Annotated in this window: 56 protein-coding genes and 1 tRNA gene (1 of these 57 running past the window's edge); 23 read left to right on the top strand and 34 right to left on the bottom strand. The window is 44.9% G+C overall.

Annotation, left to right across the window (positions count from 1 at the left end; genetic code table 11):
• Positions 1-780, bottom strand: the 5' portion of a protein-coding gene (gene rsmI / locus R7M72_RS20270; protein WP_005372907.1) for a 16S rRNA (cytidine(1402)-2'-O)-methyltransferase. 84 nt of this gene lie to the left of the window's left edge; 780 of the gene's 864 nt are visible here — the first part of the coding sequence; its start codon is at positions 778-780; its stop codon lies beyond the left edge, outside the window.
• 68 nt (positions 781-848) lie between these two features.
• Between rsmI and R7M72_RS20265 the strand changes: the two genes are divergently transcribed.
• Genes R7M72_RS20265 through R7M72_RS20250 form a run of 4 tightly spaced genes read left to right on the top strand, consistent with a single transcriptional unit; the run spans position 849 to position 4,335 of the window.
• On the top strand, positions 849-2,660 hold the full coding sequence (locus tag R7M72_RS20265) for a penicillin-binding protein activator (protein WP_005372905.1): 1,812 nt from the start codon (positions 849-851) through the stop codon (positions 2,658-2,660).
• Positions 2,647-3,015: a YraN family protein gene (locus tag R7M72_RS20260; RefSeq protein WP_005372903.1), complete on the top strand. Its 369-nt coding sequence runs from the start codon at positions 2,647-2,649 to the stop codon at positions 3,013-3,015. Before R7M72_RS20265 ends, R7M72_RS20260 begins: the two co-directional genes overlap by 14 nt.
• Positions 3,016-3,018: 3 nt before the next feature.
• A complete protein-coding gene (locus R7M72_RS20255; protein WP_005372901.1) occupies positions 3,019-3,609 on the top strand; it encodes a phosphoheptose isomerase in 591 nt (196 codons plus the stop codon).
• A 21-nt stretch (positions 3,610-3,630) separates the two neighbouring features.
• The gene (locus R7M72_RS20250; protein ID WP_318056301.1) at positions 3,631-4,335 is read left to right on the top strand and encodes a BON domain-containing protein; all 705 of its coding nucleotides are present in this window, start codon (positions 3,631-3,633) and stop codon (positions 4,333-4,335) included.
• Positions 4,336-4,406: 71 nt separating this feature from the next.
• Here the strand turns inward: R7M72_RS20250 and sspB are convergent, their stop codons facing one another.
• The 8 genes from sspB to zapE form a co-directional block, all read right to left on the bottom strand.
• A complete protein-coding gene (sspB, locus tag R7M72_RS20245; protein ID WP_005387408.1) occupies positions 4,407-4,892 on the bottom strand; it encodes a ClpXP protease specificity-enhancing factor in 486 nt (161 codons plus the stop codon).
• 17 nt (positions 4,893-4,909) lie between these two features.
• On the bottom strand, positions 4,910-5,545 hold the full coding sequence (gene sspA, locus R7M72_RS20240; protein WP_005372897.1) for a stringent starvation protein SspA: 636 nt from the start codon (positions 5,543-5,545) through the stop codon (positions 4,910-4,912).
• Between the two features lie 96 nt (positions 5,546-5,641).
• On the bottom strand, positions 5,642-6,379 hold the full coding sequence (locus R7M72_RS20235) for a cytochrome c1 (RefSeq protein WP_017633608.1): 738 nt from the start codon (positions 6,377-6,379) through the stop codon (positions 5,642-5,644).
• Positions 6,376-7,641: a cytochrome b gene (locus R7M72_RS20230; RefSeq protein ID WP_005372880.1), complete on the bottom strand. Its 1,266-nt coding sequence runs from the start codon at positions 7,639-7,641 to the stop codon at positions 6,376-6,378. Before R7M72_RS20230 ends, R7M72_RS20235 begins: the two co-directional genes overlap by 4 nt.
• Positions 7,641-8,231 carry a ubiquinol-cytochrome c reductase iron-sulfur subunit gene (gene petA, locus R7M72_RS20225; protein ID WP_005372877.1) on the bottom strand — a complete coding sequence of 197 codons (591 nt, stop codon included), beginning with the start codon at positions 8,229-8,231 and terminating at the stop codon, positions 7,641-7,643. The genes R7M72_RS20230 and petA overlap by 1 nt, the downstream gene beginning before the upstream one ends.
• A 693-nt stretch (positions 8,232-8,924) precedes the next feature.
• Positions 8,925-9,317, bottom strand: a complete 393-nt coding sequence (gene rpsI / locus R7M72_RS20220; protein ID WP_005372876.1) for a 30S ribosomal protein S9 — start codon at positions 9,315-9,317, stop codon at positions 8,925-8,927.
• A 15-nt stretch (positions 9,318-9,332) separates the two neighbouring features.
• Complete coding sequence (gene rplM, locus R7M72_RS20215; protein WP_005372872.1) at positions 9,333-9,761, bottom strand: 50S ribosomal protein L13; 429 nt, start codon at positions 9,759-9,761, stop codon at positions 9,333-9,335.
• A 251-nt stretch (positions 9,762-10,012) separates the two neighbouring features.
• Positions 10,013-11,116, bottom strand: a complete 1,104-nt coding sequence (zapE, locus tag R7M72_RS20210; protein ID WP_005387411.1) for a cell division protein ZapE — start codon at positions 11,114-11,116, stop codon at positions 10,013-10,015.
• Between the two features lie 195 nt (positions 11,117-11,311).
• Here zapE and zapG point away from each other — a divergent pair, with 195 nt between their 5' ends.
• The 3 genes from zapG to degS all read left to right on the top strand — a co-directional run bounded on the left by zapG (position 11,312) and on the right by degS (position 14,578).
• On the top strand, positions 11,312-11,755 hold the full coding sequence (gene zapG, locus R7M72_RS20205; protein WP_005379861.1) for a Z-ring associated protein ZapG: 444 nt from the start codon (positions 11,312-11,314) through the stop codon (positions 11,753-11,755).
• A gap of 200 nt (positions 11,756-11,955) precedes the next feature.
• Positions 11,956-13,323, top strand: coding sequence for a Do family serine endopeptidase (locus R7M72_RS20200; protein ID WP_025768400.1), 1,368 nt, complete (start codon positions 11,956-11,958; stop codon positions 13,321-13,323).
• Positions 13,324-13,513: 190 nt separating this feature from the next.
• Positions 13,514-14,578 carry an outer membrane-stress sensor serine endopeptidase DegS gene (gene degS, locus R7M72_RS20195; protein ID WP_170893681.1) on the top strand — a complete coding sequence of 355 codons (1,065 nt, stop codon included), beginning with the start codon at positions 13,514-13,516 and terminating at the stop codon, positions 14,576-14,578.
• Between the two features lie 37 nt (positions 14,579-14,615).
• Here degS and parC read toward each other — a convergent pair whose 3' ends face one another.
• The 6 genes from parC to nudF form a co-directional block, all read right to left on the bottom strand.
• The gene (gene parC / locus R7M72_RS20190; protein ID WP_318056300.1) at positions 14,616-16,901 is read right to left on the bottom strand and encodes a DNA topoisomerase IV subunit A; all 2,286 of its coding nucleotides are present in this window, start codon (positions 16,899-16,901) and stop codon (positions 14,616-14,618) included.
• A 3-nt stretch (positions 16,902-16,904) separates the two neighbouring features.
• The gene (gene parE / locus R7M72_RS20185; protein ID WP_005379872.1) at positions 16,905-18,785 is read right to left on the bottom strand and encodes a DNA topoisomerase IV subunit B; all 1,881 of its coding nucleotides are present in this window, start codon (positions 18,783-18,785) and stop codon (positions 16,905-16,907) included.
• Between the two features lie 249 nt (positions 18,786-19,034).
• Positions 19,035-19,619, bottom strand: coding sequence for an esterase YqiA (gene yqiA / locus R7M72_RS20180; protein ID WP_005379875.1), 585 nt, complete (start codon positions 19,617-19,619; stop codon positions 19,035-19,037).
• A gap of 47 nt (positions 19,620-19,666) precedes the next feature.
• Complete coding sequence (cpdA, locus tag R7M72_RS20175) at positions 19,667-20,473, bottom strand: 3',5'-cyclic-AMP phosphodiesterase (RefSeq protein ID WP_005379877.1); 807 nt, start codon at positions 20,471-20,473, stop codon at positions 19,667-19,669.
• 61 nt (positions 20,474-20,534) lie between these two features.
• Positions 20,535-20,978 (bottom strand): DUF1249 family protein, encoded by a 444-nt coding sequence (locus tag R7M72_RS20170; RefSeq protein ID WP_005379879.1) that lies wholly within the window; start codon positions 20,976-20,978, stop codon positions 20,535-20,537.
• Positions 20,978-21,628 carry an ADP-ribose diphosphatase gene (nudF, locus tag R7M72_RS20165; RefSeq protein WP_005379881.1) on the bottom strand — a complete coding sequence of 217 codons (651 nt, stop codon included), beginning with the start codon at positions 21,626-21,628 and terminating at the stop codon, positions 20,978-20,980. The genes R7M72_RS20170 and nudF overlap by 1 nt, the downstream gene beginning before the upstream one ends.
• A 229-nt stretch (positions 21,629-21,857) precedes the next feature.
• Between nudF and tolC the strand changes: the two genes are divergently transcribed.
• On the top strand, positions 21,858-23,186 hold the full coding sequence (gene tolC, locus R7M72_RS20160; protein WP_005379884.1) for an outer membrane channel protein TolC: 1,329 nt from the start codon (positions 21,858-21,860) through the stop codon (positions 23,184-23,186).
• 179 nt (positions 23,187-23,365) lie between these two features.
• Here the strand turns inward: tolC and hldE are convergent, their stop codons facing one another.
• From hldE to R7M72_RS20145, 3 genes are all read right to left on the bottom strand, one after another.
• Positions 23,366-24,796, bottom strand: coding sequence for a bifunctional D-glycero-beta-D-manno-heptose-7-phosphate kinase/D-glycero-beta-D-manno-heptose 1-phosphate adenylyltransferase HldE (hldE, locus tag R7M72_RS20155; protein WP_017633601.1), 1,431 nt, complete (start codon positions 24,794-24,796; stop codon positions 23,366-23,368).
• 67 nt (positions 24,797-24,863) lie between these two features.
• Positions 24,864-27,707, bottom strand: a complete 2,844-nt coding sequence (glnE, locus tag R7M72_RS20150) for a bifunctional [glutamate--ammonia ligase]-adenylyl-L-tyrosine phosphorylase/[glutamate--ammonia-ligase] adenylyltransferase (RefSeq protein WP_213906126.1) — start codon at positions 27,705-27,707, stop codon at positions 24,864-24,866.
• A 113-nt stretch (positions 27,708-27,820) separates the two neighbouring features.
• On the bottom strand, positions 27,821-29,077 hold the full coding sequence (locus tag R7M72_RS20145) for a methyl-accepting chemotaxis protein (protein WP_318056299.1): 1,257 nt from the start codon (positions 29,075-29,077) through the stop codon (positions 27,821-27,823).
• Positions 29,078-29,182: 105 nt separating this feature from the next.
• On the opposite strand from R7M72_RS20145, the gene R7M72_RS20140 reads away from it, so the two are divergent.
• The gene (locus R7M72_RS20140) at positions 29,183-29,956 is read left to right on the top strand and encodes a potassium channel family protein (protein ID WP_005387432.1); all 774 of its coding nucleotides are present in this window, start codon (positions 29,183-29,185) and stop codon (positions 29,954-29,956) included.
• A gap of 41 nt (positions 29,957-29,997) precedes the next feature.
• Here R7M72_RS20140 and R7M72_RS20135 read toward each other — a convergent pair whose 3' ends face one another.
• Positions 29,998-31,530, bottom strand: a complete 1,533-nt coding sequence (locus tag R7M72_RS20135) for an inorganic triphosphatase (RefSeq protein WP_005379894.1) — start codon at positions 31,528-31,530, stop codon at positions 29,998-30,000.
• Positions 31,531-31,742: 212 nt separating this feature from the next.
• Here R7M72_RS20135 and R7M72_RS20130 point away from each other — a divergent pair, with 212 nt between their 5' ends.
• The 3 genes from R7M72_RS20130 to R7M72_RS20120 all read left to right on the top strand — a co-directional run bounded on the left by R7M72_RS20130 (position 31,743) and on the right by R7M72_RS20120 (position 34,604).
• Positions 31,743-32,423, top strand: coding sequence for a TIGR00153 family protein (locus R7M72_RS20130; RefSeq protein WP_005379896.1), 681 nt, complete (start codon positions 31,743-31,745; stop codon positions 32,421-32,423).
• Positions 32,424-32,554: 131 nt separating this feature from the next.
• Positions 32,555-33,814 (top strand): inorganic phosphate transporter, encoded by a 1,260-nt coding sequence (locus R7M72_RS20125; RefSeq protein ID WP_005379898.1) that lies wholly within the window; start codon positions 32,555-32,557, stop codon positions 33,812-33,814.
• Positions 33,815-33,992: 178 nt separating this feature from the next.
• A complete protein-coding gene (locus R7M72_RS20120; protein WP_005379900.1) occupies positions 33,993-34,604 on the top strand; it encodes a TIGR04211 family SH3 domain-containing protein in 612 nt (203 codons plus the stop codon).
• Positions 34,605-34,692: 88 nt separating this feature from the next.
• On the opposite strand, the gene ggt is transcribed toward R7M72_RS20120, so the two are convergent.
• The 3 genes from ggt to R7M72_RS20105 all read right to left on the bottom strand — a co-directional run bounded on the left by ggt (position 34,693) and on the right by R7M72_RS20105 (position 38,999).
• Positions 34,693-36,423, bottom strand: a complete 1,731-nt coding sequence (ggt, locus tag R7M72_RS20115; protein WP_182015954.1) for a gamma-glutamyltransferase — start codon at positions 36,421-36,423, stop codon at positions 34,693-34,695.
• 273 nt (positions 36,424-36,696) lie between these two features.
• Positions 36,697-37,383, bottom strand: coding sequence for a general secretion pathway protein GspB (locus R7M72_RS20110; protein ID WP_182015955.1), 687 nt, complete (start codon positions 37,381-37,383; stop codon positions 36,697-36,699).
• Positions 37,383-38,999 carry an ExeA family protein gene (locus tag R7M72_RS20105; protein ID WP_193837544.1) on the bottom strand — a complete coding sequence of 539 codons (1,617 nt, stop codon included), beginning with the start codon at positions 38,997-38,999 and terminating at the stop codon, positions 37,383-37,385. Before R7M72_RS20105 ends, R7M72_RS20110 begins: the two co-directional genes overlap by 1 nt.
• A 138-nt stretch (positions 39,000-39,137) precedes the next feature.
• Here R7M72_RS20105 and R7M72_RS20100 point away from each other — a divergent pair, with 138 nt between their 5' ends.
• Positions 39,138-40,358, top strand: a complete 1,221-nt coding sequence (locus R7M72_RS20100; RefSeq protein WP_213898502.1) for a multifunctional CCA addition/repair protein — start codon at positions 39,138-39,140, stop codon at positions 40,356-40,358.
• A gap of 52 nt (positions 40,359-40,410) precedes the next feature.
• On the opposite strand, the gene R7M72_RS20095 is transcribed toward R7M72_RS20100, so the two are convergent.
• Genes R7M72_RS20095 through folB form a run of 3 tightly spaced genes read right to left on the bottom strand, consistent with a single transcriptional unit; the run spans position 40,411 to position 42,067 of the window.
• Positions 40,411-41,214 (bottom strand): undecaprenyl-diphosphate phosphatase, encoded by an 804-nt coding sequence (locus R7M72_RS20095; RefSeq protein ID WP_053304328.1) that lies wholly within the window; start codon positions 41,212-41,214, stop codon positions 40,411-40,413.
• Positions 41,215-41,228: 14 nt separating this feature from the next.
• Positions 41,229-41,711, bottom strand: a complete 483-nt coding sequence (folK, locus tag R7M72_RS20090) for a 2-amino-4-hydroxy-6-hydroxymethyldihydropteridine diphosphokinase (RefSeq protein WP_005387457.1) — start codon at positions 41,709-41,711, stop codon at positions 41,229-41,231.
• Entirely contained in the window at positions 41,708-42,067 is a 360-nt protein-coding gene (gene folB / locus R7M72_RS20085) for a bifunctional dihydroneopterin aldolase/7,8-dihydroneopterin epimerase (protein WP_005387458.1), read from the bottom strand. The genes folK and folB overlap by 4 nt, the downstream gene beginning before the upstream one ends.
• Before the next feature lie 250 nt (positions 42,068-42,317).
• Between folB and plsY the strand changes: the two genes are divergently transcribed.
• The gene (plsY, locus tag R7M72_RS20080) at positions 42,318-42,929 is read left to right on the top strand and encodes a glycerol-3-phosphate 1-O-acyltransferase PlsY (RefSeq protein ID WP_005379857.1); all 612 of its coding nucleotides are present in this window, start codon (positions 42,318-42,320) and stop codon (positions 42,927-42,929) included.
• A gap of 34 nt (positions 42,930-42,963) precedes the next feature.
• On the opposite strand, the gene R7M72_RS20075 is transcribed toward plsY, so the two are convergent.
• Positions 42,964-43,779, bottom strand: a complete 816-nt coding sequence (locus R7M72_RS20075; RefSeq protein WP_053350197.1) for an alpha/beta fold hydrolase — start codon at positions 43,777-43,779, stop codon at positions 42,964-42,966.
• A gap of 176 nt (positions 43,780-43,955) precedes the next feature.
• Complete coding sequence (tsaD, locus tag R7M72_RS20070; RefSeq protein ID WP_005379854.1) at positions 43,956-44,972, bottom strand: tRNA (adenosine(37)-N6)-threonylcarbamoyltransferase complex transferase subunit TsaD; 1,017 nt, start codon at positions 44,970-44,972, stop codon at positions 43,956-43,958.
• 230 nt (positions 44,973-45,202) lie between these two features.
• Between tsaD and rpsU the strand changes: the two genes are divergently transcribed.
• The 5 genes from rpsU to R7M72_RS20045 all read left to right on the top strand — a co-directional run bounded on the left by rpsU (position 45,203) and on the right by R7M72_RS20045 (position 49,998).
• The gene (gene rpsU / locus R7M72_RS20065; protein WP_001145625.1) at positions 45,203-45,418 is read left to right on the top strand and encodes a 30S ribosomal protein S21; all 216 of its coding nucleotides are present in this window, start codon (positions 45,203-45,205) and stop codon (positions 45,416-45,418) included.
• 27 nt (positions 45,419-45,445) lie between these two features.
• Positions 45,446-45,889: a GatB/YqeY domain-containing protein gene (locus R7M72_RS20060; protein WP_005379720.1), complete on the top strand. Its 444-nt coding sequence runs from the start codon at positions 45,446-45,448 to the stop codon at positions 45,887-45,889.
• Positions 45,890-46,038: 149 nt separating this feature from the next.
• The gene (gene dnaG / locus R7M72_RS20055; protein WP_005379719.1) at positions 46,039-47,805 is read left to right on the top strand and encodes a DNA primase; all 1,767 of its coding nucleotides are present in this window, start codon (positions 46,039-46,041) and stop codon (positions 47,803-47,805) included.
• 99 nt (positions 47,806-47,904) lie between these two features.
• Positions 47,905-49,767, top strand: coding sequence for an RNA polymerase sigma factor RpoD (rpoD, locus tag R7M72_RS20050; protein ID WP_005395986.1), 1,863 nt, complete (start codon positions 47,905-47,907; stop codon positions 49,765-49,767).
• A 155-nt stretch (positions 49,768-49,922) separates the two neighbouring features.
• A tRNA-Ile gene (locus R7M72_RS20045) sits at positions 49,923-49,998 on the top strand.
• Positions 49,999-50,220: 222 nt separating this feature from the next.
• Here R7M72_RS20045 and R7M72_RS20040 read toward each other — a convergent pair.
• From R7M72_RS20040 to R7M72_RS20030, 3 genes are all read right to left on the bottom strand, one after another.
• On the bottom strand, positions 50,221-50,352 hold the full coding sequence (locus tag R7M72_RS20040; protein WP_017634400.1) for a hypothetical protein: 132 nt from the start codon (positions 50,350-50,352) through the stop codon (positions 50,221-50,223).
• A 67-nt stretch (positions 50,353-50,419) separates the two neighbouring features.
• Positions 50,420-51,295 (bottom strand): phage integrase N-terminal domain-containing protein, encoded by an 876-nt coding sequence (locus R7M72_RS20035; protein ID WP_017634401.1) that lies wholly within the window; start codon positions 51,293-51,295, stop codon positions 50,420-50,422.
• A gap of 483 nt (positions 51,296-51,778) precedes the next feature.
• Positions 51,779-52,066 carry a hypothetical protein gene (locus tag R7M72_RS20030; RefSeq protein ID WP_206225471.1) on the bottom strand — a complete coding sequence of 96 codons (288 nt, stop codon included), beginning with the start codon at positions 52,064-52,066 and terminating at the stop codon, positions 51,779-51,781.
• A gap of 361 nt (positions 52,067-52,427) precedes the next feature.
• Between R7M72_RS20030 and R7M72_RS20025 the strand changes: the two genes are divergently transcribed.
• From R7M72_RS20025 to R7M72_RS20015, 3 genes are all read left to right on the top strand, one after another.
• On the top strand, positions 52,428-52,931 hold the full coding sequence (locus tag R7M72_RS20025; protein ID WP_206225470.1) for an Hcp family type VI secretion system effector: 504 nt from the start codon (positions 52,428-52,430) through the stop codon (positions 52,929-52,931).
• A complete protein-coding gene (locus R7M72_RS20020; RefSeq protein WP_206225469.1) occupies positions 52,928-53,713 on the top strand; it encodes a DUF4225 domain-containing protein in 786 nt (261 codons plus the stop codon). The genes R7M72_RS20025 and R7M72_RS20020 overlap by 4 nt, the downstream gene beginning before the upstream one ends.
• A 384-nt stretch (positions 53,714-54,097) precedes the next feature.
• On the top strand, positions 54,098-54,346 hold the full coding sequence (locus tag R7M72_RS20015; RefSeq protein ID WP_206225468.1) for a hypothetical protein: 249 nt from the start codon (positions 54,098-54,100) through the stop codon (positions 54,344-54,346).
• A gap of 51 nt (positions 54,347-54,397) precedes the next feature.
• Here R7M72_RS20015 and R7M72_RS20010 read toward each other — a convergent pair whose 3' ends face one another.
• On the bottom strand, positions 54,398-54,619 hold the full coding sequence (locus tag R7M72_RS20010; RefSeq protein ID WP_206225467.1) for a hypothetical protein: 222 nt from the start codon (positions 54,617-54,619) through the stop codon (positions 54,398-54,400).
• Between the two features lie 72 nt (positions 54,620-54,691).
• Here R7M72_RS20010 and R7M72_RS20005 point away from each other — a divergent pair, with 72 nt between their 5' ends.
• Positions 54,692-55,012 carry a hypothetical protein gene (locus tag R7M72_RS20005; RefSeq protein ID WP_206225466.1) on the top strand — a complete coding sequence of 107 codons (321 nt, stop codon included), beginning with the start codon at positions 54,692-54,694 and terminating at the stop codon, positions 55,010-55,012.
• 139 nt (positions 55,013-55,151) lie between these two features.
• Here R7M72_RS20005 and R7M72_RS20000 read toward each other — a convergent pair whose 3' ends face one another.
• The 3 genes from R7M72_RS20000 to R7M72_RS19990 form a co-directional block, all read right to left on the bottom strand.
• The gene (locus R7M72_RS20000; RefSeq protein ID WP_021451649.1) at positions 55,152-55,328 is read right to left on the bottom strand and encodes a helix-turn-helix transcriptional regulator; all 177 of its coding nucleotides are present in this window, start codon (positions 55,326-55,328) and stop codon (positions 55,152-55,154) included.
• A gap of 212 nt (positions 55,329-55,540) precedes the next feature.
• Complete coding sequence (locus R7M72_RS19995) at positions 55,541-56,809, bottom strand: VapE domain-containing protein (RefSeq protein WP_206225465.1); 1,269 nt, start codon at positions 56,807-56,809, stop codon at positions 55,541-55,543.
• On the bottom strand, positions 56,793-56,993 hold the full coding sequence (locus R7M72_RS19990) for a helix-turn-helix transcriptional regulator (RefSeq protein ID WP_017634407.1): 201 nt from the start codon (positions 56,991-56,993) through the stop codon (positions 56,793-56,795). Before R7M72_RS19990 ends, R7M72_RS19995 begins: the two co-directional genes overlap by 17 nt.
• Positions 56,994-57,671: the final 678 nt, after the last annotated feature.

The following is a 57,671-nucleotide window of genomic DNA, read 5'->3' as shown; positions in this document are numbered from 1 at the left end:
CAAAGGCAGCTCTTTGGTCAAAATCCCTAACGTGCGTAAAGCATCTTCAGGTAGTGAGTCGTCTGTTGTTTCACGATGGCCATGTACCAACAATACCATTTCACCACGCTGTTGGTTATCGTCACTTTTCACCCATTCAATCAGCTCACCTAACGGCATGCCTTGAATGGTTTCAAAGGTTTTTGTTAGCTCTCTTGCCAACACAACTTCTCTATCTGGGCCAAGAACGTCTAACATGTCTTGTAGAGAGTCTAAAATACGGTGCGGTGACTCGTAAAAAATACACGTACGCTCTACCGAAGCAATCTCTAGGAATTTATCCTTACGACCTTTGCTTTTCGGTGGTAAAAAACCTTCGAAGCTAAAGCGATCCGATGGCAAGCCAGAGGCACTTAACGCCGTAATGACCGCACAAGCACCTGGAAGAGGCACAACTCTAACGCCCGCTTGACGACATTTTGTCACCAAATGGTATCCTGGGTCGCTGATAAGTGGCGTACCAGCGTCAGAAACTAATGCGATAGACTGACCGGAAAGCAGCTTTTCTACCAAAACTTGTGCTTTTTGCTGCTCATTGTGGTCGTGTAGAGCAAAAGTTTTGGTTTGAATATTGAAGTGAGACAGTAATTTGCCCGTATGTCGAGTATCCTCAGCGGCAATGATGTCCACAGTCGACAGAATTTCGATAGCACGTTGGGTGATATCCGCTAAATTTCCGATTGGAGTCGGTACGATATAGAGAGTTGGCCCCTCATTCGGCAACTTATTTTTATCTGTCATTTGTTTACCATCACTTCAACGATTAATATAGAGACAATTTTGTACAAAATTATAGAGAACTCACGGCAATGATTAACCATAAGAGACTCAGTGTACCACGCATACTTACTCCTGTTGCACTAGCAATTACGCTCGCCGCCTGTTCTTCAGGTCCAAGACAGCCTGATGGCGTTGATGTAACACTTGAGCCTACTCAGTCTGTTCAGAACTATATGATCCAAGCTGATAGCACGGAAGGCAGTTTACAAAATGACTGGTTGATCATGGCAACCAAAGCCGCGATTCAAGCAAACCAGTTTGATCAAGCAGAAATGTTGATCAAGCGCCTGGCTCGTCAACAGTTAACCGAAGTTCAGCAAGCAGAGTGGCAACTAGCGCGTGCGACCATACAGCAAAAACAGGGTAATTACTCTCAGTTGCTGCAATTGTTGAATTTTAAACCTTGGTGGAAGTTGCCAAATGAGCAATGGAAAGACTATTACTTGATGCGTGCCGACGCTTATCAAGGTCTTAACCAAGCGTTTGAGGCAAACCGCCAACTGGTTGCATTTGGCCAATATGCATCGTCCGCGGAGCAGAGAGAGATTTCTAGCCGTATTTGGATGAACTTTGGCAGCTACTCCGAGTACGAACTGACCTCATTAGAAACAGAGCCAAATGAAGATGTTTTGGATGGTTGGCTACAACTCGCTATTTATGCGAAAACGCTGTCGGGCAACTTATCCCAACTAAAAAATACCCTAGAACGCTGGTTAAACGAGAACCCATCGCACCCAGCCGCTATCTACACACCAGAAGAGATTCAAAACATTCTCTCTCTAGACATCGTTAAACCAAACAACACCGCTTTGTTACTGCCGCTTACTGGTAAATTCTCGCCACAAGCGCAATTAATTCGTGATGGTTTTGTGTTTGCGATGATGAATGATCGTAACCGTGATCCAAGCGCTACCCTCACGGTAATAGACACTAATGCGTATAACGCCGACCAAATTAAACAACGTTTGATCAATGAAAACATCGATTTTGTTGTTGGTCCTCTAGAAAAAGAGAACGTTGAGCTATTGCACACAACCATGGATGGCTCAGAAAATGGTCCTACGATTCCAGCCCTTGCGCTAAATATTCCCGAAGATGTGCAACCAGATAGCAATATTTGCTACTTGGCATTATCACCGGAACAAGAAGCCGCACAAGCAGCGAAACACTTGTTCAGCGAAGGCTATAACTTCCCTCTGATTCTGGCACCAAAGGGCAGCTTTGGTGAACGTGTAACTGAAGCGTTCAACAAAGAGTGGCGCAAGTACAGCTCTAATAAAGTCGCAGCAAGTTATTTTGGTGACAAGCGCCAACTTCAAAAAGACATCAATGAAGTATTTGGTCTGCAAGAAAGCAAACAACGTATTGCTCAGATGCAATCACTAATGCGTATCAAGCTTGAAACACAGCCACGTAGCCGTCGTGATGTCGATGCGGTTTATATTGTTGCTAGAAGCACGGAACTGACTTTGATTAAGCCGTTTATTGAGGTAGCGATTAATCCAGACGCCAAAGCGCCACAAATTTTCTCTAGCTCGCGTAGCAACAGTGGCGGCGCGACTTACGAAGATCTAACAGGCATCATCTACAGCGATATTCCATTGCTGATTGACCCAGACCCTAGCGTGACCGCTGAAATGAACGAGTTGTGGTCAGAGCAATCTAACATGGAAAAACGTTTGAAAGCACTGGGTATGGATGCGTATAAATTGATTGGGGAGCTGCCACAAATGAAGGTCGTTCCGGGCTACTCAGTTGGCGGCCAAACCGGTATTTTAAGTATCGACAATAATTGTGTTGTACAGCGTGAGCTAAGCTGGGCTGAGCGTGGGGCTCTTTAGCAAGCGCCAAATCGGAAATCAATATGAAGCTCTGGCGAAGCAGTATTTACAACGCCAGGGCTTAAACTTTATTGAACAAAATTTTCTGACTAAGGTCGGTGAGATTGATTTAATCTTCCAACAAGGTGAAACTATTGTGTTTGTTGAAGTCAAATACCGTAAGAACAATCACTTTGGCTCGGCAGCAGAAATGGTGACGCACGCTAAAATGCGCAAGCTAGTCAAAACCGCACAAGTTTGGCTTAGCCAACAAAAGCGCTTAAAACACAATATCGATTATCGATTTGATGTCATCGCCATTCATGATAATGGTCGAGATATCAACTGGATAGAAAACGCAATCTCTGAAGGATAAGCGATGCTAGACAGCATTAAAGACAGCTTTACAGAAAGTATTCAAATTCAAATCGCAGCAGCAGAGGCGCTGCCTGATGCCATTACTCATGCAGCTCAAGCGATGGTGTCGAGCCTGCTTAATGGCAATAAAATTTTATGTTGTGGTAATGGCGGCAGTGCTTCAAACGCTCAACAATTTGTTTCTTGTCTTTTAAACCGTTTTGAAACTGAGCGCCCTAGCCTACCAGCAATGGCCTTAACCGCCGATAATACCACCCTAACCGCAGTGGCCAACGATTACCACTACCAGGAAATCTTCTCAAAACAGGTACGAGCGTTTGGTCAACCAGGCGACATTTTGCTTGCCATGTCGACTAGCGGTAACAGTAAAAATATTATCAAAGCGATGGAAGCAGCCGTAACTCGAGACATGACGATTATCGCGCTAACAGGAAAAGATGGCGGAGAGATGGCAGGACTGCTCGGTGAGAACGACGTCGAAATTCGTATTCCATCACACCGCACTGCACGTATTCACGAAGTACATATGGTAACACTCCATTGCCTTTGTGATCTTATTGACCAGGTGCTTTTCCCTGCTCACGAAGAGTAACCAAGACTGAGAGTCAGAATTATGATACGTAGCCTTGTTATCTTATTAACAGCATTGAGTTTAAGTGGTTGCGCAGGTTTGTTTATCGCAGGTGCAGCAACCACAGCGAATATTGTCACGGACACACGCACGACAAAACAAATCTGGCAGGACAATAACATTGAATTCGAAGTTGCGGCGATCGGCAATAAAGCACCGTTTAAAGGTGAAGTACGTGTCGTTGCCAGTTCATATAATGGGACTGTAGTCCTTATGGGACAAGCTCCGACACAAGACCTTATCCTTGCTTTAGAGCGAAGGGCTCGAGAAGTTAGTGGTGTAAAAGTCATACACAATCAAATCAAACAAAAAGAGCCACTCACTGTTACCCAGATTAGCAATGACAGCTGGATCACAACCAAAGTAAAGTCAGCTTTGCTTACTGATTCTGAGCTTAATGGTGTTAAGGTTAAAGTGATCACCGAAGATGGCGACGTTTTTCTGTTTGGTTATGTCACGCCAGAGCAAGGCGATCGAGCGACAGAAATCGCGCGTAATATCTCAGGCGTAAAACAAGTCATTAAAGGGTTCCAATACGGCGAAATGGAGCCTGTTGAAGTAGACTTACCGAGTGACGGTGTACAAACAATAGAAAGTGAGGCAAGTACAGAAAGTGAGGCAAGTACAGAAAGTGAGGCAAGTACAGAAAGTGAAGAGAACGTCGAAGTCTTTACGATTAGTGAGTAATTTCCAAAGTCTGGCTTGAAATCATCTTCAACAAGTTAAAAAGAAAAAAGCAGCGTTACGCTGCTTTTTTATTATTTAATCACTCTTAAGCTTGGTTTGCCTTTTGGTCGAGGAGCATCGTCCTCTTCGGCATCTGAATCAGAAACTAACTCAGAAGGCTCATCGCTAACCGTTGTGAACGATGGGGATGATTCTTCCTCGGTCATCGCTTCTTCTTCGATGTGAGTGTACGCTTCTTCTGGTTCAAACATAGTACCAGCACCATTCTCACGTGCATAAATAGCTTGAACAGCATACACAGGCACGATCACTGAGTGCGGACGACCGCTAAAGCGAGCATGGAAGGTAATCGCATCATTACCTAACTCAAGATTACCCACTGCACGTGGCGCAATATTCAAAATAATTTGACCATCTTGAATAAATTCAACCGGGACACGCACCCCTGGCATTGTTGCATCCACAACCAAGTGAGGAGTCAAGTCATTGTCTACTAACCAGTCGTAAAATGCGCGAAGCATATACGGGCGGCGAGCAGTCATTTTTGCAATATCCATAACGTGTTTTAAATCGCTTAGCGAACTAGGCGCATTTCACGTTCAGCTTCAGTCAAAGAAGCAAGGAACGAATCACGTTCAAATACGCGGTTCATGTATACCTTGATTTCTTTTGAACCAGGGCCAACAAGATCGATACCAAGTTGAGGCAAACGCCACAATAGTGGAGCTAAGTAACAATCGATCAAGCTGAATTCTTCGCTCATGAAGTACTCATATTCAGCAAAAATTGGCGCTAACGTCAGAAGATCATTACGCAGCTTTGTGCGTGCTTTTTCTGATTCTTCCGCATTACCTTTCATCACTTTTTCAGCGAGTGAATACCAGTTGCGTTCGATACGGTACATCATCAAGCGGCTGTTGCCACGAGCAACAGGGTAAACCGGCATTAGAGGTGGATGAGGGAAACGCTCGTCCAAGTACTCCATGATGATTTTTGAATCGTAAAGAGCTAGCTCACGGTCAACAAGAGTTGGCACTGATTTATATGGGTTTAGCTCAACAAGCTCAGCAGGAAGGTTTGCTTCGTCAACAAGCTCAACTTCAACACTTACACCTTTTTCAGCTAGTACAATGCGAACCTGATGGCTATACAAATCTGATGCACTTGAGAAAAGAGTCATCACAGAACGTTTATTGGCAGCTACAGCCATGGAGCCCTCCAGTACACTTACAAATAAAAACAATGGAGGCTAAGCCTCCATTGTACATCAATTAAAATTGGGAATTAGCACGGTATTTTAGCACAATTAATGCACATCGCGCCAATACTCTTTCTTGAGCATCACGACAACGATGGTTAGAAGCACTAAGAAGCCCATTACCCACCAGCCTAGAGCGTGACGCTCAAGCTGCACTGGGTCACCTGAATAAACTAAGAAGTTAACGAGATCGCCAACCGCTTTGTCATATTCGCCTTCACTCAGCTCACCCGTGCCATCGGTTTCAGTACCAACAACAACTTGTACTTCTTCGCCATCTACGATTTTCGTATCGTAAATAGGCGTCGGGATGCCCTGTAGCTCTTCAAGCACATGCGGCATACCAACACTCGGGAAGACGATGTTGTTCACGCCGAATGGACGAGATGGATCAACATAGAAAGAGCGTAAGTAAGTGTATAACCAATCAGCACCACGAACTCGTGCAACCAACGTAAGATCTGGTGGTGGAGCACCAAACCAGTTTGCCGCTTGCTTCGGTGGCATAGCATTGACCATTAGATCACCGATTTTCGCTTCAGGATTGAAAATCAGGTTTTCTTTCATTAAGTCTGTTGGAATTTCCAAGTCTGTTGCTACACGCTCGTAACGCTGGTATTGCGTAGAGTGACAAGCAAAACAGTAGTTCATGAATAACTTCGCGCCGTTTTGTAGCGAAGCTTTATCCGTAAGGTCAACATTCGCTTTATCCAGCGGAACACTGGCCCCAGCTGCCATCGCTAGTGATGGCAACATAGCAAATAGAATTACAATCCACTTCTTCATTTGAATGTCACCCTCTCTGGTAATGGTTTGGTTGCTTCATTTTTGCTGTAGAAGAACAGCAACACAAAGAACATGAAGTAACACAAGCTAAAGATCTGAGATAGTAGTGTGTACGTTGGTGTCGCAGGTAACGCACCTAAAATACCCAGAGCGATAAAGGCGATGGTGAACTGTACAATATTCAATAGATGAAGTTTGCTACGGTAACGGTATGAACGAACTTTACAACGATCCAACCAAGGTAGAACAAACAGCACTGCAATTGACGCGCCCATTAGGATAACACCTAATAGTTTGTCTGGAACCGCACGTAAGATTGCGTAGAACGGCGTGAAGTACCATACCGGAGCAATATGCTCTGGTGTCTTCAGTGGGTTTGCAGCTTCAAAGTTAGGCGGCTCAAGGAAGTACCCACCCATTTCTGGGTTAAAGAACAGCACGTAACAGAAGAAGAACAAGAAACCAGCAACACCGACCAAGTCCTTAACCGTGCCGTACGGATGGAAAGGAATCGAATCAATGATGTCATATTTCTTCGTGTAGTAATCGTGGAACTTGAATTGCGTTTTGTAATCGTCGCCCATTGAGCCTTTTGGCAGCTTAGTTTCGATACCATCCGGGTTGTTTGAGCCTACTTCGTGCAGCGCCAATACGTGCAGAACAACAAGAAGAAGCAAAACGATAGGCAGTGCAATAACGTGTAGTGCAAAGAAACGGTTTAGCGTTGCACCAGAGATGATGTAGTCACCACGAATCCAAAGCGTTAGGTCATCACCGATAACAGGAATAGCACCAAACAGGGAAATGATTACCTGCGCACCCCAGTATGACATCTGACCCCATGGAAGTAGGTAACCCATGAACGCTTCAGCCATGAGAACTAAGAAGATCAACATACCGAAGATCCACAACAGTTCACGAGGTTTTTGGTATGAACCGTAGATCAAACCACGGAACATGTGAAGATACACAACAACGAAAAACGCTGACGCGCCAGTGGAATGCATGTAACGCAGAAGCCAACCGTACTCTACATCACGCATAATGTATTCGATGGACGCAAATGCACCGTCACCTGAAGGAACATAGTTCATCGTTAGCCAAATACCCGTTAGGATTTGGTTAACAAGAACCAGCATCGCCAGAGAACCGAAAAGGTACCAAAAGTTGAAGTTCTTAGGCATTGGGTATTCAGACAAATGCTTTTTATAAGCATTCATTGCAGGAATACGCTTTTCAACCCAATCTAACATTGCTTGCATTATGCATCTCCCTCATCAACACCCACAATGAGCTTGGTATCGCTCAAATACATGTGCTTAGGAACGACAAGGTTCAACGGAGCAGGTACTCCTTGGAACACTCGACCAGCCATGTCGAACTTAGAACCATGACAAGGACAGAAGAAGCCAGATCTTACGCCCTGCACCTGCTCTGAGAAAGAGTCAGGTAGATAGGTTGGTGAACAACCTAAGTGGGTACAGAAACCAACTGCGACGAAAAACTCTTCCTTAATCGAACGAAACTCATTCTGAGCGTACTCAGGCTGCTGCTCCATTTCAGATTGTGGATCGCGAAGCTTATCACCGATCGATTTTAAGTTATCCAGAACGCTTTGAGTGCGGCGAACAATCCATACAGGTTTTCCCTGCCACTCAACACGAACCAGCTGACCTGGTTCAATTTTACTTATATCCACTTCCACCGGTGCGCCCGCCGCTTTGGCTTTAGCACTCGGATTCCATGATTTGATAAAAGGCACGGCGACGGCGACTGCCCCTAACCCACCAACAACTGCCGTTGTAGCGGTTAGAAAACGCCTGCGACCGTTATTTAAAGGCGCGTTGCTCATCCAAACATTCTCCCATTTGCTCCCTTTGGATCGTTATTATTCCGCTTATAAGAGCATGGCTAACAAATAATGAATTTAGTTCTATTTATTGGAGGGAAATGATAAAGAAAACCCTACTTTTTGACAAGATAAAGCTACCTTTTTGTAACATTTGTGAGGCAAATCGCTCGCGTCGTCACAAAAGCGGCAGAATTATAAAAAATTGATGTGATTTGTAACAAGAAAGCACCACATAGAAGCCCCGCTGAAAGCGGATAAAACCTTTTATCTTGGTAGTTTTCAGTTAATTACACAGAGAAATATTTCGTATTACGCGTTCAGCTTGCTGTGTTTATATTTTCAATTTTGTAGCACGCAGAATGCTCAAAAAGGAGCGTAAGTCATTTTAAAACATGTTACAGGGAGAATAAGATACAAAGACATTCTTGCTGATGAATACATCTATGCTGCATCGCAAGAGAAAGCGTGGTGAGTCGCGATTAAATAAGGCACACATATAAAACGGCACTGACAACCTTTCGACGAAGAGGACGAATAAGAAGGCCTGCTCGGAGTGTGATGATAAGTGAAGGCTGTTCGTTGCTTGAAGACAAGTATGATGTCTTTAAATACAAAAAAGCCCGGCATAGAGCCGAGCTTTTGGTACACAGTTTCCAGAGTAACTCTGAAAGCATAATTCCCGATAAGAGGAAATTAACGCTTAGAGAACTGTGGACGACGACGTGCTTTACGTAGACCAACTTTCTTACGTTCAACGCAACGAGCGTCACGAGTAACGTAGCCAGCTGCGCGTAGAGCAGGACGTAGAGACTCATCGTATTCCATAAGCGCGCGAGTGATACCGTGACGGATAGCACCAGCTTGACCAGAAATACCGCCGCCTTTAACTGTTACGTAAAGGTCTAGCTTTTCAGTTAGTTCAACTAGCTCTAGAGGTTGTTGTACAACCATACGTGCTGTTGGACGACCGAAGTATTCGTCAAGGTTACGCTTGTTTACTACAATGTTACCGCTGCCTGGTTTAATGAAAACACGTGCAGCTGAGCTTTTGCGACGGCCAGTGCCGTAGTATTGATTCTCTGCCATTTTCGAAATCCCCAATTAGATGTCTAGTACTTGTGGTTGTTGAGCAACATGGTTGTGCTCAGCGCCCGCGTAAACTTTTAGCTTACGGTACATAGCACGGCCTAGAGGACCACGTGGAAGCATGCCTTTAACTGCAAGCTCAAGAGCCATCTCAGGTTTACGATCGATCAACTTTTCAAAAGTGATAGATTTTAGACCACCTGGGAATTCAGAGTGACGGTAGTACACTTTGTTCTTAGCTTTGTTACCAGTTACAGCAACTTTCTCAGCGTTGATAACGATGATGTAATCACCAGTGTCAACGTGAGGAGTGTATTCAGCTTTATGTTTGCCACGTAGGCGAGATGCAATTTCACTTGCTAGACGGCCAAGAGTTTTACCTTCAGCGTCTACAACGTACCAGTCGCGTTTTACAGTTTCTGGTTTAGCAACGAAAGTTTTCATGCTAACAATAACCCGTTAATTAAATTTTAAACTTTAAAGGAACACCCAATAGTGCTCCCACACTGTCTAAGAGCCCAGTCATCACCCCTTCGAGTCGTTGGTACTCTCGACCTTCAATTTCGAAATAACTTCGATAATCAGGTCTGCAGTAACGGTGGGTCGCAGGATTATAGAGAAGAGCGAAGAAAAAATCACCTTTTTTTGCGCCAAATCACTAATTTTTTCTTCACTTTTTTAAGAACCCATTGGATCTAGGCCAAATGTTCACGCGCGAGATACTCATGACTTTGCATCTCAGTAAGCCGAGACAAACAGCGCTTAAATTCGAACTCTAACTGCCCGTCAGTATATAAATCGGCCATTGGCACTTCAGCAGAAATAATCAACTTAACATTGCGCTCGTAAAACTCATCGACCAGCGCGATAAAGCGTCTCGCCGCATCATCTATTTTTCGGTTCATTTGTTGAACATCTGCCAGTAATACCGTGTGGTAAATACGAGACAATTCAATGTAGTCATTTTGACTGCGAGCAGTTTGACACAACTGAGCAAACGACGCATGCAGCACCCCGTCGCTTGCTTCAATCACCGCTAGTTGACGGTGGTTAACTTCGATTTGATGAGCAACAAACTGACGCTCTCCAGTCAGCTGCTGATAATATTTGTTAAGGTTTATGCTAGCCTGCTCATCAAGCGGGTAATGGTATATTTCAGCCTGTTCTAACGTTCTTAAGCGATAATCAACGCCACTATCGACATTCAACACTTCACAACGTGCCAAAATCATATCGATCGCGGGCAAAAAGCGCGCTCTTTGCAAACCGTTACGATATAAGTTCTGCGGCTCGATGTTTGAAGTCGCGACTAGGATCATCTGCCGCTTGAACATTTCTTGAAGTAACGTTGCAAGGATCATCGCATCAGTAATGTCGGAAACAAAAAATTCATCAAAGCAAACCACATCTGCTTCTTCTTTAAATTTATCCGCCACTTTTGATAGAGGATTTTCGACATCACCTAACAGCTTCAACTCATCATGTACTCGATACATAAATCGATGGAAGTGGACGCGCATTTTTCTTTGGGTCGGTAAAGCATCAAAAAATGCGTCCATAAGGTAGGTTTTACCGCGACCTACCCCACCCCAAAAGTAAAGGCCTTTTGGTGGTTCAGGCTTGTCGATTTTTTTCCCCATTAGCTTTTGCCATTTGGAAAGCTGAGGCACAGGCGCTGACTGAAATTCAACGATAGCATGGTAAAGCTTGTCTAATGCAACGACCGCTTGATACTGAGCTTCATCACGCTGAAACCCGTGTTCTGCTATGTCTTTTTGATATTGTTGTAGTGGTGTCATCGTATTAAGTCGTATAAAGGTATAGAGAAAAGGGTTACCTCGGGGTCAACTTTGAGAATAGAGAGAAGTAGTTATCAGTCCCCGAAGACATACTGCTATTTTTCTTTATCGGCTGTTCAAGCCATAGTAACATGGACGAGCACCGCGTGTAACTAAGTAGTAAAAGACTTGTTAAAACAACTATAAGGAGCAGTTATGCCTTGGATTTATGCCATTGTGGGTTTGCTGGTCGGTACAATCGTAGGCGTAGTCATTAGTAGACTAACCACCCCTGAATACAAGAAACAAAAGTCTGTGCAGAAAGAACTTGAAGCGGCCAAGTTTGAATTAGAGCAACAACGTCAAGAGCTCGTCGATCATTTTGCACAAACCGCAGAAATGTTGGACACCCTAGGTAAAGATTACACCAAGCTATACCAACATATGGCCAAGACCTCTTCTGAGCTTTTGCCAAACTTACCAGAACAAGACAACCCGTTTGATAAGAAAACGGCAATGTCATCTGAAACCATTGCAGAAGATCAACCAGAGTTTAACGAACAACCAAAAGACTACGCTAATGGCGCCACCGGTCTTTTGAAGGATCAAGAGAAAGAAATCATTAATGCTCCCGAAGCGGTAACCGCAAAAGCATCATAATTCTCTCTTACTTCTATCTAGGGCCGATACATTTGTATCGGCCCTTTTTTGAACTTTTTCACCTCACCTTCGCTCTAACTTGGATGTGCACTGCCTCCCCTTTTGATTGTCCGAACTAGACCCTATATTAGTTATTAACAAAGTGAACTAACCGTTCGGATATTTCTTTTTGGCAGACATGTTTCAAGAGGAGTTATTGGATGAAAAAACCACTGCTTGCGCTCACCGTTCTATCTCTGAGTTTGGGGTCGATTATTGCCCCAGTTCAAGCCACTGCCGCATTACCTTTGAATGTGGATGGCCAACAGTTACCTAGCTTGGCACCAATGCTTGAGAAGGTGACCCCAGCTGTTGTGAGTATTGCTGTAGAAGGTAAACAAGTACAAACCAGTCGCATTCCCGAGCAATTTCAATTTTTCTTTGGCCCAGACTTTCCTATGGAACAAAGGCGAGAGCGCCCGTTCAGAGGTTTAGGGTCTGGTGTCATTATTGATGCGAAGAAAGGCCATATTGTCACTAACTACCATGTGATCAAGGGCGCAGATGAGATTCGAGTTCGCCTCTTTGACGGGCGCGAGTATGACGCTACTCTCGTTGGCGGTGATGAAATGGCCGATGTTGCGTTACTTAAATTAGAGAAAGCGAAAAACTTAACGCAGATTAAAGTCGCGGATTCCGACAAACTGCGTGTCGGTGACTTTACGGTTGCGATTGGTAACCCATTTGGACTCGGTCAAACTGTGACTTCGGGTATTGTTTCAGCCCTTGGTCGTAGCGGCTTAAACGTTGAAAACTTCGAAAACTTCATCCAAACCGATGCCGCAATTAACAGCGGTAACTCTGGTGGTGCATTGGTCAACCTTAATGGTGAGCTGATCGGTATTAATACTGCAATTTTAGGCCCTAACGGCGGTAACGTAGGTATTGGTTTTGCGATTCCATCAAACATGATGAAAAACCTCACTGATCAAATTCTAGAGTTTGGTGAAGTCAAACGCGGCATGTTGGGTGTGCAAGGTGGCGAAGTAACCTCTGAGCTAGCTGATGCATTGGGTTACGAGTCAAGTAAAGGTGCCTTTATTGGTCAAGTCGTACCGGACAGCGCAGCCGATAAAGCAGGATTAAAAGCCGGTGACGTAATTGTATCGGTGAACGGCAAAGCGATTAATACTTTCTCAGAGCTCCGCGCAAAAGTGGCAACACTGGGCGCAGGTAAAGAAATCACATTAGGTGTGGTTCGAGATGGTAAGAATAAAACCTTTGATGTAACGCTTGGCGAATCTACGAATATGAAAGCTAAAGCGGAGACATTACATGAGGGACTCAAAGGGGCGGAATTAAGCAATACAACACCAAGTGATGTAATCCAAGGTGTTAAAGTATCGAGCGTTGCAGATAACTCTCCGGCTGCTCAATATCAATTACAACAAGGTGACATTATTATCGGTGTGAACCGTCAACGAGTGAAAAACCTTGCCGAGCTTCGTACAATCGTAGAGAAACACAAAGGTGTACTGGCTCTTAATATTCAACGTGGTGAGCGTACTATTTATCTTGTCATTCGTTAACCACTTTCAAAGTGATAGAAAATAAGGTTTTCGATGCATAGTACTGAGTGATAAGGCTCGATCACTTTTCCTTATCGCTCAATAACTAATGAAAAGGGCAGCGCGATGACGTGCTGCCCTTTTGTTATTTTTCAATGTAATGCTATTCTTCATCTTCGATGCCATTTTGGCGCTCACGCATGGAGAGGATATGCTCAGCTTTTTATTACGTTCTGTCTTTTTAGGCTTGGCTACTGCCGCAGTGGTATTACTGGCGGTTCCATCTTTGCGCAACAACGTAATTCCTGCCGCGCTTGATCCTCAACCTGTTAATATCGCATCAGTCGAATTGACGTTTAATCAAGCGGTCCGAAGAGCAGCGCCTGCAGTGGTAAACATCTACAGCCGTAAGTATGTTGAGAATGATCGCAGTAAACTCTCGACTCAAGGTCTGGGGTCAGGTGTCATTGTTAGTGAGAAAGGCTACATCATTACTAACTATCATGTGGTTGCTCAAGCTGATCAAATTGTTGTGGCATTACAAGACGGCAGAGCCGCAGCGGCTCAGCTCGTAGGGACAGACAAACGTACTGATATAGCCGTGCTGCGTGTCGAAGGTTCGAATTTGCCCGTAATCCCTCTGAACTCTAATTACAAACCACAAGTGGGCGACGTAGTACTAGCCATCGGTAACCCATACAACCTTGGACAAACCACAACGTTCGGCATTATTTCTGCCACAGGTCGTTCATCTATTAGCGACGGTCGTCAAGCATTCATTCAAACCGATGCCGCCATCAATGAAGGTAACTCTGGTGGAGCCCTAGTGAACACACAAGGCGAGCTCGTCGGCATTAACACCGCCTCTTTTCAGCAAGCGACAGACTTAGAAACTTACGGTATTTCTTTTGCGATCCCTGCGCCGCTAGCGAGTAAGATCATGCAGAAAATCATCGCTGATGGCCGCGTGATTCGTGGTTATATTGGAATCGACGGCCAAGACATTAATGCGGTCACTGCTCGCCTACTTGGAAATGAACACATAGGTGGTATTGTCGTACTTGGTATTGATCCAAATGGTCCAGCCAGTGCGGCAGGCTTCCAAAAGCAGGACATCATTATCAGCATTGATGGCAATAAAGTGCAAGGGCGTCAGAGCGTTATGGATATCGTCACCGATTTACGTCCTGGCACCACCGTGGACGTCGGTATCATTCGCAAAGGAAAAGAGGTGACCTTGAAAGTCACCATTGCCGAAGACAAGCAAGAAGCATAAAAAATCCCAGCCATTGGCTGGGATTTTTATTTGTGCGTTACTCGCTATCGCTCGGTGTTTCCGTCGTATCGGAATCATCTAGCTCAACATCAATGCGAGTGACTCGCTGCAAACCTCTCGGTAATAACCCACCTCGGCGACCACGTTCGCCACGGAAGTTATCAAGATCAGACGGTTTAAGACCCAACTTTCGCTTACCCGCGTACAGCGTTAACGATGCACCTTTTGGTAAAGACATTAAGTGAGATAGTACTTCTTCTCGCTCTTTTGCTTTAGCAGCAGGAATGTTGATGATCTTATTCCCTTTACCTTTCGCCAGTTGTGGCAAGTCTTTGATTGGGAACAGCAGCATGCGACCTTGGTTAGTGATTGCTAAGATTTCATCAGAGTCTAAATCTTCAATCTCTTTTGGCGTCATGATCTCAGAGTTGGCAGGTAAAGTGACGAGCGCTTTACCACTGCGGTTTTTAGACAGCAAGTCCGCGCCTTTACATACAAAGCCGTAACCTGCATCTGAGCCCACCAGCCACAGCTGCTCTTCTTCACTCATGATGACTTGGCGAATACTGCTACCAGCCGTAATATTCAAGCGACCGGTAATCGGCTCACCTTGACTACGAGCAGAAGGCAGTGAGTGCGATTCCAGAGAGTAACTTCGACCGTCACTACCTAGGAATACCGCAGGCTGATTACTCTTACCTCGAGCATGCGCTAAATACTTATCACCCGACTTATAGTTTAAGCCTTCGGCATCCACGTCATGGCCTTTCGCGTGACGAATCCAACCTTTCTCAGAAAGCACAACCGTGATTGGCTCACTTGGTACGAGGTCACGTTCAGTCAGCGCTTTTGCTTCTGCACGCTCAACCATTGGAGAGCGACGGTCATCACCGTATTTCTCTGCGTCTGCTTTGATTTCTTTTTTCAGTAGTGTGTTCAGACGACGCTCAGAACCGAGTAGCTGTTCTAGCTTCTCACGCTCTTTCTCTAGCTCGTCTTGCTCACCACGGATCTTCATCTCTTCTAGTTTTGCTAGATGACGAAGTTTGGTATCTAAAATTGCATCCGCTTGGATATCGGTAATACCAAAGCGTTCCATCAGCACCGCTTTTGGATCGTCTTCAGTACGGATGATCTCAATCACTTCATCTAGGTTGAGGTAAGCAACCAACAAACCTTCCAAGATGTGTAGACGAGCCATTACTTTGTCTAGGCGATGTTGTAGACGACGACGCACAGTCGTACGACGGAACTCGATCCACTCAGACAGAATTTGCACCAGACCTTTAACTTGAGGACGGTTATCCAAACCAATCATGTTCAAGTTAACGCGGTAACTGCGCTCAAGATCCGTTGATGCGAACAAGTGGTTCATCAACAAGTCACAATCGACGCGGTTTGACTTAGGCACCACAACGATACGCGTTGGGTTCTCGTGATCCGATTCGTCACGAAGATCGTCAACCATTGGCAGCTTCTTCGCACGCATCTGGTTAGCGATTTGCTCAAGCAGTTTGGCACCCGATACTTGGTGAGGCAAAGAAGTGATAACAATATCAGAACCTTCTTTATGCCAAACCGCGCGCATTTTGATGCTGCCACGACCGTTGCGGTAAATCTTCTCGATATCCGCTTGCGGCGAGATGATTTCTGCTTCTGTTGGGTAATCCGGACCTTTGACATACTGCATCACGTCCGGCAGTTCTGCTTTCGGGTTGTCGATCAAATGAATAGTCGCATCTGCGATTTCACGAACGTTGTGCGGTGGGATGTCTGTTGCCATACCAACGGCAATGCCGGTTACACCGTTAAGCAGGATGTGAGGCAGACGTGCTGGCAACATTTGTGGCTCTTTCATTGTGCCATCAAAGTTAGGTTGCCATTCAACCGTGCCCTGGCCAAGTTCGCCAAGCAATACTTCAGCAAACTTAGACAGTTTTGCTTCGGTATAACGCATTGCCGCAAATGATTTCGGATCATCTGGCGCACCCCAGTTACCTTGACCATCCACTAATGGATAGCGGTAAGAGAATGGCTGAGCCATCAATACCATCGCTTCGTAACACGCTGAATCACCGTGCGGATGGTATTTACCTAGCACGTCACCAACGGTACGTGCAGATTTTTTGTATTTTGCTGATGCAGAGAGACCAAGCTCTGACATCGCATAAATGATGCGTCGTTGAACCGGCTTTAAGCCATCACCAATGTATGGCAAGGCGCGGTCCATGATTACGTACATCGAGTAGTTCAGATAAGCGTCTTCAGTGAACTTGCGCATTGGCAATTGTTCGACGCCATCGTAGGTAATTTCTGTAGACATCCGTTACACCTCTGCCAAGTCGCCGTTGTTTTGTAGCCAAGAACGACGGTCATCTGCACGCTTTTTACCTAGCAGCATGTCCATCATTTCCATGGTCGCCGTAGAGTCGTCAATGGTTAACTGCACTAAGCGACGCGTGTTCGGATCCATGGTGGTTTCACGCAACTGAAGTGGGTTCATCTCACCCAGACCTTTGAATCGTTGCACGTTGATTTTGGCTTTCTTCTTCGACAAGCGCTCTAAAATGCCATCTTTTTCATCATCATCGAGGGCGTAGAACACTTCTTTCCCGCAGTCGATTCGATACAGAGGCGGCATCGCCACATAGATATGACCCGCTTCCACTAGTGCGCGGAAGTGACGAGTAAATAGAGCACAAAGCAGCGTTGCGATGTGAAGACCATCCGAGTCCGCATCGGCAAGGATACAGATCTTACCGTAACGAAGACTCTCGAGGTTGTCGCTATCTGGGTCAATACCCAAAGCAACAGAGATATCGTGTACTTCTTGAGACGCAAGAACTTGATCGGCAGAGACTTCCCACGTGTTCAAGATCTTACCACGCAGTGGCATCACGGCTTGGAATTCACGGTCACGTGCCTGTTTTGCCGAGCCACCCGCAGAGTCACCCTCCACAAAGAAGATTTCCGTGCGACTTAAGTCCTGTGCAGAACAGTCGGTCAACTTGCCTGGCAATGCCGGGCCGGATGCCACTTTCTTACGTACGACTTTTTTCGCCGCTCGCATACGACGGTGCGCGTTAGCGATACAGACTTCTGCCAATTGCTCTGCGAGCTGAGGCTTTTCGTTCAACCAAAGACTGAACGCATCTTTTACAACGCCAGAGACAAATGCCGCGGTTTGACGAGAAGAGAGACGTTCCTTGGTCTGGCCTGCAAATTGTGGATCTTGAATTTTAACCGACAGCACGTAAGAACAGCGGTCGAAAACGTCATCACCCGTTAGCTTCACACCACGAGGTAATAGATTACGGAACTCACAGAATTCGCGCATCGCTTCCAACAAGCCTTGGCGTAAACCATTAACGTGCGTACCACCTTGAGCGGTTGGGATCAGGTTAACGTAGCTTTCGGTGATCATCTCACCGCCTTCTGGCTGCCAAATTACCGCCCAGTTTGCCGCTTCAGTATCCGCCAAGAACTCACCAGTAAATGGTTCTTCAGGAATAACTGGATAGCCTTTTACACCTTCCGCAAGATAGTCTTTCAAACCATCTTCGTAGTACCACTTATAGTCTTTGTCATTAACTTTGTCGGTTAATGTGATTTCTAAGCCCGGACACAAAACCGCTTTTGCGCGCAGGTTGTTGACTAATCGCGTCACAGAGAAGTTAGCCGAATCGAAGTACTTCGCATCAGGCCAGAAATGTACGCTGGTACCGCGATTGCGACGACCACATGTGCCAGTTACGGTCAGATCAGACACTTTCTCGCCGTGTTCAAATGCAATTTCATACACTTGACCATCACGACGAACTGTTACTTCAACGCGTTTTGACAACGCGTTTACTACAGATATACCTACCCCGTGCAAACCACCAGAGAATTGGTAGTTTTTGTTAGAGAACTTACCACCCGCATGTAGCTTACATAGAATTAGCTCTACGCCTGATACTTTCTCTTCTGGGTGGATATCAACAGGCATGCCTCGACCATCATCGATCACTTCGAGTGATTGGTCAGCATGTAGGATGACTTGTACTTTTGAGGCATGTCCGGCTAGCGCTTCATCGACACTGTTGTCGATAACTTCTTGGCCCAAATGGTTTGGGCGCGCTGTATCCGTATACATCCCTGGTCGGCGACGTACTGGCTCTAAGCCATTCAGTACTTCAATGGCACCAGCATTATATTGTTCAGTCATAATACGGAATTATTCTCAAAGTTTACTTGTTGCCTGAGTATCACCAATGGGCGTACCCATACTCAGGAAACGAAAAAGCCACCCTGTTCACATCACTAAGAGTTTGTAAACATGATGCATAACAAAGTAGCCAGGGTCCTCGACCCTTAAGATCTTTTGGCAAAACATAGTCGGAAAGCATACCGCCCATGTCAAGAAACGGTTGGATATATCAATAAAAACTATGAGCCTTTTCCAATCGCTTTCGAATTACAGTTCTAGAAATTCGATAATCTGTGCAGGATAACGCTCAAAGCCTACAAAACTGTGATCACCGCCTTGTTCTACTGTTTGCTTAGCGTCTGCAAACTTATCTACCGCTTGTCGATAGTCTAAAACCTCATCTTCTGTTTGTTGCAATAACCAAAAAGAATGTGGCGACGCGATGCTTTGTACATCAAGAGCTTTTAACTCGTCAATATGACAAGCTTCAAGTGTATAGGTTTCATGCGTATATGGGTTAGTTTGCTTACCCAAATAATCTACTAGCAACTCATAAGGCTTGACTGCGGGGTTAACCACTACCGCTTTAAACCCAAACTTGTCATTTAGCCACGTTGACATAAAACCGCCTAATGAGCTGCCCACTAGACCAATTTTATAGTCATCTTTATATTGCTCGATAATATCCAACAACATTTTCGCCGCTTGCTGAGGATAACAAGGTAACTGGGGAACAATCACCTTGATATCAGACCTATGTTGCTCGCAGTAGGCTCTCATCACATTCGCTTTCATGGAGAGTGGAGAGCTATTAAAGCCATGGATATAGAGAAGAAGTGAAGGTTTACTCATAGATATCTCGCACAAAAAAGCGAGCCCGAACAGAGAGCTCGGGCGCGTTAGTAGCCGTTAGAAGAGAAGTCTGGTTGGAACTGGCCATCAGGAAGCCGACCTACTTGGGTCGTAATATCGCCACAAGCGTGTAGTTGCAGCTCCCGCCAACCAGGCGAAGTGGTATCAAGGGCAAAATCATCCGAGTTAGGCTTAAACTGAACACAAGTTGAGGGTGTTGCCATCACTCGAATGCCCTTGTAAAGCACATTCATATCTTGATGAACATGACCACAGAGAATGCCTTTCACGTTATCAAAACGCTCGACAACCTGCCAAAACGCTTCGGCATCTTTTAAAGTATGTTGATCAAGCCACGCGCTTCCGACCAGTAACGGGTGATGATGCAACAAAACAAGTGTGTGTCTTTCTGGGTGTTCGGCTAGCTTTTCTTCGAGTAGCGTTAATTGCTGATCACTCAAGCGCCCATGAGGAACGCCAACAACTTGCGAGTCTAAAAGAATTAACTGCCAATGCTCGCCAAGCAACACATGCTCTGCGGCTTTGATTTGTGGCGAAGGCAAAACACTGCCCATATTAGGCTTGTAATCATGATTACCAGGTAGCCAAAAGCAGTCTTTCTCTAGCGGTTCAATGCCGTTGGCAAAGCGCTGATAAGATTCTGCACTATGGTCTTGGGAAATATCGCCTGTCGCCAAGATGTAATCAAACGCCACGTTGCGGCGTAAAACATCAGCAACAACAGCATTAAAGCTATCGACTGTTTTTACGCTTAGCAAACTTCCCTCATCGGCAGCAAACAGATGAGTATCCGTAATTTGTAAAAGTTTGATGCTGTCACTAGATGATTGCAAAATGAAAACCTGATTCGTCCACTATATCGTTATTTGTTATTTTCCTTTAGTGAAGTGACGATCAATTGAAGGCAAGTGGTGTTCTACTGATACCACTTCGTAAACAAAACGTCAGCCATTCACCGAGGAATGTGTTTAATTGATGCTTTTCATCTTTCTGCATCAGTTGGTCATTGGGATAATCATACTTAGCTTTTATGCGAGAGAACTCTCCGCTTGAGCATACTTCGGCTACTCTCGCATCATGATAAAGCCTGACAGACATCGTCGGTAAAGGAAACACTGGCGTTTCATCACTCTGACATATCTCAACAACTGTGGTGTATTTTGTGATTTCATTCACGGTCAATTGGTAAACCATGTTCGCCGCTTGGTAGCAACGTACATCCCCAACTTCAGCAGAAGCAGGCAATAAGGCATTCAATTTAGCGTAGTTGGTCTCATACGTTCTCATAAGACCAGCTAAATCAACATGATATCTCTGTTTTTCAGCCAATTGTGCCATTACTCACTCTCCACCGTTTGGGATAGTCCCCATTCTGACTTTAACTCTTGATGGTGTAATTGCAGCCATTGCAACGCAATAATCGACGCACCATTTTCAAATTTTCCGTCCTTCACCCATTGATACGCCGTTTCACGACTCATGACATGAACTCGGATATCTTCATTCTCATAGTCTAAACCATGAATGCCGTGCGCTTTAGACGCATCCACTTCACCAACAAAGACGTCTAGCTTTTCCGAGCAACCACCAGCCGAAGGATAATAAGAAGTGACAGGTATAACGCGCCCCACCTGAATCCCCGCTTCTTCGACAGCCTCTCGACGAATTACGGCTTCAGCAGATTCATCGCGGTCAATCATACCGGCGACAATTTCTAGCTGCCAAGGGTGTTCATGTTCCAACGCGCCAATACGAATCTGTTCAATGATTACGACCTGGTCCGTCTTTGGATCATAAGGAAGCATCGCTGCTGCGTGACCACGCTCGAACATTTCTCGTTCGACAACTCCACTCCAACCACCAGCAAATAGCCTATGCTGAAAGCGGTATTTCACCATTTTGAAAAAACCTTCAAATAAGGTTTCTTTCGAGATGACTTTTACATCTCGCGAAGTAAAATCTTGTTGTTGTTTGTCACGCTGTTGCATTCAACACCTCTCTGAGTGAATCCTGTAGTTTACTCATTGTTATTCGCTTGCTCAAAGGACTTGGCTCAACTTTTTGTATAATAGTTACAAATTAATTTAAGTCTTTGCTAAAAATTTATTGCACAAGTGGATAATTACGTGTAAAAAAGTGCAAACTTTAGAGTAAATATCGTGCAAATTGAGTTAAACTACTGAGAATTAACCAATCTATGGACCGCGGGAATAGAAAATGAAAAAATTGCTTCCACTATTTATCAGTGCAGCGCTAGGTAGCATGAGTACGTCTGCGTTCGCAGACTCTTTGGCTGAAATCTACGACTTGGCAAAACAAAATGATCCACAATTGCTCAGTGTAGCAGCACAACGTGACCAAGCTTTCGAAGCAATCACCTCAAGCCGTAGTGCTCTATTACCACAAATTAACCTTACTGCGGGTTACAATTTAACTCGTGGTGATACTGAATACGATTCAAATCTAATTAGCGACGTATCAAACGATGGCAACGCACTAACCGCTGGCGTTAGCTTTTCACAAGCACTTTACAACCGCGCATCTTGGATCTCTCTAGATACTGCTGAGAAAAGTGCTCGCCAAGCAGACGCAACTTACGCTGCGACGCAACAGGCACTGATTCTTCGCGTGTCACAAGCGTATTTTGAAGTTCTACGCGCACAAGATAATCTTGTTTTCGTACGTGCAGAAAAAGCCGCGGTTGGCCGTCAACTTGAGCAAACTAAACAGCGTTTTGAAGTAGGTTTGTCTGCAATCACTGACGTGCATGACGCACAAGCTCAGTACGACCAAGTGCTAGCGGACGAAGTGTTGGCAGAAAACGCGCTCACTAATAGCTACGAGTCACTGCGTGAAATTACAGGCCAAGAGCACAAAGATCTCAACATTTTGGACACTGGCCGCTTCACTGCTAGCCCATCGACCGTACCAGCTGAATCGCTCATTGATGAAGCAAAAACCAAAAACCTGACCTTGCTATCTTCACGTATTCTTCAAGACATTGCGCGTGACAATATTTCACTAGCAAGCTCTGGCCACCTACCAACGCTCTCTCTAGATGGTGGTTACAACTACGGTGATACTTCTCATAGCTCTCGTGATAACACGACAGACAACTTCAATATTGGTGTGAACCTTGCAGTACCGCTATACACAGGTGGTAACGTAACCTCTCAAACCAAACAGGCTGAATACGCGTACGTGGCAGCAAGCGAAGATCTTGAAGCACAGTACCGTAGCGTAGTAAAAGATGTTCGCGCACAAAACAACAACATTAACGCCTCTATCGGCGCATTACGTGCGTATGAGCAAGCGGTTATTTCTGCACGCTCTGCACTAGAAGCAACAGAAGCTGGCTTTGATGTAGGTACTCGTACTATCGTTGATGTACTGGACGCGACTCGTCGTCTATACGATGCGAACAAAAACCTATCGAACGCTCGTTACGACTACATTTTAAGTGTTCTTCAGCTACGCCAAGCCGTTGGTACGCTAAGCGAACAAGACATCTTGGATGTTGATGCAGGTTTGAAAGCGGCAAAATAACCGCGAACTGAATACTTCAGGCCTTAATAAATAAAAAAACGCCAGTTGAGTTATCAGCTGGCGTTTTTTATTACTTATAGTTCAGAGCCTATAAGTGTCTCTGAGCATCAAGTATCAAAAAGGCCGCACTTAGCGACCTTTATGAGCAAATAGCATTTCAATGCTAACAAACAGCAGGCTTAGCCCTTACCGCCTTTGATTGCATTAATGATTTCACTGGTCGAGCAGCCATCTTCAAAGTTCAATACACGAACTTCACCACCCGCCGCAATGACTTCTTTACCACCAGCAATCTCTTCTGGTTTGTAGTCACCGCCTTTTACTAGCAAGCTTGGTAGAACTTCTGAGATCAAACGCTGCGGCGTATCTTCACTAAATGGTACAACCCAATCCACAGCGCCCAAACCTGCCAACACCGCCATGCGGCGATCGGTTGGGTTTACCGGACGACCAGGGCCTTTAAGGCGTTTTACTGACTCATCGGTATTTACCGCAACGATTAAGCGATCGCCCAGTTCAGCAGCATGGTTTAAGTAAGACACATGCCCAGCGTGTAGAATATCAAAGCAGCCATTTGTCATAACGACTTTCTCGCCACGAGCTCGTGCTTTTTTTACCGCTTCGATCAGTGCTTTTTCTGAAATCACACCGTAATCCGTGTCTTGGCTGCCATGTACCGCTTCTGCTAATTCAATCTCAGAAAGCGTTGACGTGCCTAGTTTACCAACCACAACACCTGCCGCTGCGTTTGCTAATGCACACGCTTCTTCAAATGATTTGCCTGCGGCAACAGACGCTGCCAATACAGAGATAACCGTGTCGCCCGCACCTGTCACGTCGTACACTTCTTTCGCTTGAGTTGGAAGGTGGAACGGTTCCTGGCCACGACGAATCAAGGTCATTCCGTTTTCGCTGCGTGTCACCAAAAGCGCTTCAAATTCAAACTCTTCAACCAAAGCCAGTGCTTTCTCTACTAGCTCTTGGTCAGATTTCACTTTACCTACAACGTCTTCGAACTCTTTCATGTTTGGCGTAAGAAGTGTTGCGCCACGGTAGCGTTCAAAATCCGCACCTTTCGGGTCAATGAAAACCGGAATATTTGCTGCGCGCGCTTTTTGAATGTATGCCTGAACATGCTCTAACGAGCCTTTTGCGTAGTCAGACATAATCACGGCTTTAACGTTTGGCAGTGCGGCATCCATACGTGATAGCACAGGTGCAGAATCTGTGTTTTCAAACTTGTCTTCGAAGTCGAGACGAATAAGCTGTTGTCCACGGCTCATTACACGAAGCTTCGTAATCGTTGGGTAATCAGGCAGTGCAACGAAATCGCACTTCACATTGAGTGAGCTCAGCGTCTCCGTCAGCACTTTTGCAGGCTCATCTTCCCCAGTTAGACCAACAATGTGAGCATGGCCACCTAGTGATGCGATGTTCATCGCAACGTTCGCAGCACCACCAGGACGCTCTTCATTGTTTTCTACTTTTACAACAGGAACCGGCGCTTCAGGAGAAATGCGCCCGGTTGGGCCATACCAGTAACGATCTAGCATGACATCACCGATGATGAGCACACCAGCGCTGTTGTAATCAGGTAGAATTGGTTTCATTGTTGGTCTCCAAAAATTAAATCGAAGTGAGTTTATCACAGCCCTTATCGAGGCTAAATATATGGTCTTAACTGAACCACTGATTCCAAGCCTGTTTTACCCACTCCCTTTCGGCAACAAACTTATCTTCCACCACATCAGCGTCTAAATTGAGTAGATTTCGGCGGTGTATTTCGTTGCGCATTGTCGTGTAAGCACGTATCAACTGCATTGCTTGGTCTTCGTCCATAACATCTTGCGCAATGAGCGTTTCAAAGATGCGCACATTATCACACCAACGCGTCAATTTCGGCTTATCGTGACTATAGTTGAGCACTAGGTACTGAGCGAGAAATTCGATATCGGTAATCCCACCGACATCTTGCTTGAGCATAAAGCGGCCTGGCTTTTTCCCCCCAAGATGACCGCGCATTTTTTCTCTCATTTCGACAACGTCTTTTTTCAGTTCAGCTTGATCGCGTGCTTTGCACAGCACATCATGCCGCGTATTGTGAAATGCAATCGCCAGTGGTTCATCACCATAAATCATGCGCGCGCGGACAAGTGCTTGATGCTCCCATGTCCACGCGTCTTGATGTTGATAGTCGTCGAACGCGTCCGTTGGGCTAACCAACAAACCCGATGCACCGGACGGACGCAATCGGGTATCGACCTCGTATAAAATACCGGAAGCGGTGCGAGTGGAGAAAATATGAATGATACGCTGTGCTAAACGAAGGTAGAACTGACGACCATCAATCTCTTTTTTGCCGTCAGTGTAGACATTGACGGGGCAGTCATGCATGAAGACAATATCCAAATCGGAGTTATAGCCGAGCTCCCACCCTCCGACTTTACCATAACCAATTACAGCAAAGCCTTTACCTTCACGATCTTTCACATGCGTTGGCTCGCCGTACTTTTCAGACACTTGCAACCAAGCCTGACTGACCACCGCATCCACGATAGCTTCCGCTAAGTAAGTTAAATGGTCACTCACTTTCATCACTGGCAATGCGCCAGCAATATCTGCCGCTGCAATACGCAAAATACAAATTTGCTTAAACTGACGCAACGCTTCCATTTGCTGTTCCATATCATCTTCAGGAATACGTGCCAAATAATCACGCAGCTCTGTACGGTAACTGTCTAATGGAATGGGATTGTACAGCTGCGCAGGGTCGATCAACTCATCAAGCAAGATAGGATAACGAGACAGCTGCTCTGAAATCATTGGGCTTGCGGTACACAAACGTACGAGCTGCACCAGAGCCGCTGGATGCTCATCCAATAATTCCAAGTAAGTTGTGCGAGTGCAGATGTTGTGTAGCAAGTGAAGTACACGAGATAAACCAAACTGTGCATCAGGATGGGCAAAGACCGCATCAAACACTTTCGGCATCAAACGGTTGAGCACTTCGCGTCCACGTGGGCCTAACGTTTTTTTGGCCAGATCGGTTTTAAAGTTGATGATGGTTTTCGCGCATGAAGCAAAGTCTTCAATCTGAATATCCTGCTGCAAGATATGCTCAAGAACGTCTTGTTTGTCGGCCATATCCCATAGCTCATGAAAATGACGAGCAACAGTAGTCCCCTCGTCTTCTTCATCATCACCAATTAGTGATTCAAAAACTTGGTGAACATTTGCCATATGCTGCTGGGTTTGCTCAATTAATTGCTCCCAACAGCTCATTTTCATCGCAGTGGCGAGCTTTAAGCGTTCGGTTTCGCAATCAGGCAGCGTCTGGGTTTGCTTATCCGCCATTGCTTGCAACAAGTTTTCTAATTGACGCAAGTACTTGTATGCAGCTTCTAGATCGCTGACTTCTTTTGGAGTAAGCAATGCCAGTTCTTCAATGCCTTGCAGCGTTTCCAACAGCCCTCGATTACGCAAAGAAGGCTCTCGACCACCTCGAATCAATTGAAAAACTTGAGCGATAAATTCAATTTCTCGGATGCCACCCGCACCTAGCTTAATGTTGTTATTCAACCCTCGGCGGCGAACCTCGCTACTGATCATCGACTTCATTCGTCGCAAAGATTGAATCGCACTGAAATCAATATAACGACGAAAAACAAAAGGGCGCAGCATTTGGCGTAGCTCTTGATACTGCGGGTACATCTCACATCCCATCACCCGAGCTTTGATCATCGCGTAACGTTCCCAATCTCGCCCCTGTTCTTGGTAATAATCTTCAAGTGCGGCATAGCTCATTACCAAGGGGCCACTTTCTCCAAATGGGCGAAGTCGCATGTCGACGCGGTAGCAAAAACCATCGAAGGTTTGTTGGTCGAGCGCTTTGATGATGCGTTGACCAAGACGAGTAAAGAACTGGGCATTGGCAATGCTGCGGCGTGCGCCTTGGGTTTCGCCATTCTCTGGATACGTGAAAATTAGATCAATATCGGAAGAAAAGTTTAACTCGCCACCACCCAGTTTCCCCATGCCGATAATTAACATCGGCTGCACTTCACCGTCCTCACTTGTTGGCGTGCCCCACTCCTGACAACACACTTGATATTGCCATTGATAGGTTTCAAAAATCATCGCTTCTGCCAACTCAGATAAGTGGCTTAAAGACGTCTCTAGCGACCATGCATGCGTGAAATCCTTCCACGCAATGTACACCATTTCTCGGTTGCGAAACTGACGCAACACGCGATGACCAGACATCTCATCAGGACATTGTTCCAACAGTTCAGCAAGACGCGAGCGGTAAGACTCCTGACGACTTGGCTGCGCTAACATACTTGGCAACTCACGGGCTAGGACTTCATCGCGATGAATGGCTTCGGTTATAAATTGGCTTAAGCCCGCCACATAACGAAATTGCTGCGCAACCTCATCGGGCCAAAGGGGAAAATAACCTGCGTCTTGGGCGTTTTGTACGGCAGATTCAGCGATAGAAATCAGTGGCGAAGGCAGCTGCATTTTTCTTCCTTGTTTGAAAAGCACGGTAACTCATTCTTTATACCAGACTGAAAGCAAATAAAAACGCCCACAAAAGGTTTGTGGGCGTTTTATCAAAAGTTCGGGATCGAATATTAAACTTGGAAAGATTTGATCTTCTTGTCTAGCTCACCTGCATTATTTTGCATCATTTCAGAGGTTTCTAGCAGCTCGGTAACGACAACAACTGAGGCTTCCACCAACTCACGTACATTGGTGAGGTTTTGGCTCATCTCTTCTGCAACACTGCTTTGCTGACCAGACGCCGTCGCGATCTGGAAGTTCATGTCATTGATTTGCGTCACTTGCCCAACAATACCATCGAGCTCAGATCCAGCATTAGAAACCAGCTCGTTTCCATCTGCCGCTTCCACAACGCTTTTTTCCATGAGTTCTACCGCAGATTCAGCACTGGTTTGCAGCTGTGCGATCATCTCTTGAATTTCTACCGTCGCTTGTTGTGTACGTTGGGCAAGGTTACGAACTTCATCTGCAACCACAGCAAAACCCCGCCCAGCCTCGCCAGCTCGCGCCGCTTCAATCGCCGCATTCAGTGCAAGCAGGTTGGTTTGCTCAGAAATGCCTTGAATCGTCCCTACAACGCTACCAATGGCTTCAACACGTTCTTCAACTTGGTTAACCGCTTGTGCCGATGAAGCGATATCCGACGAAAGTTCACTCATTTTCGCCATTGTACTTTGCAAGAACTGCTGACCAGAAATTGCTTGTTCGGAAGCTTGCTCTGTCAGAGAAGATGCCGTCTGGGCATGTTCCGCAACCGTTTGGACCGTCGACGACATTTCACTCATCGCCGTAGCAAGTTGATCAATTTCGTTAAACTCTTCTTGCGCCGATTCCTTCGTTTCCGACATGCTCAGTGTCATGACTTCGGTGAGCGTTGATAATTCATCAGACGCATTAATTTGCATTTGAATCACATCGTGCAATTGTCGACGTGTCTTTTCTAATTCACGTGCCACGTCTCCGTATTCATCTTTACAATCCATACCAAATGGAACAGAGAGGTTCTTGCTCGCCATCAGTTTGATCGCGTCGCTCAGATACTGTGTTTGACGCAACATCACTCTAGCCGCCGCTAATAAGAGCACGACAAAAACCACTATCAATAAGGCGGTTTGCCAAGCAACTTGCGTTAAGTATGCTTCATAATGCTGTTGGGCAACTTGAGCGTTTTGTGTCGCCGCTAAAAGTGAGTCGTAAAAAGTGTTTGCGTCCCACAGTTGTTTTGCCACGATCAGGACAGTACTGAAGACCATCAACATGACCATTTTAGGCACCAGTCGAATGTCGGATATGACCCTTTCCCATGGCTTAAATGCCAGCTTTTCCATTGTCAGTTCTCCACCGAGTCTTATATAGTCTTTATCTATAATCTTTATATTACTTATAGTTATGTTCGCGCTTTGCGTGGTTACGCGATTTATTTTGAGCTTCGTATGAAAAACAATGATATCAAAGACAGCACACGACCGATGGGCCTGTTGTCACTAATATTGTCTTTTATGGCACTATTTGTGATCTCTGGCTTGTTGTTTTTCCCGATCGATCACGAAACCCGTCAAGTTCTTATCGGTCTGGATTTCATAATCTGTAGTATTTTTCTACTACAGCTCACCATTGATTTGATCCGGTCCACAGATCGCTGGTTATTCCTTAAACGTCATTGGATAGATTTCGTGGCGAGCATCCCATTGATAGAGCCCCTGCGCTTTGCGCGTATTTTTCATATTATGCGAGTGGTATTAGTACTGCGTTCGTCAAAGTTCATTTTGCATCAGCTCAAAGAAAACCGCCGCGAAACTACGGTTGCCTCTATACTGCTATTGATGGTTATCCTCATAACGCTCGGTTCTAGTGCAATGCTGTTTATCGAAGCGAAAAACCCAGAAGCGAATATTCGCACTGGCGCCGATGCTTTGTGGTGGGTATTTGTAACGATCTCAACGGTTGGTTACGGCGATCATTATCCTGTGACCTCCATAGGAAAGTTTTTGGCTGTCATCATCATTGTTTGCGGGGTGGGTATCTTTGGTATGATCTCGGGTCTTATCACCTCTATCCTTACTGCCCCAACGAAACAACAGACGCACAGTTCAATCAATAAAGAACGTATGCTCGAGCAGCTCCTAAGCCAACAAGCGCAAATACTAGAACGACTCGATTTCATGGAAAAAGAGCTACAACAACGTAAAACAGAGACAAAAAAATAGGACCATGCGGTCCTATTTTTTTGTTCTTATCACCAGAACGATCATTCACGCCAATAAGGCTGAACTTCCACACTGATCGCTCGGGTTTGATCCATTGCATGCAAAATTGAGCGCTCTTGACGGTGCAACCAGCGTTCTAACTGCTCTTTTTCTGCGTCTTCCAGCATATCAACCAATGGGAGTAAGTGGTTCAGCATTAGCAGATCATCGATACCATGCACTAGATCCGCCCATGGTAAACGGAAGCTGTTACGCTCATCCGAGTTATACAAACTCGCGAAACCAATACCAGTATAGAGGTTACGCAATAAGCGATAACGCTGATCAACGTACTCTTGCGCCGTCAAATCGCGCTCTGCTGGGAAAGCTTCCATTAGCTCAGCCCAAGTGCGATCGAGCTGAGTAACTGAAAACGGCATGATGTTACTTGCCATTTTTTCACGTGCTTTTTCATCAAGAAATGGCTGCCAACCGCGTGCTAAGATCCAGCGGCTTAGATCCAGCAGTAACCCTGTGTAACGCGCGGAATTGAGCAACCCTAGCACTTCTTCACGGCTTGGCAACTCTTGTAACTGCTGAGTCAGCTCAGATACTAAGAACTTACGCGCATCCAACTTACGCAGCACATTGCCTTTGTCATCTAAGAGCTCTTCAAGGTGTGCATGCTCATCTAACCAACTCAGTTCTTCTTCCAACCATTTAAGCTCTTGGCGCAGAATCGCGCTCGCGCGACGAGGGACAATCCCGCCAAAGATGGTCAATGTTTGACGAATGAAACGAATGGCATTACTGATTTCACGCAGTGCTTCCACGCTGTCACGCTCAGCATAAATTTGCTCGTGATAATGCCAATGAGACAAAGCGTGCTCTAAAGAGTTGATCAAGCAAAATTCAACGGTATCCGTCGGACTACTGTCCACAAGTGCCAATGATTTTACTTCATCACCCGCATAACCGCTTGCAAGTCGATAACCTTTCGCCGCTTTGCTCAAGTTACCCAAGCGCATACCACCTTGCTCGCAAAAGCTGCGTGCCAGTGTGAATAAAGCTTCGGTTTGGCCAGACTTAAGTTCCAGTTCAACTTCGCAAATTGGCTCTTGCTTCTCTTCTTCGTCTTCACCTTTGGCTACAACTAAGCCTTGGTCAAAAGCAACTTCAATCTGACTGCCATCGGGCATGCCAATCAGCCATTGTTCACGTGTGAAGTTGGTCGAGAATAATGGCATAAGCTCGGATTGCAGCGTTTCTGCATCTTTACCTGGAGGCCAAATATCTAGAGGATGAAGCGACAGATTAGGCTCGTCGCTAGTGTGCTCAGCATTGTATTCTGGTCTTTGATGTAAGCCTGCGACGACGCGTCCTGCTGTCTTTACGGTTTGGACGAATACATCATCAAAACGGCGAATTCTTAAACCAATGTCGTGCTTTCGAAGCCATTTATCGGCAGTATCAAAATAGGTGTTACCCAAGTCACGACAACTATGCTGAAGTACTTTTGTCTCAGAAATTTTTTCTTTTAAAGTTTCTGAAAATTCAGGAGAAACAAAAAACTTCAGTTCTATTTCGGTTTCCATAGCTATACCTTTCAAAGCAGATAGAAACAGGATATTGCGTAATTTCTCACACGGCAAGAGAGAAATATCGCCGGATTGATGATCTAAAACAGTTTTAATGAGCGATTTAATGCGTTACCATGCGCGCCTTTATAGCCATCGTTCAACATTTCGCCAAGCACTCAGAAATGGTGTATGTTTTTTTAAGGTTATAGTTATTAGGTTGAATGACCATGCCAGTAAATACAATTATGGGGTTATTTGCAAAGTCCCCAATTAAGCCTTTGCAACGCCACGTTGTGTGTGTCAACGAATGTTGTTCACACTTGGTGAAATTCTTTGAAGTATCTTCAAAGGGTGATTGGGAAAAAGCAGCAGAAATCCGTGCACAAATTTCTCACCTAGAGAAAGAAGCGGATGTGCTGAAACGTGAAATCCGTCTAAAACTGCCTCGCGGTTTGTTCATGCCAGTCGACCGTACTGACATGCTTGAGCTTTTGACTCAACAGGACAAACTTGCAAACCTGGCAAAAGACATTGCTGGCCGTGTATATGGTCGTCAACTTGTCATCCCTGAGGCTCTCCAACCAAACTTCCTCGCTTACGTTCAACGTTGTCTTGATGCTGCCGATCAGGCGCAAAAGGTAATCAATGAACTTGATGAATTGCTAGAAACCGGCTTCAAAGGCCGTGAAGTGACGCTCGTCGCTGAAATGATTCATCAATTAGACGTTATCGAAGATGATACCGATGCCATGCAGATTGAACTTCGCCAACAGTTGATGGTGATTGAAGCTGACATGAACCCTATCGATGTCATGTTCCTATACAAGATTCTTGAATGGGTAGGTGGTATTGCCGACCAAGCGCAGCGCGTAGGTGCTCGTTTGGAAGTCATGCTATCTCGATCTTAAAACATAAAGTTAACGACATAACGAAGAGCATAATTAACACGTGTCATAGGGACGATGACTATTTTCATCGTCTTATGGTTTGGCGCGCGTAAAATTTTGTTCCGCTTGTTATAAAACAACTAGGTATTACGATGGATATCCTTGCGAACTACGGCACTGTCCTGATTATTGTTGCAGCGATTTTTGGTTTCATGATGGCGATTGGTATTGGCGCGAACGACGTTGCTAATGCGATGGGTACATCTGTAGGTTCAAAAGCGCTAACTGTAAAACAAGCTATCATCATTGCGATGATCTTCGAATTTGCAGGTGCTTACCTTGCAGGCGGTGAAGTAACCGACACTATCCGTAAAGGTGTAATCGAAACTTCTTTATTTGCTAGTCAACCAGATGTTCTTGTCTACGGCATGATGTCTGCGCTTTTAGCAGCAGGTACATGGCTGCTTCTTGCTTCTTACATGGGCTGGCCAGTATCAACGACTCACTCAATCATCGGTGCAATCATTGGTTTTGCATGCGTATCAGTAGGTACTGAAGCGGTTGACTGGGGCAGCGTTCAAGGCATTGTTGGTAGCTGGATTATTACGCCAGTGATTTCAGGTTTCTTTGCTTACGTTATCTTTGTCAGCGCACAGCGCCTGATTTTTGATACTGAGAACCCTCTGTTTAACGCAAAACGTTTTGTACCTGTTTACATGTTCATCACAACAATGGTGATTGCACTTGTAACCATCAAAAAAGGTCTAAAACACGTTGGTCTTCACCTGACCAATGGTGAAGCCTGGATGTGGGCAGCAGCAGTTTCAGCACTTGTGATGATTGGCGGCTACGTATACATCCAGAAAAAATTCGCTAATCGCGAAGAAGACCGCAGCTTTTCTGGCGTGGAAGGTATCTTCAGCGTTCTGATGGTTATCACCGCTTGTGCGATGGCATTTGCACACGGTTCAAACGACGTTGCAAACGCCATTGGTCCACTGTCTGCTGTCGTATCGACTGTTGAACACATGGGCGAAATCAGCACGAAAAGCACCATCGCTTGGTGGATTCTACCTCTTGGTGGTATTGGTATCGTGGTCGGTCTTGCAACACTAGGTCACAAAGTAATGGCAACCGTTGGTACAGGCATCACTGAGCTAACGCCTAGCCGCGGTTTTGCAGCACAGCTAGCAACAGCATGTACGGTAGTTCTAGCGTCTGGTACAGGCCTGCCAATTTCAACCACTCAAACATTGGTTGGTGCGGTTCTCGGTGTTGGCTTTGCTCGTGGTATCGCAGCACTGAACCTAGGAGTAGTTCGTAACATCGTGGCATCATGGATCGTTACACTACCAGCGGGTGCGTTATTGGCCGTAGTATTCTTCTACGGACTTCAAGCGATGTTCGCTTAAGACACTCGTCAATAGAATGTAAGCGCTTTGTCATTATTGACTCAAACGCACAGAAAGGGAGGCTTTGCCTCCCTTCTTTGTTGCACCGAGGTTTGAAACTGCATACTATTCGTCTATTTCCGGCTCCAATCATTCGGTGCCAACGCTGTCTCCAAGAAAAATCGTTAAGGGATTTACTGTGAAAAAACTAATCATCACGGTTTTGTTTACTTTGCTAGCAGCGCCAGCGGCCCTAGCAGCAGACCGTTATATTTCTGATGACCTCTTCACTTTTATGCATTCAGGTCCAAATAACACCTACCGTATTATTGGTAGTGTTAACGCCGGTTCTAAAGTACAACTGATTAAAACCAACCGAGATACTGGCTATACGCAAGTTCGTGATGACCGTGGTCGCACTGGTTGGGTACAAAGCAAGTTTGTGACAAACCAAGAGAGCATGGCAATTCGCCTTCCTCGCATTGAGAAAGAGCTAGCCGAAGTAAAAGAGCAGCTTGCTAATGCTCGTCAAACTTCTGATGCAGAGAAAGCCGGTCTTGTTACCTCTCTCGAAACACGTAACCAACAAATTTCAGATCTAGAAAATAAATACTCTGAGATCAGCGATCAGCTTACTTCTGTTGAAACAGAAAACCGCGAGCTACGCGCAAAACTGGATACTCAAAAAGATGACATGCTGCTTAAGTACTTCACTTATGGCGGCGGTGTCGCAGGTTTAGGTTTACTATTTGGTTTGATTCTTCCGCATGTCATGCCTCGTAGAAAGCGCTCTCCTGCGGGTTGGGCATAAACCCTCACGCTTTTATCTTTAAAAAGAACGCAAAAGCCAGTCGATATCGACTGGCTTTTTAGTTTGCTTCGTTTGACAGAAGTAAGTACTACTCCCCCATTGAACTAGAGGCTCGACGACGATCCGTTGCGCCATAAAGCTTGCCATCTTTTAGCTCAATTGCATTCAAACCGCTTACCACTGGAATAACGTGCACTGGGTAGCCAAGCTCCATAAACTCAGGCACCAACATTTCTGAGAACGTTTTCTTTTCCACCAGCAAACCAGTCGGGTCATAAGACTTGGTGCGGTCTATCTTAGTGCCATACTGGATGTTTGGTAAGTCAATAGCCTCTTGCGCTGATAAATTCCAATCCAGCACCCCAACCACGGTTTTGAGTACATACCCCGGGATTTGTGAACTACCTGGTGACCCAACCACCAAACGCAAGTTATCATCACTGTCCATCACCATTAATGGCGTAATAGCCGAACGTGGACGCTTGCCCGCTTCAATTGAGTTTTGCGTAGGCTTGCCGTTAACCGTTGGCTGAGGTGAGAAGTTAGCCATCTGCGCATTCAAGATAACGCCATCGACCATCACACCCGAGCCCATACCCGTGCCAACGGTGCTGGTCATCGCAATTGCATTTCCATCTCTATCGACGATAGAAATATGCCCTGTATCTTTGCTCTCGAAGCCTTGATATTGCGCATACTGAGTTTGCGTTATCTGTCCTGCTTTTGGATCCTCTTTTAAAGTGCCATTATCAGGGATTAAATCACGTCTCTGATCTAGATAGGCTTTAGACAACAACTGTTCAACTGGCGTTTCCACATAATCCGGATCTCCGGCATACGCAATACGATCGGCTTTTGCAATTCGCATCGCTTCAGTCATGAGACGCCAAGGTTCCACATCCGTTTTCGCCATATGGGCAATGTCATAGGGTGCGAGCAGTTCAAGACTCTGAGCGACCATCACACCGCCCGAAGCTGGGTAACCAAAAGAGACGATTTTATTCCCACGGTAGTCGCTCTCAATGATGTCACGCTGCTTCACTTGGTAATGTTTAAAATCTTCTAAAGACAACTTCTCGTGTTGGTCATCAATACGACTATTAACCGTCTCTACGATGTGCTGACCAAGCTCACCACCATAAAGGTAACGATCGCCTTGTTGCGCGATCTTCCTCAGCGTCTCAGCCATCTTAGGGTTCTTCATCAAGGTTCCCGTCGGCTTAATATCGTCCCCTTGCCAATACAAGGCTTTCACTTCCGGATCTTGCTCAAGTCGGCTTTGCTCTCTTACTACGATGTCGTAGGTGTAGCTGTTCATCGCGTACCCATTGCTCGCCAATGTAATCGCCGGCTTAATCAGCTCTGCCCATGGCAACTTGCCATATTGTTCATGAGTGGTGTAAAGCAACCGCAATGTGCCCGGAACCGCAACAGAACGAGGGCCTAATATTTCGTTGCGACTGAGTACTTCCCCATTCTCAACAAACATTTCAGGGTTCGCGCTAGAGGGCGCTTCATCTCGACCATCAAGGGCCAGAAATTTTTTCTCGTCATGTTGATAAAACAGCGCGAAAGTCCCGCCGCCAATTCCGGTCATATCTGGCTCAACGACAGACATCACCATCTGCATCGCGACCATAGCATCAACAGCATTACCGCCTTCTTTCAATATTGAGTAACCGGTACTGCTCACGTAAGGATTCGTCGCACTGACCATGAAATCTTGCCCGCGACTATCTGGTGTAACTGGGAATGGGTCTGGCTTTGCTGCATAGCTTGTCGATGCAACAATGCTTAAAGAAAAAATCAGAATACGCATGTGTCTCTGTTTAGACTCCTATTATGTGATGGGGTCTAACGTGGACCAAGTCATTACTCCGAAGTTCGTGAAGATGGTGTCTTTTTACACAACGTTGACTGGAATCGCGCTATCAATAGATGAATGATATTGGTGCTATTTAAACGACTGAGAAAAGCTATATTTTGCTTGTTTGAGTATCTAAAAATCATCACCAGAATAGATGCAAAAGATGCTCTGAAAAATAAAAAGCCAGCGATATGATTTCGCTGGCTTGATGTGTTTCTACAAGAGTTACCCTTTCCACTCATACAACGCTGGTATACGAATTTGCTCACCTTGGAACTCAACAATCACAGCTTGCGGTTGTATTTCTCTTAGAGTGACCTGATCATCAACGACATCCCCTTGATGATATTCAATATTGTTAATTTTCACCCAACGGCGATTTTCATCACTAGCGTACATATGGGTTTGCAAATTAAGCGCAGGTAGACGCCCTTGCCACTGGTGAGCGTTGCGCTCTAAATCGTTCACGCGTGCCGTTTGTGATGAAGAATTGTCATCATCTCGGGATAAGGCATTTTCGACCTTCCTAGCTAAATCAGGAGATAATGAGGATAAATCCAGATCATCCAAAGACAACCCGAGGTCCTCTTCAGCAGCAGAAGTCGCTTGGGTTGATGCTGAGTTGCGTGTTTCATCTCTGCTTGGTGTATGGCTCGTGTATTCATCGGGGGTGGTAAATGTACCAAAATCACGCGATAGCTCTGCACTTGGCCACTCTCTTGGCAATTGGGCCAACTGGGTGTTCTCTGGATAGTCTAATACTTTGAAAGGTGATACCACTTCGACCTTTTCTATCGGGGACGTTGTATCTACTTCAGCACTCGGTGCAAAGAGATCTAAGTACCAAGCGACTCCGATAGCAGAAGCAGTGATTGGCAGCAAGAACAGACCTATATGTTTCACAGCTGACATTATGCGTCCTCCTTCTCGATTCTCGCCAGTTGAGGCGCATCTGGCTGAACATTTTGCTGAAGTCGGTCTAGCGTTCGCTTACCTGCAATACCATCGACACCAATTCCTTGCCAACGTTGAAATAACTCGACTCGCTCTTTCATCGCACCATCAAAAATAGACGTTTCAAGCAGTGGCTCACTCACCGCTTCTGCTAATAATCGGTCTAATACTTCAATCGCAGGGCCTTCCATGTCTAAACGTAATGTTTCATTCAGCGGAGCATGCCACAGTTCGATAATATTGCCCTGCCACAACGGCTTTAGCCACGAAACTGGCAGACGGAGACGCTGCTTACCATTGAGCACTTCAGCTTGATCATTACCGACGGCATATAGAATGACATACCCAACATCACCTTGATAATTCAACTCCAAGATCACAGGGCGATTTTGTTGCATCAACAGCGGCCAAGTCGCCATTTTACGCTCACAACGCATAGTCGACTGCGGTTCTGACAAACAAAGATTATCGCGAACCGATGCTTGATACCCCCACAAACGATACAAATCATTTACAGCGAGGTTCGACTGTTTTTGTGTTAACAATAAATCACGCTGCTCATCCGTTAACTGTTGGCTGACGACGGTTGGTGTTGGCTCTACTCTTGGCTCCGTCACTTGTGTCAACACTGACGTCGCTTGAGCTGGCATATAATTCACGACCGCCCACCCCGTACTTAATGCAGCAATAAGGCCTACCGTGACTGAGCCCCAAGCAGGCCAACGGAAAGTCCGGCGCTCTTTTTTATCTTGCTGATAAATATCTGCCTGAAACTGCATCACCTCTTCACAGGCCTGCTGAACGGTTTGCTTATCCACCACCACATTACCCTGGTGATAACTAATGTTGAGGGATTTGTCACAGATAAGGTTGATGAGCCGCGGTATACCGTGACTGTATTTGGCTATAAGTTTACAAGAAGCACGATTAAACAGTTGCTGGTTGCCACCTGCTGTATGTAGTCGAAATGCGATGTAATCTTCTGTCTCTTTTTCATCCAACGGCAACAGGTGATAACGCCCAGTAATACGCTGGGCAAGTTGGCGTAGTTGTGTTGTTTGTAATAACCGCTGCAATTCAGGCTGCCCGACCAACAACACTTTGAGCAGTTTTCTGGTATCGGTTTCCAAGTTGGTCAACAAGCGCAACTGCTCTAGAACGTCGGCAGCAAGGTGTTGAGCCTCATCAATGACCAGCAATGTCTGCCAGCCTGAACGATAATTACGCAGCAAATATTGATGGATAACCTGGTTTAGCTGTTTGAGGTTTGCGTCTGGCGGATAGGTGATTTTGAACTCATCACAAATGGCTTCGAGCAAATCTCTACTCGAAAACGTGGGATTGAGGATAAGACCCGCTTTGGTGTTATCACCCAAATTCGCCAGCATCGCTTTTGCGACGGTCGTTTTGCCTGTACCTACTTCGCCAGTAAGCATAGCAAAACCACCGCCATCGCCTAGCCCGGCTTGGAGATGTGTGATTGCCTCTTTGTGACGTTGGCTTAAATACAAATAACGTGAGTTTGGAACAATCGAAAATGGTTGTTCGACAAACCCAAAAAAGTCCTTATACATTAGGCTCTCCAGCTAAAAAACCACCTGAGAATAGTCAGATATAATATAAACATAGCCGCATCTACTCTCGGGAGTAAAGAAAAGTACCATTGCTTGCTACAATGTCCAACGGCATATCCATAAATTAAGAGGTAATTCGTGCAAGTTTATTTAGTAGGTGGCGCAGTTCGAGATAAATTGCTCGGAATTGATAGTTATGACAATGATTGGGTGGTCGTAGGCGCGACGCCTGAGATGATGTTGTCCCAAGGGTACACCGCCGTTGGTAAAGACTTTCCTGTATTTCTGCATCCCAAAAGTAAAGAAGAACATGCCCTTGCACGAACAGAGAGAAAGTCAGGTTCTGGTTACACTGGTTTTGAATGTTTCTTCGATCAAAACGTCACCTTAGAAGAAGATTTGATACGTCGTGATTTAACCATTAACGCGATGGCAATGGAGAGTGATGGCACGATCCATGACCCATATGGTGGCCAGCAAGATCTCAACGATAAACTGCTACGCCATGTATCAGACGCCTTTATTGAAGACCCTCTACGCGTTTTACGTGTCGCTCGCTTCGCTGCAAAGCTTGCTGATCTAAACTTTACGGTTGCCGACGAAACTATGCGGTTAATGCGTCACATGGCAGAGTCTGGAGAGCTGAGCACACTGACTCCCGAGCGTGTTTGGCAAGAATGGCATAAATCTCTCTCTACTCCTCGCCCTGATATTTTCTTATCGGTTCTACGAGACTGTGGTGCATTAACCGTGGTGTTACCTGAAATTGATGCACTATTTGGCGTACCTCAACCTGAGAAGTGGCATCCAGAAATCGATACTGGCATCCATACTTTGATGGTGGCAGAGCAAGCCGCAAAATTGAGTAACTCACTCCCCGTCAGGTTTGCCGCCCAAGTGCATGACTTGGGTAAAGGCGTGACGCCAGAGAGCGAATGGCCAAGCCACAAAATGCATTGCCATACAGGATTAAAACTGATCAAAAAGCTGTGCGAACGTGTCCGGGTACCAAATGAGTTTCGTGATTTAGCCTTGATGGTGTGCGAACAGCATTCCAATATTCATCGCGCGGCTGAACTTAAACCACAAACCATAATTAAAATACTCAATAAGCTCGATGTGTGGCGTAAGTCCGAACGTCTGCAAGATATCTTGCTTTGCTGCCAAGCGGATCACGCTGGTCGTAAAGGACTGGAAACGCAACCATATCCACAGGCGGATATTTTTAGGCAAGCCTACCAAGCAGCAGCGGCAGTTGACGTTCAAATCATAATCAAAGAGGGCTTTAAAGGCCCTGCGATTCGTGACGAGCAAGAAAAACGACGTATTGAAGCAGTGAAAGCAGCACTTAAGAAGTAACGAACAAACAAAAACGCCCGCGGATTTCGCGGGCGTTTTTCGTTAGCATCAATTATGCACTTAATAGAAAAGCGAACAAACCGACGCCCAAAATCAGACGGTAAATCACAAACGGTGTCATGCCCATGCGTGAAATCATCTTCAAGAAGAAGTGGATACAGATGTACGCACTGATAAACGATGTGATAATGCCAGTCATTAAGAAACCAACATGGACAGGTTCACCACTGGTCACTAACTTCATACCTAAGTAGCTACCAGCTAATGTAATGATTGGGATCGACATTAAAAATGAAAAGCGGGCAGCCGCTTCTCGAGTAAAGCCAAGGTAAAGCGCTGCTGTAATGGTCGCCCCTGAGCGTGAAGTTCCAGGAATCATCGCTAAGGCTTGGGCAATACCGATAAATACAGCTTTCTTCCAACCCGTTTGGTATTCATCGGCAACGAGTTCAGCGTTTTTGTCTACCCACCATAGCAACAAGCCAAATACGATCGTGGTAGTCGCGATGACGTAAGCGCTACGTAGATACACTTCAATGATGTCTTTCATCAATAGACCGAACACACAAGCTGGAATCGTCGCAATCACGATCATCCAAGCCAATTTAGCTTCTTTACTGCGATCTCCTTTAAAGATCGAAGCAAATAACGCTTGAAACAAAGTGATTACTTCATGACGAAAATAGATCACGACAGCCATTAATGTACCGACGTGAACAGCAACATCAAAGGCTAGACCTTGGTCTTCCCATCCTAAAATAGCGGAAGGTAGGATCAAATGGGCAGAGCTTGAGATAGGCAAAAACTCTGTCAGCCCCTGAATCAGAGCCAAAATAAAGGCTTCAAAATAACTCATGTAAACAACTCAAATTAAAAATGAAAGGAAACGGGTTTGAGCGAATCGACTGGCTGCATAGCATGCCAAATGTCTGCGACTGTGCGTCCATCGCCTGGGATCACTAATTGCGGTTCGAGATCATACAGCGGCTTTGTGACAAAAGGATATTTGTAGATATCACTGCGAGGTAGCTCAGGTTTTTTCTTGGAGACGCGCTCACCGAACAACACTATATCGAGATCCAGTGTTCGATCCTGATACTTTTGCGCGTTTTCTTCGCGTCCCCACTTAAATTCAATCTCGCGTAGTTGATGGCTCAACTCTTCTAATGACAACTCGGTACGCATTGCAACGACAAAGTTGTAGAAATTCTTGCTGCTAAAACCAATAGGTTCGCATTCATATATCGGTGATACGAGGAGATTTTCTCCAAGCCGTTGCAGCTCCTGATACGCAGCAAGCACATGTTGCTCTCTTTCTACGTTCGTCCCAACACCGATATAAGTGGTGATCATGCTCGGCCTCGCTCAATCACCACACCAACAGCACGTGCTTGCGGCACGGCGCCAGGCTTCGCTAGGCGGATTTTCACCCAAGGCACAGAGAAACGCTGCATGATAAGCTCTGCTACTTCTTCAGCCACGCGCTCGACCAGTAAGAAACGACCATTTTCAATGTGGTTAAGTACCGCCTCACTCACCTGCGAATAATCCAGTGCATCTTGCACATCATCACTTTTGCCCGCAGGTTTATTATCGTGTGCCATTTCAATATCTAGAACCAACTTTTGTTTGATTTGTTGTTCCCAGTCGTACACGCCAATGGTGGTGATTACTTCTAACTGTTCAATAAAAACTTTATCCAGAGCCATCTTATGTCCTTCTATTACAGAGGTCGGATACCCGTGAGGGGTAATTTGATCGTAGTATTCTATACCTAAGTAACATTTACTTTGGTCATCACAATGTTACTTAGGTATAAACTGCGAAAGCATCTTTATATACAAGAAATCACATAATGCAAGCTCTATCACAGTGAGGATTTCTGCATTATGTAAATTCGGGGTATGATAGCAACTACGCGGGAACCGAGCATTAAATTCCAATCCATCAAGGACTTCTATGGACGCACTGGCACTGATAATGACAATGGCCGCCTATTTATTAGGTTCGGTTTCCAGTGCGGTTTTGATCTGTCGACTCTTAAAACTGCCAGACCCACGCAGTGTGGGATCTAACAATCCTGGAGCAACGAACGTATTGCGTATTGGCGGACGAGGAGCCGCTGTTTCAGTCTTGTTGTGCGATATGCTCAAAGGCACTATCCCCGTGTGGGGCGGATACTTTCTTGGTATCGACCCTATCATTCTTGGCGTCATCGCCATTGCTGCCTGTCTTGGCCACATGTACCCCATCTTTTTCCACTTTAAAGGCGGAAAAGGTGTCGCAACCGCGCTTGGCGCTATCGCTCCGATTGGTTTGGACTTAACAGGATTGGTAATGTTAACTTGGCTGTCAGTAGCCGCGCTATTCCGCTATTCATCCTTAGCGGCTCTCGTCACGGTTTTGGTCACTCCGTTTTATACTTGGATGTTTAAACCGCAATACACGTTACCTGTTGCTATGCTGTGCTGCTTAATCGTATTTAAGCATCATCAAAATATTCGTCGGCTTTTGTCTGGCGACGAGCCAAAAATCGGCGAGAAAAAACTGACACAAAAAAACTCGGCTTAATGCCGAGTTTTTCGTTTAAAGAAGGATGTATTGGTTACGCATGAACTCGATTCAGGAAGTTCAACAACATCTGGTTGACGAACTCCGGCTGTTCTAAACAACTGATGTGTCCCGCTTGCGGAATTTCTACCAACTCACTGCCTGTGATACAGTCTTTCATTAAATAAGATTCAAAAACTGGACGGGGTTTATCTTCACAGCCCACTGCAATTAACGTCGGCAGAGCAAATTTTTCCGAATCCTCAATCACATCACGGCGACCAAACACCATGCGCCCTATGCGAGCTACTTCCACCGCACGCTCACCGTTCAGCTCTTCTAAACTGCGTTTGAATGAAGCGACAAGTTTAGGGTTATCCTGATTGACGTTGTTGGCAAAGAACAGCGGCACAACGGCTTCAATAATTGGCGCAGGCACTGCTTGGACTTGGCTGATGGTATCAAGCATTGCAAAATACTTCTTATACGTAACTTCTGGCTCCCAGCCAATGAAGGTATCCATCAATACCAGTGACTTAACACGTTGCGGCGCTTGAGCCGTTAGCTCTGCTCCCCACATGCCGCCAACAGATAAGCCCACTATCGAGAACTCTTCGATATCTAAATGATCCATCAATGCCAACATATGTTGTGCATAGTCGGCCAATGACTGTGTCGATGCAGGTGCAGCGTCCGATTCACCATGTGCCCAAAGATCTGGCACAATACAACGGAATGACTGGCTTAAAACCTCAACTTGCGGCGCCCACATTTGGCTATCCCAAAGGTAACTATGACCAAATAGAAGCACAGGGCCCTCACCTTTATCTAGATAAGCAAGTTGCTGACCTTCAATTTCAAACTTATTCATTGTTATATCCATTTCTTATTCTTCCACGTCATCCTAGCACTGAAACAATAGCGAACTGCTCGCATCAGTCAGAATGTAAAACGAGGCGGTTCATTGAATAATTAAAAATAAAGGCCTCTGAGGAGCAGAGACCTTTATTACACAGAACCGGTTTCAAACCTACCGCATAAATTTGACTAAGCGACAGGTGTTAGTTGATCAATTGGCCAACGTGGACGAGCCTCTACTGACATGTCAGCCACTTCGCCATTCTTCAAGCGCTGCATGCCTGCGTAAGCGATCATCGCACCGTTATCTGTACAGAACTCAGTACGTGGGTAGTAAACTTCGCCGCCAACTTTCTTCGCTAACTTCTCTAACTCAGCTCGCAAACGACGGTTAGCACTCACACCACCAGCAATAACAATGCGTTTCATGCCTGTTTGCTCAAGCGCGCGCTTACATTTAATAGCCAACGTAGCACACACAGCCTCTTCAAATGCCAATGCGATGTCCGCGCGAGTTTGCTCGTCATCACCGTTTGCAGCAATCGTGTTAGCCGTAAAGGTTTTTAGACCAGAGAAACTCATGTCCAAACCTGGCACATTCGTCATTGGGCGCGGGAACTTAAAGCGGCCCGGTGTACCTTTTTCCGCCAGTTTAGATAATAGTGGACCGCCTGGGTAATCCAAACCCATTAGCTTCGCTGTTTTATCAAACGCTTCGCCCGCCGCATCATCAATCGACTCACCTAGAATTTTGTACTCACCGATGCCTCTCACCTCCACCATCATAGAGTGACCGCCCGATACTAATACCGCCACAAACGGGAACGGTGGAGGGTTATCTTCCAACATTGGGGCCAATAGGTGACCTTCCATATGATGAACAGGTACCGCTGGCACTCCCCAAGCATAAGCAATACTGCGACCGATAGTCGCACCCACTAATAGCGCCCCAACAAGACCAGGCCCCGCGGTATACGCGACACCATCGATGTCTTTTGAAGTTAAGTTCGCTTCTTTTAGTGCCTCTTTAATAAGAGGAATGGTTTTCTTTACGTGGTCACGTGAAGCCAACTCAGGCACCACACCGCCGTAATCTGCGTGCAGTTTTACTTGGCTGTATAGCTTGTGTGACAAGAGACCGTTTTCATCGTCATAAATTGCGATGCCAGTCTCGTCACAAGAGGTTTCAATACCAATAATGCGCATGGTTTTCTCAGTATGCTTTCTGTATAGAGGAAATTTGGGCGTCATATTACCTCGCCTTGGTGCTGCAAACAAATTTTGTACAGACAATAATCGACAAAAGGCTTTACAAAGTAGTTGTGATCGGATTAAAATTCCGCACCATTTTTGATCAAGCTGGTAAGAGACCTAACAATTGTGATTTGGTCTGTTGAATACCAGCGTTAACGAATAACCCCTGAGGTGAAAGGCATATGCCAGTAGTTAAAGTACGTGAAAACGAACCGTTCGACGTTGCTCTACGTCGTTTTAAGCGCTCTTGCGAAAAAGCAGGTATCCTTTCTGAAGTGCGTCGTCGTGAGCACTACGAAAAACCAACTACAGTTCGCAAACGCGCTAAAGCAGCAGCTCAAAAGCGTCACGCTAAGAAGCTAGCTCGCGAAAACGCTCGTCGCGTTCGCCTGTACTAATAACTGAGCTCCAAAAGGAATTTAGTTATGGCTCTGATTGATCAACTCAAAGAAGAGCAAAAATTAGCGATGAAAGCCAAGGACAAATTGCGCCTTGGTACTATTCGTTTAGCCCTATCAGCAATCAAGCAACGTGAAGTTGACGAACAGATTACTCTGAACGATGACGACATTCTTGCAGTATTGACCAAGATGGTTAAACAACGTCGCGATTCTGTAGCGCAGTTTGAAGCAGCGGGTCGTCAAGATCTTGCTGATGCGGAACAAGCAGAAATTACCGTTCTTGAGGACTTTATGCCTCAACCACTGACAGACGAAGAAGTAGCGGCTCTCATCGAGAACGCGATTGCTGAATCTGGCGCAGCTGGCATGCAAGACATGGGCAAAGTAATGGGCGTTCTGAAACCGCAAATTCAAGGGCGTGCAGATATGGGTAAAGTAAGCGGTTTAGTTCGCGCTAAATTGGCTTAAGGTACCCCACCCAATTGCAGCAAGCCGTGCTATCCTTTGGAGCGCACGGCTTGTTTGTATCTGGATGGATGGAATGAAATCAATGGGCAATACGCTCATTCTTTTAAGGCATTCACTCCACTCATCATCTTCTTTTTTTGTTAGGTTTTATGGCTGGACACATCCCTCGCAGTTTTATCGATGACCTTCTAGCTCGACTTGATATTGTCGATATCATCGACGCACGTGTGAAACTTAAGAAAAAAGGCAAAAACTACGGCGCATGCTGCCCTTTCCACAACGAAAAGACACCCTCATTCAGTGTCAGTCAAGAAAAGCAGTTCTACCATTGTTTTGGTTGTGGCGCGCATGGAAATGCCATCGATTTTTTGATGGAATTCGACCGACTAGAATTCGTCGAAGCCATTGAAGAACTCGCTTCATACTTGGGTTTAGATGTTCCTCGCGAACAACGTAGCGGCGGTAATGGTTCGTTTCAATCAGGCCCACAAGCAAGCAGCAGTGAAAAACGTAACCTATACGACTTAATGGGCAGCATTGCTCAATTTTATCGTAACCAACTCAAACAGCCAGCAAGTAAGGTGGCGATTGAGTATCTGAAAGATCGCGGCCTGTCTGGTGAAATCGTCCAGAAGTTTGGCATCGGCTATGTGGCTGATGAATGGGATTTAGTTCGTAAGAACTTTGGCCAGAATAAAGAAAACCAAGACATGCTCGTCACAGGCGGCATGTTGATTGAAAACGATAAAGGCAACCGCTACGACCGATTCCGTGGTCGAGTGATGTTTCCTATTCGAGACAGACGCGGCCGAGTAATAGGCTTTGGTGGTAGAGTATTAGGTGACGGGACACCAAAATATCTCAACTCACCCGAAACCCCGATATTTCATAAAGGTAAAGAGTTGTATGGCCTTTATGAAGTACTACAAGCGTACCGTGAGCCACCACAAATTTTAGTGGTTGAAGGCTATATGGATGTTGTCGCGCTTGCTCAATATGGCGTAGATTATTCCGTTGCCTCATTGGGAACCTCGACAACGGGCGATCACTTGCAAGTGTTATTCAGGCAAACAAGCACCGTCGTGTGTTGTTATGACGGTGACCGCGCAGGCCGTGAAGCAGCGTGGCGTGCCATGGAAAATGCATTGCCTTACCTAACTGATGGTCGCCAGTTAAAATTCATGTTTTTGCCGGATGGAGAAGATCCCGACTCTTATATCCGGCAAAACGGAAAACAAGCATTTGAGCAGCAAGTGTCTAATGCGATGCCCTTGTCTGAATTCATGTTCAGCTCATTGACTCAGCAGGTCGACATGAGCACGAAAGAAGGCATGGCAAAACTGAGTACTCTTGCGGTTCCTCTCATTGATAAAGTCCCTGGCGGCACTTTAAGACTATACTTGAGAGAATTGCTTGGCCGCCGTTTGGGTTTGGTTGATGAACGCCAACTACAGCAGCTAATTTCAAAACAAGGTAAAGAGGATAAAAGGCCTCAACCTCATAAAGAAATCAAGCGAACGCCGATGCGAGAAGTGATCGCGTTACTGATTCAAAACCCACAATACGTAAGTATGGTGCCAGATCTAACTAGCGTTAGAGATTTGCCCATTCCTGGTCTAAGTTTATTTGTTGATGTACTTGATAAATGCCAAGCGCATCCCCATATCAACACAGGCCAATTATTAGAGCATTGGCGAAACAGCCAAAATGAGACCCTTCTGTCTCGTCTCGCGAGTTGGGACATTCCACTCGATGAGGACAACCAAGAAGAAATCTTTTTAGACTCACTGGATAAAATTATTGCCCAGTGCGTAGAAAAACAAATTGAAAACCTGCAGGCCAAAGCAAGAAGTGTCGGTTTATCAGCCGAAGAGAAAAGGGAGCTGCTAGCACTTATGCTAGATTTAAAAGCGTAACCCTGTTTAATTAGTCAGCAACGATTTAATTTGTTATAGTAAGTGGTTTGCATTTCGCATACTGATTCCTTCACCAGATTACGAAGTTGGATACCGTCTATGGATCACAATCCGCAGTCACAGCTAAAGTCACTTGTTATTAAAGGCAAGGAACAAGGCTATCTGACCTACGCCGAAGTAAATGACCACCTACCTGCTGAAATCGTAGATTCAGAACAGGTAGAAGACATCATTCAGATGATCAACGACATGGGCATTAAGGTAGTAGAAACTGCTCCTGATGCTGATGATTTAGCACTGAACGATGACACAAATATTACCGATGAAGATGCAGCCGAAGCTGCAGCCGCTGCACTTTCTAGCGTAGAGAGTGAGATTGGTCGTACAACAGACCCAGTACGTATGTACATGCGTGAGATGGGTACTGTCGAACTTCTAACTCGCGAAGGCGAAATCGACATCGCAAAACGTATTGAAGAAGGTATTAACCAAGTTCAATCGTCTGTTGCTGAATACCCAGGCACAATTCCGTACATTCTTGAGCAATTTGACAAAGTTCAAGCTGAAGAACTACGTCTTACAGACCTAATTTCAGGTTTTGTAGATCCAGATGCTGACGACACCGCTGCACCAACGGCAACACACATCGGTTCTGAACTGACTGAATCTCAGTTAGAAGAAGAAGACGATGAAGACGTTGATGACGACGAAGATAGCGATGACGATTCAGATGATTCTGAAGAAGATGTAGGTATCGATCCAGAATTAGCGCTAGAGAAATTCAACCAACTACGCAGCACCTATCAAAATCTTCAATTAGCAATCAACGAGTACGGCTATAACAGCCCGAAAGCAACCGTTGCTAATGAAATGATGCTAGACGTATTCCGCGAATTTCGTCTAACGCCTAAACAGTTTGATCACCTAGTGAATGAACTGCGTACTGCTATGGATCGCGTTCGTACTCAAGAGCGTCTAATCATGAAGTCTGTGGTTGAATACGGCAAAATGCCGAAGAAATCATTCATCGCGCTGTTCACTGGTAATGAATCAAGTGAAGCTTGGTTGGATGAAGTTCTTGCTTCAGACAAGCCATACGCTGAAAAGATCAAACGTAACGAAGAAGAAATCCGTCGTTCAATCGCTAAGCTAAAAATGATTGAAGAAGAGACTTCTCTAAACGTACAGAACATTAAAGACATCAGCCGTCGTATGTCTATCGGTGAAGCAAAAGCTCGCCGTGCGAAGAAAGAGATGGTTGAAGCGAACTTGCGTCTTGTAATTTCTATCGCGAAGAAATACACCAACCGTGGCCTACAGTTCTTGGATCTGATCCAGGAAGGTAACATCGGTCTGATGAAAGCGGTAGATAAGTTCGAATATCGTCGTGGTTACAAGTTCTCGACTTACGCAACGTGGTGGATCCGTCAGGCAATCACTCGTTCAATCGCGGACCAAGCACGTACGATTCGTATCCCGGTACACATGATCGAAACGATCAACAAGCTAAACCGTATTTCTCGTCAAATGTTGCAAGAAATGGGTCGCGAGCCACTACCGGAAGAACTGGCAGAGCGCATGCAAATGCCAGAAGACAAGATTCGTAAAGTTCTAAAAATCGCTAAAGAGCCTATCTCAATGGAGACACCAATCGGTGACGACGAAGATTCGCATCTAGGTGATTTTATCGAAGATACAACGCTAGAACTTCCGCTAGATTCTGCAACTGCAACTAGCCTTAAGGTGGCAACAAAAGACGTGCTTGCAGGTCTAACGCCACGTGAAGCGAAAGTACTTCGTATGCGCTTTGGTATCGACATGAACACTGACCATACTCTAGAAGAAGTTGGTAAGCAGTTCGACGTTACTCGTGAGCGTATCCGTCAGATAGAAGCAAAAGCACTACGTAAACTTCGTCACCCAAGCCGCTCAGAGACTCTGCGCAGCTTCCTAGACGAATAATCGCAGCGCATACAAGCTTTTAGAAATCAAAAAAGGTGACTTTAGGTCACCTTTTTTATTATCTACTGTTCTAAGTGGATAAAAACTAAGCGCAATTGCCCTAGTTGGTATCTAGACACCTTGCAACGCTTCCCCTATAATCGTTGTCCTATTAAGGCCCCTTAGCTCAGTGGTTAGAGCAGTCGACTCATAATCGATTGGTCCGCAGTTCAAGTCTGCGAGGGGCCACCATATTCTAGAAGGCGTAGCAGGTTAGTACCTGCTACGCTTTTTTTGTACCTAGTGATTTTGGGTGTAGTTGTGGGTGTAGTTAGGAAGTTGCTTAGCTCACAATTTTGGACGCTTTGCTGAGCTTGCCAACATTTTTCCATCACGAGCAGAACAGAAAATTCGATAAGATAATAAAAAGCGCCCCCTTATATGAAAGGGGGCGCTTTTTATTATCTGCCTATTTTACTCAATTCCGTGTTTGCGATCATACCAAATAGCTAACAAAGGCAAACCGATTGTACCAACGGTAACTAGAGCTAAAAATAAAAGTTGAGCTAAAGTCATACCCGTTACATCCAAAAGTTGTACTAACATATTGAAACCCGCCCTAGTGTTCTTGTGGTTATATTTTAACCTAACAATACAAAACTTGATAATGTGCTTACCGGCCAAGATAGATAACTGTAATCTCTTCTCGCTCATGCCCTAACTCTCTACTAATAATAAGGCGAGCTTCTTTATCTGCACTTTTTTGTTCTCTACTCAGTTCTCTGCTAGTTAAACCACCCGCTTTAGGTGCATTCATTCCTGTCAGTTCTATGTATCGCTGTTGAGCATATTGATGGCGTAGACCATGGTTCTTGCATAACCCAACCTTCCTACAAGTATTTTCGTAGTGCTTTAGCTGTTGAATGTACTTTTTGCCTGCGGGAGTCAGAGAGCCTCTTGGGGCAATAGCTATAGCTCGTTCTAATACCTGCTTTTGATATTCGTTTCTGATTGGTACCTCTCGCGCCTTGCCACCTTTAGTCCAAGAACCCATTAAATGAATTCTATCTACTTTAATAGCTATACTGGGGTTAAACTTCAAAGCTTCTTCCCGCCTCAGACCGAATGCAGATTGTAGCTCTAACGCTATTTTTATATATGGGTCTGAGATTGCGTTAAACTTTACTTCATCAAGCTCTTTCGCCTTGTTGGTACTATTGTCACTGAAAACTCTCTTTCCTATCCCCAACTCTTCATTGGACTTGGGTAACAAATGCTCACGTCCAGTCTTTTCGAATACCCAACGAATATGTGCCATTCGGTTTTTTATAGTTCCAATGCTTAATCGTTGACTTTGCCAATGCTCAACCAAAAATTTTACGTGCTTTAACTTAAGTGTATTTGGAGTTAAGTGCCTGTACCCTCCTCTCTTTAATTGTTTTTCGATTTGGATGAGGATGTTTTTACGTGCAGCTTGAGAGGCATAACTCCCATCAATGTTGCGCTTCATTAACAAAACTAGGCCGTGTCGTAAATTTGGTTTGCTCATGACTCTTACTCCTAAACAAATAAGAGCCATATAGCTCATATGGCTCTATCTACTTGAAAAAATGATGGAGAAAACGTAATCAAACCACGTGAACCTGATGGTTAGTGATAAGCCCAATTCAAACTTATGGTTAGTAAGATGAATGCCTCAGAGACGATTAGGGCAAGAGTGATGGTTTGTGTATCGATAGTTACGAATGTCGTACATGATCTACTTGAAGAAGCGTGAGCATCTACGAGAAGAGCATTGTGACATCACAATGCTGGTTACGTTTCTTTCTCCTGTTGAACATTTATGATTTATGAAGAGTCTTTATAGCGACAGCTACTTTTTTATTTACGTGATGAGACTACCAATCTGTCACTTGGCTGTCACCAAGTGACCCCGCTTAAAAGAAATAACGAGAATATAGAAAAAATAAGGTGATGCGCTCGTGGTATACCTCCTGTCACTACCTATTTCACAGCTAGTGACAGGAGGGCTTTAACATGCGTTCTTTATGCTGTTGAGCAGTGGTTCTTTGATATTATCGATACATAGAACAGCTTCTTGCAAAGACGATTCGAGGCGTGGATCAAAGTAACCATACTGAACGAATATCTGACGTTTGATGTCATCAGGAGATTTCAAGTAATTGATTATGTTTTCATCTGTAAGCTTAAATGGTGGCTCTTGAATTAACATGGCCGTAATTGCTTTAGCCATGACGGCGCGATGCTGCAAGTCCAAACTCGTGACAGCATCTCTAAACATACCTTCTATGTCTTCCATGTAGCGCTTCCAAATAAATTCGTCCATCTGCACCATGCATCCCCCTTTACGTTGTTTTGTTCGCACTGCGAACATTCACTTACAGTATCACTATAAGCGAATCAGAAAATCTTAATGTGAACAAAGCCAAGAGCAATGAATAAAAAGTAATGAGATGCTCTTCTAAGCAGTAATTAGATTAATACTAAGGCCTTCTATAGAGCCTAACTAAAGAATGCGGCTGACCTTCACGAATTTGATAATACCTGCTTTTAGATCGTCTTCACGGACATTTCAACTAATAAGAACATCGATATGCAAGGTGACCCACTTAGTTTAGTTTGCTAACATTTTTTGCACGTTTAATATTCAGGAAAAACCAATGAGTACAAAAGCTTACCTATCTATAGAGAGCATCATGAGTGGTTGTCTATCAACAGGCTGCAATACTTTCTATTCTATGGGAAACAGCTATCAGCTAGGTCATGAGGATGAGATTACCGTCCTATCTTTCTCTCATTCGATTGCACACGACAGCCGCTCGATCCATGCTCCAATTCAAATTGTTAAGAAAATTGATAAATCTTCACCAGTATTGGCTCAAGCGTGCTCCGATGGGGAAGAGTTAAAATGCCGCCTGACTTTTTATAGGCCAAATCATAAAGGTGGGGATGAGCTTTTTTATGAGATAACGTTGAGTGGTGCCCTAATTAGGTCAGTTTCATCTCATATGCCACATGTCGTCGACTTCAACGAAAGCGAGATGACAGAAACTATCGCTATTTCATACAGGGATATTAACTGGCGTCATGTTGGAGCAAACACTGCTGCTTTTGCATCTTGGATACAGCCACTTTCCGAACTTAAGGAAAAAGTAACCCAATGAGCAATATTCCTACGCACATAGAAGAAGACGAAGTAAGAGTTGCAGTTAGAGGCTTGCTTCGTCAAGCTAACATGTACAGCATGAGTCACTTGCAAGACCCAACCGTCCAACATCAATTTCGGGAAGAATATCGTTTTCTTGGTCAATGCCTATTGAATGATTACAGAGATGGGATTCTAGTAGGGAGCAAAATTGTTCGTCTGGTAAAGCAAGAACGACAAAGCTTGATTGATCAAGCTCTTGAACTGGGCAAATATGGTATTGGTCTTATAGCTGGAGTAGGACAATTATCTGCTGGATATGGTATCTGTGTTACAAGCTCTGTTTTTTCTATAGCTGGCGCATCTTGGTGCAGTGGCGTTGGTACTCCAATGATTACTCACGGGGGAAACAACATTTATGAAAACTCATACAATATAACTGGTAATATCGTTCAGAACTGGAAAGGGCGATATACCGGTGATTATGGTGACAATAATAGCTTTATACGAAAAGGGTATCACTTAGCAGCAGAACAGATGGGAATGGCACCGAGAGATGGTGATGCCGCATACGCTGCCGTAGATATCGCAACAAGCTTATATGGATTAAAAAGCACTTTAAAGGCCGTCCCACATGCGAACGTGCCGAATGCTCGCCAATTTAAACTTTTTTACTACTCATCTAAAGATTTTTCGAAAGGGTGGAGAACAATGTCTAGTGGTGCATTACTCAACGAAACGTTTGGTAATTATAATACTGTGGAAGGTGCGATCTCCCCCTACCTTGAAGAGGGCCAATAATGTCAGTAGTGCAATACGCATTCATTAGTCTAATTGGACTAGGAACAAGTCACTTTTTGTCAGAGCGTTACAGAAAAAAAAATACTAATATAAGATTTATTTTATATGTTGCTGCGGCATGTGCATTTGGCCATCAGCACTACAGCATTTTGTTTGAAAAAACCATTGTCGACAATTGGTTATTCTTCATTAATTCTAACTCCGAAACTGTATCAGGCTCTCTGAGGTTTATGAGTTTTGTTTTCCTAGTGTCCACTACTGCTACATTACCACCATCTAAGTTTAGCAAGCTCTTTAATCACTTCTCTCGTCGTTATTGATTAAAGCGCTTCACAAAGTTCGGAAGCCTTATCTATAATTTGAAAGGCAATGTGAGGACGGAACATGGAAGATAAAAAAGCCCTCAGCCCACTATCAATACTCAGCATGACTTGTATTTCAATAATCGAAAGCATCATTTTAATTCTAGACGCCTCAAGAGATAGTGAAGATAGTGAGCATATAAGCTTTGACGATGGGCTATCAGACAACATCTACTTTGATGTTATCGGATGTGAGTTCGAGCGGGATTTAGAGGGTAAGTTGAGGAATAGGGTTACAGAAAAACGCCATAGAGATAATTCAGATTGGTAGCTGGGGAAAAGTGACTCAACATTTACTGTACATTAAGTCACTTCATTCTAATTATATGCTTCGGTCAAGTGTATTTGTTTGGTGATAAGAGAAAGACCATAACCAATCGCCAGCTCCCGCTTCATCTAAAGGCACTGGCTCTTGGTTTAAGCCAAAGATCATCAATTTACCGCTTCTTCCATCTACACTATGAACCAGTTTAAGGTCAACAAGCTCAACTTTCCCATTAAATCTGCAAACGTAGTAAGAGCCTTCATTTGTAGGTTGGCTCATAAACCAAGGTGAGCGCTCTGGCCCTACTGCACTAAAACAATGGATAGAGCCGTACTTTAAGGAAAAGGAATAATGCCTTTATTGGAATATATTTTACTGAGTGTTCTCGGGGTATTGATTTGCCATTATTTTTCAGGTTTCTATTCTAAAAAAAATCATATTATTGCCTTCTTGGGATACTTATTTATTTTAGGCAACTTTGGTGGGCAGCATTATAATGTATTGTTTAATAAAGAATTTATTGATAACTGGCTGTTTTTCATTGAAACAAACAATAGCTACTACACTGATACCTACAGATTTGTCGCTATGCTTTTCTTATTCTTAACAACTCTGACGTTACCACCATCTAAGTTTGGCAAACTCTTCAAGCGTATCTCTCGTCGCTCTTGATTAAGGTTCCTCGTAAATAGTAACCCTATACATTGGTCCAATATTTAACTGATGCGGAACCAAACTGCCTATCCCAACAAGTGGAATTCACGTTCGCAGTGAGAAAAAAAGCGAGGCCTATAGCCTCGCGTACATAAATTTAATCTTTAAAAGTCTGTTCTTGCTCTACTAACCAATCAACAAAGTCTCGCTCACGCCATCCCAAACAACGTCCGTTGATTTGAATTGGTTTGGGAAAACATTTGTCTTTGGCCCACCAACGCCAGATCGTCCTCGGACTCCGACCTAGTGAATCTGAAACTTCTTTAAGGGACATAATTCGCTCTCTTGCCATGAGCGTCCTCCTTTTCTCATTTGATGACTGAACCAGTATCTTTGATAAAAAGAGGCGTAACGGTTTTAAGAGGTCGATTGATTGAATTGATCAGATGTTCGCAGTGCGAACGACATAAACTTGGTTTTTCTCAATTTACTTCACTTACTCCACTTTAAGTGAGGTAAGTGAAGTAAAGTTATGAACATACAATCTCAGAAATGTGGACGATAGATGCTTGGAAACAAATACAGCCTGTAGCCATCTTTGTAACGAGTTTCAATTTTCCCCTCATCAGCTAATCGCTGTAGAGCTCTGCCGACATGAGCAACATAGTTACATGGTATGCCTAAGATCTGGCTAATTTGGCCAGGTGCAAGCCATTCAGTCTGGCTTCGATTATCATCAGCCTCCATTGATATTCGCTCCTGAAGCATTTTATACCAACGCCCTTTATCCAAATATTTATCTGATACCGTATCAACCAGAGCCTGCTCGTCCATTGACAGTACCCAAGGCTCACCAGCTTCATACATGTGCTTGACCTCCAACCAAAACTGCCGCAATGACTCGGGCTCTTCTTGGCGAAGGCTGCCAGTTCCGTTGTATTGCCACCCGAGAATCCGATTCACAGTATTCATATCAATGGGTTCATTTAGTTCAATCACACCAAACCGAGTATTACCCGTTCTGTCCTTCAAGAAATCTTGGCCGTTTACCGTCGCTATCAAAAGCGTTTGCCTCGGTTTTTTGAGGTCGGTACGCGCATAGGGCAACCTGATTGTGTCTGCCTCTTGGGATATAAATGCTTTCAGCTGACCTTGACTGTGCTTTGTTGAAGACTCCAGTTCACCGAGTTCAACAATCCATGACTTAATAATAGGTAACACGCTATCTTTACAACGAGGATCTAAAGCCCGACCTCCAAGAAATGCCCCTTGTACGATGTCACCTATTCTTGATAAGAAAGCAGTTTTTCTAAAAGACTGCTTACTCTGAAGCACTGGCACTAACTTACTGCTAAACCGAGGCTCGTACAACGCCGCAATACAACCAACAAGCCACCTCCGCATAATTAGCTCCGTAACTTCAGGTCTCTTAGAACGGATGCACCCAATAACTTTTTTCACTCGTTCGACGCCATCCCATTTAGAGTCAGCCAGATACAAAACAATAGGGTGATATGAACGCTCTTTTGCCAAAACATGTAGATGATCACCAATTGCTGCTTTTGGTACATCGAATCTTGCACATTCGCTTATCAGCTTACTCATTAACACCTCATATTCCATAACCTTACCGTTATGGATCACTTCTATCTCAGTGTTCATCGCATTTAAGTAAGGGATATACCCTTTGTGCTCTAACAGTACCCTTAGGTTGTCATCTGTATTCAGAATAAGCTTCTTAAGCCCTTCTTTTTTCTTGTCTGGAAAATCGAGTTGATGCTCGCTCGGCTGACTTTTATCACTTGCTGCTGTCACTTTTCCCCCCTTGATTCTCCATCCAGTTATCTAGCTCAGACTCTCGCCACCCAAGGCAGCGTCCATTAATCAGAATGGGTTTCGGAAATGTTTTCTCTTTTGCCCACCATCGCCAAATAGTTTTGGGAGTTCGTCCTAAGGCTTCAGAGACCTCTTTCAAGGACATGATTCGGTTATGTGTCATCAACTTTCTCCTTATCTCATCAAATGACAGGAGTTAGTATCTTGGAAAAAAAAGGAGGGAACGGTTTTAGGAGGCCGATTGCTTTAATTGTTCTTGTCAACAAACTGCAACCAGAGAAAACTGCTCGCAGTGCGAACAGAAGATGAAACTTGGAGCCAAAAGATTTGCTAATAAAAAGTTTGTCGTGATCGACTCAGGCTCCTTCTGGACATAAATTAATTTAGGGCTTCAGTAGCGCTTTCGCTTTCGGATAACTCTTAGTATTGCAAAACGCAATCAGGCTCCCCTTACAGCAGTACTTTAGATAGAAGAAATTGGACAATTCTGAGTCAGTGATTTTACTAATTTAGCATTTCACGGATAACTTTTAGCACCCCAAAGCACAAGCAGTCGTCGCTTCTTACAATCGAACATTAGCAAAACATGAATAAATTAAGGTATGGCAAAGTGAGTTTGCAAGTACTTGACGATTAGTTAAATCGCACTAGTTCGAAGGTTATGTTTAGGTACAGATTGTTAAACACCATTGCGTTAAATACCCATACATCTGATGAAAACACCTAATATCCAGAAACGTTGGGTACTGCCTTATGTTAAAATTTAAACTGTTAATTTCCATTAATTTTTACACCAATATCAAACGGCGCTGCCCAATGAGAAGACACCGTAGCTGGGAGA

The organism is Vibrio sp. YT-18, assembly GCF_033337345.1.
In the GTDB taxonomy this organism is placed as follows: Bacteria; Pseudomonadota; Gammaproteobacteria; order Enterobacterales; family Vibrionaceae; genus Vibrio; species Vibrio alginolyticus.
Note: the sequence above shows the minus strand (reverse complement) of the source record. Positions and strands in the feature narration are given on the sequence as shown.

Coding starts and splice junctions, on each gene's coding strand:
- R7M72_RS20265 (WP_005372905.1), top strand. CDS start 849: ATGATTAACCATAAGAGACTCAGTGTACCACGCATACTTACTCCTGTT.
- R7M72_RS20255 (WP_005372901.1), top strand. CDS start 3,019: ATGCTAGACAGCATTAAAGACAGCTTTACAGAAAGTATTCAAATTCAA.
- R7M72_RS20250 (WP_318056301.1), top strand. CDS start 3,631: ATGATACGTAGCCTTGTTATCTTATTAACAGCATTGAGTTTAAGTGGT.
- sspB (WP_005387408.1), bottom strand. CDS start 4,892: ATGGATATTGCAAAAATGACTGCTCGCCGCCCGTATATGCTTCGCGCA.
- sspA (WP_005372897.1), bottom strand. CDS start 5,545: ATGGCTGTAGCTGCCAATAAACGTTCTGTGATGACTCTTTTCTCAAGT.
- R7M72_RS20235 (WP_017633608.1), bottom strand. CDS start 6,379: ATGAAGAAGTGGATTGTAATTCTATTTGCTATGTTGCCATCACTAGCG.
- R7M72_RS20230 (WP_005372880.1), bottom strand. CDS start 7,641: ATGCAAGCAATGTTAGATTGGGTTGAAAAGCGTATTCCTGCAATGAAT.
- petA (WP_005372877.1), bottom strand. CDS start 8,231: ATGAGCAACGCGCCTTTAAATAACGGTCGCAGGCGTTTTCTAACCGCT.
- rpsI (WP_005372876.1), bottom strand. CDS start 9,317: ATGGCAGAGAATCAATACTACGGCACTGGCCGTCGCAAAAGCTCAGCT.
- rplM (WP_005372872.1), bottom strand. CDS start 9,761: ATGAAAACTTTCGTTGCTAAACCAGAAACTGTAAAACGCGACTGGTAC.
- zapE (WP_005387411.1), bottom strand. CDS start 11,116: ATGACACCACTACAACAATATCAAAAAGACATAGCAGAACACGGGTTT.
- zapG (WP_005379861.1), top strand. CDS start 11,312: ATGCCTTGGATTTATGCCATTGTGGGTTTGCTGGTCGGTACAATCGTA.
- R7M72_RS20200 (WP_025768400.1), top strand. CDS start 11,956: ATGAAAAAACCACTGCTTGCGCTCACCGTTCTATCTCTGAGTTTGGGG.
- degS (WP_170893681.1), top strand. CDS start 13,514: ATGCTCAGCTTTTTATTACGTTCTGTCTTTTTAGGCTTGGCTACTGCC.
- parC (WP_318056300.1), bottom strand. CDS start 16,901: ATGTCTACAGAAATTACCTACGATGGCGTCGAACAATTGCCAATGCGC.
- parE (WP_005379872.1), bottom strand. CDS start 18,785: ATGACTGAACAATATAATGCTGGTGCCATTGAAGTACTGAATGGCTTA.
- yqiA (WP_005379875.1), bottom strand. CDS start 19,619: ATGAGTAAACCTTCACTTCTTCTCTATATCCATGGCTTTAATAGCTCT.
- R7M72_RS20170 (WP_005379879.1), bottom strand. CDS start 20,978: ATGGCACAATTGGCTGAAAAACAGAGATATCATGTTGATTTAGCTGGT.
- nudF (WP_005379881.1), bottom strand. CDS start 21,628: ATGCAACAGCGTGACAAACAACAACAAGATTTTACTTCGCGAGATGTA.
- tolC (WP_005379884.1), top strand. CDS start 21,858: ATGAAAAAATTGCTTCCACTATTTATCAGTGCAGCGCTAGGTAGCATG.
- hldE (WP_017633601.1), bottom strand. CDS start 24,796: ATGAAACCAATTCTACCTGATTACAACAGCGCTGGTGTGCTCATCATC.
- glnE (WP_213906126.1), bottom strand. CDS start 27,707: ATGCAGCTGCCTTCGCCACTGATTTCTATCGCTGAATCTGCCGTACAA.
- R7M72_RS20145 (WP_318056299.1), bottom strand. CDS start 29,077: ATGGAAAAGCTGGCATTTAAGCCATGGGAAAGGGTCATATCCGACATT.
- R7M72_RS20140 (WP_005387432.1), top strand. CDS start 29,183: ATGAAAAACAATGATATCAAAGACAGCACACGACCGATGGGCCTGTTG.
- R7M72_RS20135 (WP_005379894.1), bottom strand. CDS start 31,530: ATGGAAACCGAAATAGAACTGAAGTTTTTTGTTTCTCCTGAATTTTCA.
- R7M72_RS20130 (WP_005379896.1), top strand. CDS start 31,743: ATGCCAGTAAATACAATTATGGGGTTATTTGCAAAGTCCCCAATTAAG.
- R7M72_RS20125 (WP_005379898.1), top strand. CDS start 32,555: ATGGATATCCTTGCGAACTACGGCACTGTCCTGATTATTGTTGCAGCG.
- ggt (WP_182015954.1), bottom strand. CDS start 36,423: ATGCGTATTCTGATTTTTTCTTTAAGCATTGTTGCATCGACAAGCTAT.
- R7M72_RS20110 (WP_182015955.1), bottom strand. CDS start 37,383: ATGTCAGCTGTGAAACATATAGGTCTGTTCTTGCTGCCAATCACTGCT.
- R7M72_RS20105 (WP_193837544.1), bottom strand. CDS start 38,999: ATGTATAAGGACTTTTTTGGGTTTGTCGAACAACCATTTTCGATTGTT.
- R7M72_RS20095 (WP_053304328.1), bottom strand. CDS start 41,214: ATGAGTTATTTTGAAGCCTTTATTTTGGCTCTGATTCAGGGGCTGACA.
- folK (WP_005387457.1), bottom strand. CDS start 41,711: ATGATCACCACTTATATCGGTGTTGGGACGAACGTAGAAAGAGAGCAA.
- folB (WP_005387458.1), bottom strand. CDS start 42,067: ATGGCTCTGGATAAAGTTTTTATTGAACAGTTAGAAGTAATCACCACC.
- plsY (WP_005379857.1), top strand. CDS start 42,318: ATGGACGCACTGGCACTGATAATGACAATGGCCGCCTATTTATTAGGT.
- R7M72_RS20075 (WP_053350197.1), bottom strand. CDS start 43,779: ATGAATAAGTTTGAAATTGAAGGTCAGCAACTTGCTTATCTAGATAAA.
- tsaD (WP_005379854.1), bottom strand. CDS start 44,972: ATGCGCATTATTGGTATTGAAACCTCTTGTGACGAGACTGGCATCGCA.
- rpsU (WP_001145625.1), top strand. CDS start 45,203: ATGCCAGTAGTTAAAGTACGTGAAAACGAACCGTTCGACGTTGCTCTA.
- R7M72_RS20060 (WP_005379720.1), top strand. CDS start 45,446: ATGGCTCTGATTGATCAACTCAAAGAAGAGCAAAAATTAGCGATGAAA.
- dnaG (WP_005379719.1), top strand. CDS start 46,039: ATGGCTGGACACATCCCTCGCAGTTTTATCGATGACCTTCTAGCTCGA.
- rpoD (WP_005395986.1), top strand. CDS start 47,905: ATGGATCACAATCCGCAGTCACAGCTAAAGTCACTTGTTATTAAAGGC.
- R7M72_RS20040 (WP_017634400.1), bottom strand. CDS start 50,352: ATGTTAGTACAACTTTTGGATGTAACGGGTATGACTTTAGCTCAACTT.
- R7M72_RS20035 (WP_017634401.1), bottom strand. CDS start 51,295: ATGAGCAAACCAAATTTACGACACGGCCTAGTTTTGTTAATGAAGCGC.
- R7M72_RS20030 (WP_206225471.1), bottom strand. CDS start 52,066: ATGGAAGACATAGAAGGTATGTTTAGAGATGCTGTCACGAGTTTGGAC.
- R7M72_RS20025 (WP_206225470.1), top strand. CDS start 52,428: ATGAGTACAAAAGCTTACCTATCTATAGAGAGCATCATGAGTGGTTGT.
- R7M72_RS20020 (WP_206225469.1), top strand. CDS start 52,928: ATGAGCAATATTCCTACGCACATAGAAGAAGACGAAGTAAGAGTTGCA.
- R7M72_RS20015 (WP_206225468.1), top strand. CDS start 54,098: ATGGAAGATAAAAAAGCCCTCAGCCCACTATCAATACTCAGCATGACT.
- R7M72_RS20010 (WP_206225467.1), bottom strand. CDS start 54,619: ATGAGCCAACCTACAAATGAAGGCTCTTACTACGTTTGCAGATTTAAT.
- R7M72_RS20005 (WP_206225466.1), top strand. CDS start 54,692: ATGCCTTTATTGGAATATATTTTACTGAGTGTTCTCGGGGTATTGATT.
- R7M72_RS20000 (WP_021451649.1), bottom strand. CDS start 55,328: ATGTCCCTTAAAGAAGTTTCAGATTCACTAGGTCGGAGTCCGAGGACG.
- R7M72_RS19990 (WP_017634407.1), bottom strand. CDS start 56,993: ATGACACATAACCGAATCATGTCCTTGAAAGAGGTCTCTGAAGCCTTA.